General features: G+C 70.5%; 41 protein-coding genes (1 of these 41 running past the window's edge). 22 read left to right on the top strand and 19 right to left on the bottom strand.

Annotated features, from left to right (window positions below; genetic code table 11):
• The 6 genes from JOL79_RS35545 to JOL79_RS23380 form a co-directional block, all read right to left on the bottom strand.
• Positions 1-1489, bottom strand: partial view of a cellulose binding domain-containing protein gene (locus JOL79_RS35545; RefSeq protein WP_210158042.1) — the 5' portion only. 626 nt of this gene lie to the left of the window's left edge; 1489 of the gene's 2115 nt are visible here — the first part of the coding sequence; it begins with the start codon at positions 1487-1489; its stop codon lies off the left edge, out of view.
• Between the two features lie 135 nt (positions 1490-1624).
• Positions 1625-3808 (bottom strand): cellulase family glycosylhydrolase, encoded by a 2184-nt coding sequence (locus tag JOL79_RS23400; protein WP_210158041.1) that lies wholly within the window; start codon positions 3806-3808, stop codon positions 1625-1627.
• 532 nt (positions 3809-4340) lie between these two features.
• Positions 4341-4676, bottom strand: coding sequence for a hypothetical protein (locus tag JOL79_RS23395; RefSeq protein WP_210158040.1), 336 nt, complete (start codon positions 4674-4676; stop codon positions 4341-4343).
• A complete protein-coding gene (locus tag JOL79_RS23390; RefSeq protein WP_210158039.1) occupies positions 4673-6136 on the bottom strand; it encodes an FAD-dependent oxidoreductase in 1464 nt (487 codons plus the stop codon). Before JOL79_RS23390 ends, JOL79_RS23395 begins: the two co-directional genes overlap by 4 nt.
• Positions 6137-6302: 166 nt before the next feature.
• Positions 6303-9200 carry an AfsR/SARP family transcriptional regulator gene (locus JOL79_RS23385; RefSeq protein WP_210158038.1) on the bottom strand — a complete coding sequence of 966 codons (2898 nt, stop codon included), beginning with the start codon at positions 9198-9200 and terminating at the stop codon, positions 6303-6305.
• An 84-nt stretch (positions 9201-9284) separates the two neighbouring features.
• The gene (locus JOL79_RS23380; protein WP_230985336.1) at positions 9285-10412 is read right to left on the bottom strand and encodes a haloalkane dehalogenase; all 1128 of its coding nucleotides are present in this window, start codon (positions 10410-10412) and stop codon (positions 9285-9287) included.
• Between the two features lie 165 nt (positions 10413-10577).
• On the opposite strand from JOL79_RS23380, the gene JOL79_RS23375 reads away from it, so the two are divergent.
• The 6 genes from JOL79_RS23375 (at position 10578) to JOL79_RS23350 (ending at position 19830) form a co-directional block, all read left to right on the top strand.
• A complete protein-coding gene (locus JOL79_RS23375; protein ID WP_210158037.1) occupies positions 10578-11291 on the top strand; it encodes a hypothetical protein in 714 nt (237 codons plus the stop codon).
• 41 nt (positions 11292-11332) lie between these two features.
• Positions 11333-12172: a class I SAM-dependent methyltransferase gene (locus JOL79_RS23370; RefSeq protein WP_210158036.1), complete on the top strand. Its 840-nt coding sequence runs from the start codon at positions 11333-11335 to the stop codon at positions 12170-12172.
• A 432-nt stretch (positions 12173-12604) separates the two neighbouring features.
• Complete coding sequence (locus JOL79_RS23365) at positions 12605-13885, top strand: MFS transporter (protein ID WP_269143900.1); 1281 nt, start codon at positions 12605-12607, stop codon at positions 13883-13885.
• A 34-nt stretch (positions 13886-13919) separates the two neighbouring features.
• Entirely contained in the window at positions 13920-14687 is a 768-nt protein-coding gene (locus tag JOL79_RS23360) for a class I SAM-dependent methyltransferase (protein ID WP_210158034.1), read from the top strand.
• Between the two features lie 218 nt (positions 14688-14905).
• A complete protein-coding gene (locus JOL79_RS23355; protein WP_210158033.1) occupies positions 14906-15799 on the top strand; it encodes an ester cyclase in 894 nt (297 codons plus the stop codon).
• Between the two features lie 167 nt (positions 15800-15966).
• Entirely contained in the window at positions 15967-19830 is a 3864-nt protein-coding gene (locus JOL79_RS23350; RefSeq protein ID WP_230985335.1) for a Pls/PosA family non-ribosomal peptide synthetase, read from the top strand.
• A gap of 124 nt (positions 19831-19954) precedes the next feature.
• Here the strand turns inward: JOL79_RS23350 and JOL79_RS23345 are convergent, their stop codons facing one another.
• Both JOL79_RS23345 and JOL79_RS23340 read right to left on the bottom strand, forming a co-directional pair.
• Positions 19955-21004 (bottom strand): multicopper oxidase domain-containing protein, encoded by a 1050-nt coding sequence (locus JOL79_RS23345; protein WP_210158031.1) that lies wholly within the window; start codon positions 21002-21004, stop codon positions 19955-19957.
• Positions 21005-21097: 93 nt separating this feature from the next.
• On the bottom strand, positions 21098-22336 hold the full coding sequence (locus JOL79_RS23340; protein ID WP_210158030.1) for a multicopper oxidase domain-containing protein: 1239 nt from the start codon (positions 22334-22336) through the stop codon (positions 21098-21100).
• Positions 22337-23170: 834 nt separating this feature from the next.
• On the opposite strand from JOL79_RS23340, the gene JOL79_RS23335 reads away from it, so the two are divergent.
• The 3 genes from JOL79_RS23335 (at position 23171) to JOL79_RS23325 (ending at position 26690) form a co-directional block, all read left to right on the top strand.
• A complete protein-coding gene (locus JOL79_RS23335) occupies positions 23171-24457 on the top strand; it encodes a cupredoxin domain-containing protein (protein WP_210158029.1) in 1287 nt (428 codons plus the stop codon).
• Between the two features lie 261 nt (positions 24458-24718).
• A complete protein-coding gene (locus JOL79_RS23330) occupies positions 24719-26029 on the top strand; it encodes a M1 family metallopeptidase (protein WP_210158028.1) in 1311 nt (436 codons plus the stop codon).
• A 115-nt stretch (positions 26030-26144) separates the two neighbouring features.
• Positions 26145-26690, top strand: coding sequence for a hypothetical protein (locus JOL79_RS23325; protein ID WP_210158027.1), 546 nt, complete (start codon positions 26145-26147; stop codon positions 26688-26690).
• A 165-nt stretch (positions 26691-26855) separates the two neighbouring features.
• Here JOL79_RS23325 and JOL79_RS23320 read toward each other — a convergent pair whose 3' ends face one another.
• From JOL79_RS23320 to JOL79_RS23310, 3 genes are all read right to left on the bottom strand, one after another.
• Complete coding sequence (locus JOL79_RS23320; protein WP_210158026.1) at positions 26856-27386, bottom strand: YbhB/YbcL family Raf kinase inhibitor-like protein; 531 nt, start codon at positions 27384-27386, stop codon at positions 26856-26858.
• A gap of 323 nt (positions 27387-27709) precedes the next feature.
• Positions 27710-28177, bottom strand: a complete 468-nt coding sequence (locus JOL79_RS23315; protein ID WP_210158025.1) for a DIP1984 family protein — start codon at positions 28175-28177, stop codon at positions 27710-27712.
• Positions 28178-28239: 62 nt separating this feature from the next.
• Positions 28240-28677, bottom strand: coding sequence for a hypothetical protein (locus tag JOL79_RS23310; RefSeq protein ID WP_210158024.1), 438 nt, complete (start codon positions 28675-28677; stop codon positions 28240-28242).
• 73 nt (positions 28678-28750) lie between these two features.
• Between JOL79_RS23310 and JOL79_RS23305 the strand changes: the two genes are divergently transcribed.
• The gene (locus JOL79_RS23305; RefSeq protein WP_210158023.1) at positions 28751-29290 is read left to right on the top strand and encodes a TetR/AcrR family transcriptional regulator; all 540 of its coding nucleotides are present in this window, start codon (positions 28751-28753) and stop codon (positions 29288-29290) included.
• 94 nt (positions 29291-29384) lie between these two features.
• Here JOL79_RS23305 and JOL79_RS23300 read toward each other — a convergent pair whose 3' ends face one another.
• Entirely contained in the window at positions 29385-29885 is a 501-nt protein-coding gene (locus JOL79_RS23300) for a MarR family winged helix-turn-helix transcriptional regulator (protein ID WP_210158022.1), read from the bottom strand.
• Between the two features lie 67 nt (positions 29886-29952).
• On the opposite strand from JOL79_RS23300, the gene JOL79_RS23295 reads away from it, so the two are divergent.
• Complete coding sequence (locus JOL79_RS23295; protein ID WP_210158021.1) at positions 29953-31170, top strand: amidohydrolase family protein; 1218 nt, start codon at positions 29953-29955, stop codon at positions 31168-31170.
• Here JOL79_RS23295 and JOL79_RS23290 read toward each other — a convergent pair.
• A complete protein-coding gene (locus JOL79_RS23290) occupies positions 31140-31835 on the bottom strand; it encodes a response regulator transcription factor (RefSeq protein ID WP_210158020.1) in 696 nt (231 codons plus the stop codon). The two genes, JOL79_RS23295 and JOL79_RS23290, sit on opposite strands and share 31 nt — an antisense overlap.
• Positions 31832-33088, bottom strand: coding sequence for a sensor histidine kinase (locus JOL79_RS23285; protein WP_230985334.1), 1257 nt, complete (start codon positions 33086-33088; stop codon positions 31832-31834). The genes JOL79_RS23290 and JOL79_RS23285 overlap by 4 nt, the downstream gene beginning before the upstream one ends.
• A 257-nt stretch (positions 33089-33345) precedes the next feature.
• Between JOL79_RS23285 and JOL79_RS23280 the strand changes: the two genes are divergently transcribed.
• The 4 genes from JOL79_RS23280 to JOL79_RS23265 all read left to right on the top strand — a co-directional run bounded on the left by JOL79_RS23280 (position 33346) and on the right by JOL79_RS23265 (position 38776).
• On the top strand, positions 33346-33519 hold the full coding sequence (locus JOL79_RS23280) for a DUF6223 family protein (protein WP_210158019.1): 174 nt from the start codon (positions 33346-33348) through the stop codon (positions 33517-33519).
• Positions 33520-33693: 174 nt separating this feature from the next.
• The gene (locus JOL79_RS23275; RefSeq protein ID WP_210158018.1) at positions 33694-34665 is read left to right on the top strand and encodes an ABC transporter ATP-binding protein; all 972 of its coding nucleotides are present in this window, start codon (positions 33694-33696) and stop codon (positions 34663-34665) included.
• The gene (locus JOL79_RS23270; protein ID WP_210158017.1) at positions 34662-36020 is read left to right on the top strand and encodes an ABC transporter permease; all 1359 of its coding nucleotides are present in this window, start codon (positions 34662-34664) and stop codon (positions 36018-36020) included. The genes JOL79_RS23275 and JOL79_RS23270 overlap by 4 nt, the downstream gene beginning before the upstream one ends.
• Positions 36021-36022: 2 nt before the next feature.
• Entirely contained in the window at positions 36023-38776 is a 2754-nt protein-coding gene (locus tag JOL79_RS23265; protein WP_210158016.1) for a bifunctional YncE family protein/alkaline phosphatase family protein, read from the top strand.
• Positions 38777-38899: 123 nt separating this feature from the next.
• On the opposite strand, the gene JOL79_RS23260 is transcribed toward JOL79_RS23265, so the two are convergent.
• The gene (locus JOL79_RS23260; protein ID WP_210158015.1) at positions 38900-39913 is read right to left on the bottom strand and encodes a TrmB family transcriptional regulator; all 1014 of its coding nucleotides are present in this window, start codon (positions 39911-39913) and stop codon (positions 38900-38902) included.
• 124 nt (positions 39914-40037) lie between these two features.
• Here JOL79_RS23260 and JOL79_RS23255 point away from each other — a divergent pair, with 124 nt between their 5' ends.
• Positions 40038-43337: a S8 family serine peptidase gene (locus tag JOL79_RS23255; protein ID WP_210158014.1), complete on the top strand. Its 3300-nt coding sequence runs from the start codon at positions 40038-40040 to the stop codon at positions 43335-43337.
• A 158-nt stretch (positions 43338-43495) separates the two neighbouring features.
• Complete coding sequence (locus JOL79_RS23250) at positions 43496-44107, top strand: MerR family transcriptional regulator (protein WP_210158013.1); 612 nt, start codon at positions 43496-43498, stop codon at positions 44105-44107.
• Positions 44108-44142: 35 nt separating this feature from the next.
• Here the strand turns inward: JOL79_RS23250 and JOL79_RS23245 are convergent, their stop codons facing one another.
• Complete coding sequence (locus JOL79_RS23245) at positions 44143-44907, bottom strand: SDR family NAD(P)-dependent oxidoreductase (protein ID WP_210158012.1); 765 nt, start codon at positions 44905-44907, stop codon at positions 44143-44145.
• 255 nt (positions 44908-45162) lie between these two features.
• Positions 45163-45669, bottom strand: coding sequence for a flavodoxin domain-containing protein (locus JOL79_RS23240; protein WP_210158011.1), 507 nt, complete (start codon positions 45667-45669; stop codon positions 45163-45165).
• Positions 45670-45945: 276 nt separating this feature from the next.
• On the opposite strand from JOL79_RS23240, the gene JOL79_RS23235 reads away from it, so the two are divergent.
• The gene (locus JOL79_RS23235; RefSeq protein WP_230985332.1) at positions 45946-46545 is read left to right on the top strand and encodes a hypothetical protein; all 600 of its coding nucleotides are present in this window, start codon (positions 45946-45948) and stop codon (positions 46543-46545) included.
• A gap of 222 nt (positions 46546-46767) precedes the next feature.
• On the top strand, positions 46768-47967 hold the full coding sequence (locus JOL79_RS23230) for a cytochrome P450 (RefSeq protein WP_210158010.1): 1200 nt from the start codon (positions 46768-46770) through the stop codon (positions 47965-47967).
• Between the two features lie 25 nt (positions 47968-47992).
• Here JOL79_RS23230 and JOL79_RS23225 read toward each other — a convergent pair whose 3' ends face one another.
• A complete protein-coding gene (locus JOL79_RS23225) occupies positions 47993-49684 on the bottom strand; it encodes a TIGR02569 family protein (RefSeq protein WP_210158009.1) in 1692 nt (563 codons plus the stop codon).
• A 127-nt stretch (positions 49685-49811) separates the two neighbouring features.
• Between JOL79_RS23225 and JOL79_RS23220 the strand changes: the two genes are divergently transcribed.
• The 3 genes from JOL79_RS23220 to JOL79_RS23210 all read left to right on the top strand — a co-directional run bounded on the left by JOL79_RS23220 (position 49812) and on the right by JOL79_RS23210 (position 55470).
• Positions 49812-52718, top strand: coding sequence for a helix-turn-helix transcriptional regulator (locus JOL79_RS23220; RefSeq protein ID WP_210158008.1), 2907 nt, complete (start codon positions 49812-49814; stop codon positions 52716-52718).
• Between the two features lie 315 nt (positions 52719-53033).
• Positions 53034-54503: an SGNH/GDSL hydrolase family protein gene (locus tag JOL79_RS23215; protein WP_210158007.1), complete on the top strand. Its 1470-nt coding sequence runs from the start codon at positions 53034-53036 to the stop codon at positions 54501-54503.
• Between the two features lie 148 nt (positions 54504-54651).
• The gene (locus JOL79_RS23210; RefSeq protein WP_210158006.1) at positions 54652-55470 is read left to right on the top strand and encodes a helix-turn-helix transcriptional regulator; all 819 of its coding nucleotides are present in this window, start codon (positions 54652-54654) and stop codon (positions 55468-55470) included.
• Between the two features lie 442 nt (positions 55471-55912).
• Here JOL79_RS23210 and JOL79_RS23200 read toward each other — a convergent pair whose 3' ends face one another.
• Complete coding sequence (locus JOL79_RS23200; protein ID WP_210158005.1) at positions 55913-57460, bottom strand: tetratricopeptide repeat protein; 1548 nt, start codon at positions 57458-57460, stop codon at positions 55913-55915.
• Positions 57461-57671 lie beyond the last annotated feature (211 nt).

Raw genomic sequence — 57671 nt, 5'->3', positions numbered from 1 at the left:
TGCTGACCGGGTTGGTGGCCGACGGCGTGAGCTTGAGCGTCACGATCGAGTACGGCGGAATGACCTGCGTGCTCGCGGTTCCCTGCTTGGAGGTGGCGATCGAGGTGTACCCCGAGCCGAGGGTGTGGACGGTCGGCGTGGCGCCGCTGGGGGTCCAGCCGTCGTAGCCGAGGTGCACGGTGTAGGCGGTGCCGGGGTCCTTGTTGACCAGTTCGACGCTGAGGCCGCCGTCGGCGTTGCGGGCCGCGTGCACGGTGACGAGCCGGTTGTCGGAGGCGGCCTTGACCAGCGTGTCGCCGGGCAGTGCCACCTCGCTGAGCATCTGCAGCGCGTAGTAGGGCGCGAACGGCGTGTTCAGCGGCGGCTCACAGACGTTCTCGCCGTTGCAGTTGCCGCTCGACAGCAGGCCGCCGTCGCCGTACGACGTCGACCCGTCGGGTGCGGTGCTGACGTCGCCCATGCCGTTGCGGGTGTCCCAGTAGTCCACGGTGAACACGCCGTTCTCCAGCGCGGCGAAGTAGACGTCCGCGGTGAACAGGCCGCCCACCTGGGTGTCCGATTGGTAGTTGGACGAGGTCTCGGTCAGCGCGATGCCGATGTTGGGGCCGTTGTGACCGGCGTACTGGTCGATCTGCCGCCGCACCTGCTCCAGCTCACCGGGGAGCAGTCGCACCTGCTGGAGGACGTCCGCGGCGGTGGTGTGGTTCGGGTAGTAGTGCATGATCACGAAGTCGATGTACGGCCCCGCGATCGACAGCACCGTCTGGTTCCAGGCCGCGCTGTCACCGGTCGCGACGACCCCGTCCGGCCAGTTGCCCGGATCCGTGACCACCGCCCCGATCTTGATCGTGGGATCGACCGCCTTCATCGCCTGGGCGTACTGCACCAGGTTGTTCGCGTACGCGGCCGGGCCTTTGCTTTCGTGGTAGTCGAGCTCCCAGTCGGCGCCGTAGTAGCCGTTACCGAAGATCTCGTTGCCGATCTCCCAGTACTTCACGCCGTAGCCCTTGGTGACGTTGGCGTACTTCACCCAGTCGGCGGCCTCCTGCGGCGTGCCCGAGCCGTAGTTCGCGATGAGGATCGCCTGGGCTCCGATGGCCTTGACGGTGCCCATGAAGGAATCGAAGTCCGTCCCCGGCGCCACGTACCCGCCGCCGGAGACGGTGCTGGTCTTCCAGTGGAAGCCGTCGCCGTAGGAACCACCGGGATAGCGCATCATCTGCACGCCGGCCTTGCTGAGAAGATCCACCGACGCCGGAGTGTTCATGTTTCCGTCCCACACCGCCTGGTTGAGGCCGTACGCGGTGTCGGGCACGGTGCCCAGTCCTTCACGGACGTTGACGGTGACGTTGACGGCCTGGGTCTCCGCCTGAGCCGCCGTACCGGATGTCGTGAGGACGGCGCCGACCGCGGCCATGACCATGGCCATGACCACGGCCGCGGAGAGCCGGCGCCGTAAGCCGCGACCGCGGAGAGACGAGAGGTACACGGGTTCTCGCTTTCCGGAGTTCCGGGGAGTGTCCGGATCGCCGGAACGGCGATCGACGGATCTTCGTACGGCACTCCATCGCTCTGCGACGGGGGCCGCGGCCGATGTGGCCGCGACCCCCGTGCCTGTGTGTGGTCAGGTGGTGCTGCCGGTCACGTTGGTGCCGGACTTGGTGATGTAGTAAGTGATGTTCGTTCCACTCCAGAAGTGGAACGTGAGGGTGACGCGTCCGTCGTTGACCTCGGCGAAGAACTCGGGTTTCAGGATGATGGTGTTCGCGGTGTAGTCGGGCTGGAAGGTCGCCCAGAACTCCTTGTACGTGGTCCAGTTGGCCGGTCCGGCGGGGCTGCCGTCGGCGTACTTGGCCTCCATCGTGGCGAGCTGGTCACCGCGGAACTGGGTGGGGATGGAGAACGAGGAGGTCGTGCCGCTGGTGGCGGCCTGCGTCGGCGGGTCGGCGGTGATGATGCTGATCTGCCAGGGCGCGCCCTGGGAGAAGCGGGCCTCGATGGTGGCGTTCACGCCGTAGGCCCGGTTGCCGGCCAGCCGGGTGAGGGCGGCCGCGGTGAGGGTCAGCGTGTTGCCTGACACGGTGTAGTCGGCGCCGTTGGTCAGGTTCGTGCCGCCCTGTCGCAGGCCCTGGAACGAGGTGCCGTTGAGGTTGAGCGTGAGCGTCTTGGCGCTGATCGTGCCACTGCGCGGGAGATACACCTGATCGGAGGAGGCCGTGCCCGATCGCATGGTCCAGCTGGCCTTCATCATCTCGTAGATGCCCTGGTCCCGCCATCGCAGCGCGTTGCGCTCCAGGAACGAGCCCGCGTCCCAGAGCATGGTGGTCAGCTTGCGGATGCGGGCGTTGTAGCCGACGGCCTCGATGTACTTCAGGAACTCACCGCGTTCGATGATGCCGGGCCGGGTGTAGTCGTAGGCGAGCAGCGCCCACTCTCCGATGATCACGGGGATCCCGCGGGACACGAACGTGTTGTAGACCCGGTCGAAGCCGCCGACCAGGTCGCTCTCGACGTTGGTGTCATAGCGGGTGCCGCCGGCGATGTTGGCGCTGAACGGCCACCACCCGTAGAAGTGGACCGTCGCGGCGAGGTTGGGGTCGTGCAGCTGGTTGAAGGTGCCGGTCAACGCGTCCAGCCGGGCCTGCTCAGAGCTGGTGTACAGGGTGGGCAGCACGAGCAGCCGGGTGGCGTTGCCGCCGCCGGACGCGCGCACGAGGCGGACGAACGCGGTGTTGAGCTCGTTCAGCACCTGATCGCTCTCGCTGTCTCCCGAGGTGCCGGTGAACTGCGGCTCGTTGATGCTCTCGAACACCAGCTTCTGCGAGTAGTCACGGAACGTCCCGGCGAGCTGCCGCCACAGAGCGTTGTACCTGTTCATGACGTTTGTACGGTCGCCCGGGTACCCGTTGATCCACTCCCAGGAGTCGTGATGCAAGTTGATCATCACGTAGAAGCCCTCGGCGAGGGACCAGTCGATCACCTGGCGGACGCGGCTCAGCCACGCGGCGTCGAGGGTGTAGTCCGGCGCCGGGCCCTGGTGGTCGTTCCAGGTGATCGGGATCCGGATGCTGTTGTAACCCTGGGACCGCACGTAGTGCAGCATGGCCTGGGTCGTCGGCGGGTTGCCCCATGACGTCTCGTCAGGGATCGCGTCGAAGGTGTTGCCCAGGTTCCAGCCGGGCTGCATGGCGGCCACCCTGGCCATCGCGTCGCCCGGCGGCGGAGACACCGAAGGCGACGGCGACGGCGACGGCGACGGCGACGGCGAGGAGCTGGGCGACGCCGACGGCGAGGGAGACGGCGAGGGGGACCGCGACGGGCTGGCCGACGGCGACGGGCTGGGGGACCGCGACGGACTCGCCGACGGCGACGGCGAGCCGACGTTCCCCGTGCACGTGACGCCGTTGAGCGTGAAGGTACTCGGCGCGGTGTTGGCGCCCGACCACGACCCGTTGAAGCCGAAGGAGACCGTCGCGCTGGTCGCGATGGCCGCGTTCCAGCTCGCGTTGACGGCGGTGACCTGCGCGCCCGACGAGGTGATCGTGCTGTTCCACGGCTGGGTGACCTGCTGCCCCGAGGGGAACGTCCAGGTAAGCCTCCAGCCGTTGATCGGGTCACCGAGGTTCGTGATGCCCACATCGGCGGTGAAACCGCCCGGCCACTGGGAGGTGACCGTGTACGCCACACGACAGCCCGTGGCCGCCTGGGCGGTGACGGCCGTGATCATCCCTGCCGGCAGCAGCACGGCCAGGGTGCCTGCGACCATGCTCACCCACAGCCGCGCTCTGCGTAAGAGCTGCAGATTCACGTGTGATCTCCTCTGCCTTTCATGGTCTTGTCATGCCGGACGGCCGTCAGAGGGTTGGTGCGGAACAGGGATCCTCGACCGCCGAACCGATTCCAATACGTTGAGAGCCGAAAACAGAGCGATCCCAGTTACGCAACAACAACTAAATATTTCGCGAAACATAGCATCATCATTTATCGGAGTCACCGTCCGCCGAGCGGCCCGCAGACCGCTGAACGGAGCATCCTCATCAGGGTTGACAGGCCGGAAGCGTCTCACTCCCCGCCACTCCTGGTCAGCGGCGTGTTCAGCGCTCTCCACCGACAGGCGTTCACACCTACAGGGATAGGACGTTAGAAAGTTTCTCCATCACGATGCTGAAAATTTCAGTCTCGGAGTGCCGTACCAGTCGATGAGTTTGGTCGCGTCCACGGGAGTGGTGTGAGTGTTTCCGCTGGCAGAGGCATGGCGTCCGGAAATGAGGACGGCCATCGCCTGATCCTTCAGATCGAAGGAGAAGCGATGGCCGTTAACGACAGTGTGGGCCGGACGGTCAGCTGGTGCAGGAGGCCTTGGCCGAGACGTACACGCGGGCGGCGCCTCCGTTCGTGGCCGTCACCGTGAGCTTGTCGCGGCTGAAGGCGTCGGAGTCGGTGTCCAGGCTGGTGGTGAGCGACACCCCGGGACCGGCGGTGATGACGATCGTGCCGGTCAGCATCGTGGGCGCGTACGAAGGGCACATGGCCAGGAACGACCTGGTGGCGCCGGGCTCGACCCAGACCGCGTTGCCCGCGGTGGCCGTCTGCGCGGCGGCCGGGCCCGCGAGGGCGAGCCCGCCCAGTACGGCCGCGGTCGCCAGGGTGATGCCGGTGGTGATGCGCTTGGTCATGAGACTGCCTTTCTCTCGCGGTCCTTTCCGGACCGCTTTCTCGGGTTGCGACGCCCGGCCCGGGACGGGCCGGGGTGGTCAGTGACCGGCCGGGACTCTTCCCGGGCGGCGGGCAGCGGGGCGTCCGGGGCGCCGGCACGCGGCCGGAGCACGCGTGCCATGACTCCCGGCGAGAACAGGCGCCGCGGGTGGGTCTGCAGGTTGGCGATGCTCAGGAAGGCGCGCCCCACCACCGGGTCCGCCTCCGCGGCCACGTGAACGCGGGAGAGGTAGCCGTTCAGCAGCCGCACGCGCAGGGTGCGCCGGCCCTCGACGGACGGGAACCGGAGATCGCCCCCGGCTGACATGTCCCACGGCACGTCGATGATCCGCGCGGCACGCTCGTGGAAACGGCGGGCCAGGCCGTGCCGTCCGCCGTCCGCCAGGCAGTCGCGCAGAGCGACGGCCTCGCAGGCCGCCGCCGTCATGCCCTGCCCGTACGTGGGATTGAACTGGCACAGGGCGTCGCCGAACACCAGATAGCCCTCGGGGAAGCGGCGCAGCCGTTCGTAACGGCGGCGGATGGCCACGGGGATGCGCATCAGCCGCGGAGCCCCGAGCGGTTCGAGGCGCCGCAGAAGGTCATGCAGGTCGGGGACCGGAAGGCGGGCCGCGAACCGGTGGTACCCGTCCGGGTCGACCGGCGGCACGTCGTCGCCCATGCCGTACAGGGTGACGAGCCAGCGGTCCCCCTCCGCGCTGAGCGCGACCCCGCCCCTCGGGACCGACGCACTGTGTCCCACGATGAGGGCGACGGCGTCGGCGTCGCCCGGCCGGCGTCGATAGTCGCGCGAGACGTACGCCAGCCCGGAGTCGACGCGGTCCTCCGCCGGGGGCTCGTATCCCAGGCGGCGCAGCCACTCCGCGCCCCGGTTCCCGCGGCCCGTGGCGTTCACCACTAGGTCCGCCGCCATGTCCTCGGGGGTTTCGTGCCCCTGCCGCAGCAGGCGCACTCCGGTGACCGCGCCGCCCACGCCGGCGATCGGCTCGACCGCCTCGCAGCGCCCGTGGATCACGACGCCCGGAAGGGCCGCCACCCGGGCCCGTAACGCGCCTTCGAGGTGCGGGCGGCTCACCGTCAGGCCGCGCAGCGGCGAAGGCGCCCGCCGCAACAGCCGGCCGTCGTTGTACCAGCGGACGTCGTTCTGGATGTCGCAGGGGGTGGCGCCGGTGGCGATCAGATCCGCGGTCAGCCGGGGGAACAGGTCGTCGAGGATCTCGCAGCCCCGGGACAGCATCCCGTGGGCGTGATGGCCCTGCGGCACTCCGCGCCGCGGGACTCCCCGCTCGGGCAGCGCGTCACGGTCGACCACCGTGACCCGTTCGAACGTCTCGCTGAGCACCCGGGCCGCCAGCAGTCCGCCGACGCCCGCTCCGAGAACGACGGCGTGCCCGGTGGGGAGGTGGCCGGTGTCTGTCATGGTGTCCTCACCCGGATCATTCGCTCGATCATGGTTCACCTCGTTGTCCGGCCGCCCTGTGTGTGCGGCCGCGTTCACGACACGAGAATGTGCGTGGCCGCTTGGCGGTCACTGGGAATCGGCTTGGAACGGTCTATTCAGGCCGCGCCGGCGGCCGGGTGAGCCGCTATCGCGGGAGCCGATGACCGTCGATCAGGTTCGTGAGCAGGGCGCTCGCGTCCTCCCGGGACAGCGCGCGCCCGCGTGCCGCATGACGTTCGTACTCGTCCGGCGGCAGCGCCCCTCGTACGGCGGCCGCCTCACGCGGCCCGTCGATCGGGTCCATCAGCTCGGGAGAGACGCCGGCCCGCCGGCCAATGGCCTCGACCGCGCCCATCAGCAGGGCCGCCTGCTCGGCCTGCCCGGTCAGCGTGAGCGCGCGGGCCGCGCTGTGCACCGTCACCAGCCAGAAGGAGATGTCTCCGTATAGGTCCATCGCGGCCAGGATGTCCCCCGCGATGGCGAGCGCCCGGGGGCCGTCCCCGCGGTCCGAGGCGGTCTTCATGTCGCACCAGGCGGCTCCGTCGGCCACCCAGTCGTGGCCACTGGCGTGGGCGGCGGCGATCGCCTCCCGGAAGACGGCGTCGGCGCCCGGCAGGTCGCCCAGGATCCGGAGCACCATGCCCTGGACCATGAGGGTCTCCGCCTCCAGCCAGACCTGGGTGGTGCGCCGGGCGAGCTCGACGGCCGTGCCGGCGAGGGCCGCGGCGTCGACCGCCGCCCCGGCAAGCAGTCCCAGGTAGCCGGCGTAGGCGGTCGCGCTGGCCTCCGTCACCGGGTCTCCGGCCTCGCGGGCCTCCTCGATGGCCGTACGGGCCGCCTCGTGAGCCCGCGCGGTCTGACCTGCGACGTAGCGCAGGGCCCCGACGGCGAATCTGGCACGCGCCCGGACACCCGCGCCGGCGGTCGGGGCGGCCGCGAAGGCCTGGGACAGCCAGGCCAGCCCCTCGGCGACGTGACCTCGGCGGAACCAGAACCAGAAGAGCGCGCCGCCGAGCCGCAGCGCGTGTTCGCCGTCACCCTCCGCCAGCGCGGAGGCGAACGCGGCCCGGAACTCCGGCTGGTCACGGCTCAGGCCGTCCAGCAACGCCACCCCTTGAGGGCCGCGGATGTGGCGTTCGGCGCTTTCCGCCCGGGACAGGGCCCAGGCGCGATGGCGTTCCCGGGCTCCGGCCAGCTCCTCCGGGGAGAGGAAGCCCAAGGCGTACTGGCGCAGTGTCTCCAGCATCCGGTAGCGGCGTGGCGCCGTGCCCGGTTCGGCGGTGACCAGCGACTTGCGGACCAGCGCCGACAGAGGGGCCAGGACGGGCGTCACTCCCCCAACGGCGGCCGCGCCCTCGAGGTCGAAGCCGGCGCAGAGCACGCCGAGCCGGTGGAAGAGCCGGCGTTCCGCCGGTCGCAGCAGCTGGTCGCTCCAGGCCACCGTGTCCAGCAGGGTCCGATGGCGGTCCGGCCGTCCGGCGGGACCGCCCACCAGCAGAGTGAAGCGGTCCTCCAGCGCGTCGGCGATCTGGCCGACGGACAGCGTCCGGCACTGCGCGGCGGCGAGTTCGATGGCCAGCGGGATGCCGTCGAGACCCGCGCACAGGGCGGCGATCCTCTCCCTGTCGTCCGGCCCCGGCGTCCAGCCGGCCTGGGTGGCGGCCGCGCGACGGAGGAAGAGCTCCGCGGCCTCCGTCTCGGCGTGCAGCGGCGGCACTTCGTAGACCGTCTCACCGGTGATGCCCAGCGGTTCGCGGCTGGTGCAGAGGATCCGTACGGCGCCGCATCGGCTCAGCAGGGTGTGGACCACCGTGGCCGCCGGGACCAGCAGGTGCTCACAGTTGTCCACGACGATCAGCAGATCGCGGCCGACGAGCATCCCGGCCAGCTGATCGGGGGACGACGCGGCGGGCAGGCCCAGGGCGGTGGCGATGGTGGCGGTGAGCAGTTCGGGGGCGCGCAGCCCCGCGAGCTCGACGAGCCACGGCCCGTCGGCGTCGGTGCGGGCGCGCGCCACCTCCAGTGCCAGGCGGGTCTTGCCGACCCCACCTGGGCCGGTGAGCGTGACAAGCCGGTGCCCGTCCAGCAGATCCGCGACAGCCGCGAGGTCGCCGCCGCGGCCGACGAAGCTGGACAGCGCGAACGGCAGATTGCCCGCGGGCGGTGCCGGGGCCGAGCGGTGGGGGGACGGCACGCGGCCGGGGGCCGCAGGTGCCGTGGCGACCCCTGTCTCCGGCGCAAGCGGCTCTCCCCGGGCCGGCCGTGAGTCCGGGGAGAGCGCCGGTTCTTGGGCGAGCACGGCGGCCTCCAGTTCGCGCAGGCCCCGTCCCGGATCGATGCCGAGCTCGTCGGCGAGCCGTCTGCGCACCCTGCGCAGCGTGGCGAGGGCCTCGGCCTGCCGCCCCGACCGGTACAGGGCGAGAGCCAGCAGTTCCCAGCCGCGCTCCCGGAGCGGCTGCTCGGCGACCAGCGCCTCCAGCTCACCCACGGCGGCGGCGTGCCGCCCCGACGCGATGACGGCGGCGAGCCGGTCCTCGCGCACCGTGGCCCGCAGATCCTCCAGCCGGGTCGCGTCGGGCGCCGCGAAGGCGGCCCCGGCGAAGTCCGCGTAGGCCGGGCCCCGCCAGAGCGCCAGCGCCTGCCCGAGGAGCTCCGTCGCCTGTTCCGGTTCGCCGCCCTCCAGCGAGCGCCGGCCCCGAGCGGCCAGATCCGTGAAGAGCCCGGCGTCGACCGCCGCGGGGGTGATGCGCAGGGCGTAGCCCGACCCCTCGCGCACCAGCAGCCGGGCCGGAGCGCCGGGCTCCCGTTCCGGCTCCAGCGCCCTGCGCAGATCCCCGACATAACCGTGGAGCGTCGTCATGGAGGGCGGGCGGGAGCCGTCCCACACTTCCGAGAGGATCCGTTCCGCGGAGACGGTCCTGCCCTCCGCTATCAGCAGCAGGGCCAGCACGGCCTGCTGGCGGGGCCCACCCAGCCGGGCCGCACGGCCGCCCACCTCGGCGCGGAGCGGCCCCAGCACCCCGAACCACACGCCCACGGCCATGATCCAATGATGCGCCAACGCATGTCCGGCGCACCAGCCCGGAAGGATCTTTCGGCGCCTGACGATGACGGGTCGCGACCGGCCCTACCGCGTCGACTCGATGAAGTCGTTGACGATCGCGGCGAGTCTGGGGCCCTGGTCTTCCTGCACGAAATGGCCCGCGCCGGCGATGGTGGTGTGCGGCCGGCCGTGGGCGCCCGGGATGCGCTCGCGCAACCACTGGTCGGGATTGGGGACGGCGTAGCTCGGGTCGTCGGTGTTCGGCGCCTGCGGCAGCAGGATCACGTGGTCGCTGAACGCGCACAGGAAAGGTATGGACAGTGTCTGCAGCACAGCCCACGCGTTGCGGTTGGGAACGGTGGCCTCGTCCCAGGCCGTGATGGGCACCAGGAGGGGAAACTGGCGGGCGCCCTGCCGGTAGGTCTCGTCCGGGAACGGCGCGTCGTATCCGGCCTTCACCGCCGGGCTGAGCTCGCCGACCGTGCCCGCCTCGACCACGGATCCGGCGTCGAACGGCTCGGCCCGCTGACTCCACTGCGTCCACGCGTGAAAGGCCCGGCCGACGTCCTGGTCACCGGTCGGAAGATAGGTGTTCGTCGCCACCACGCGGCGGAACCGGCCGGGATGTTCGGCCAGCAGTCGCAGCCCCAGCAGGCCACCCCAGTCGTGGCACACCATGGTCACGTCGCGCAGGTCGAGCCGGTCGAACACCGCTTCGCGCAGCCAGTCGACATGACGCTGGTAGGTGTACGCGAAACGGGACGCGGGCTTGTCGGAGCGGCCGAAGCCGACCAGGTCGGGGGCGACGCAGCGATGCCCGGCGGCCACGAGCGGCGGGATCACGTGCCGGTACAGGTAGCTCCAGGACGGTTCCCCGTGCAGAAGCAGGATCGTCTGCCCTGACTCCTTCACCGGATCAGCCGGCCGCTCGTCGACGTAGTGCATCCGCAGCCGGCCACCGGTGCCGTCCCCGGCGCCGACATGGACGTAGTGCGGCTCGAACGGGTAGCCGGCCAGATCCCGGAACCGAGACTCCGGCGTACGTAACACCTTCATGTGGGGCGCCGATCGCGGCTGCCCGTCATGCGCCGGTGGCGGGAATCGGAGCAGACCACTCGCCGCGGCCGCGGTCCCGGCGCCGAGCATGTGGCGGCGGGTCAGGAAGGCGGGCACGGGAGCGTCGTCACTGTCGTCTGGGCGATTCGCGGTCATCGTATTCCTCGCTGTGCTGGCCGATCCGTCGGGCGAACCCGAACAGGTACGTACGGGTTACATGCTAGCCTAAAAGCCGAACACGTTTGTTCAGGTTATCTCCCGCACGTCCGCCGATCCGCGCACCAGACGCGCCGCAAGGCGATGAGATCCAGGAGAACGACGATGAGTAGCCACCGCCCGGCGCACGATGCCGCCGGCACGACGACACCACCCCCGCCCCTCCGCCACCACGGCGCCGAGGACGACACCCGGTACATACGGATGACGGTGAAGCTCACCGCGATGATCGGGGGCCCGTTCTTCCTGCTCACCGTCATCCTGCACCCGGCCCGCGACGGGCACGACATCGCGGCGGGCGCCCAGTGGTACGCCTTCACCCACTCCATGGAGGCCATCAGCCTGCTGATCCAGGCGGTCTGCCTGGCCGGTGTAGTGGCTCTGGTCATGAACAGGTTCGGTCCGCGCGGGCTCACCACGCTGTACACCGCTCTGACCGGGACCATGCTCTGGTTCGGTCTGATCGTCTTCGACGGCGGCCACAACCCGGTGACGGCCAGGTACGCGCCCGACCTCGTGCACACCTCCAAGGACATCGACATCGAGGGCGGCATCATCGTGCTGGCCGCGAACATCGTCTTCCCGCTGGGATACGTGCTGCTCGCCCTGCTGCTCAACCGCCACGGGCAGCGGTGGACCGGCCTGCTCCTGGGATTCGGCGGCGTCGTCTACGCGATCGGCGGCACCGCGTCCCTGTTCGGTTTCGGACCGCACTCGATGACCACATCCGTCATCGAGATCACCGGCGCCGCCCCGTACGCGTTGGGCTACGTGCTGCTCGGCCGCGCCTTCGGACAGGCCCGGCAACTCTCCGCCTGACACCGGCGCATCGACACCTCACCGCTAAAAGGAGACCTTTGATGCGACACATCGCCAACACCGAGCAGGCCGTGGCATGGAACGGCTATGACGGCGCGCACTGGGCCGATCACGCCGAACGCTGGAACACCGTGGTCGGCGAGATCAACAAGGAGCTCTTCGCCGCCGCCGCGATCGACACGCGCGCCCGCGTGCTCGATGTCGGGTGCGGCGCCGGGCAGACGACCCGCCTGGCCGCGCGCGAGGCCGGGCAGGGTCACGCGACGGGGGTCGACCTGTCGGAGCCGATGCTCGCGCGGGCGCGCGCCACCGCGATGGAGGAAGGCATCGCGAACGTACGGTTCGAACAGGGCGACGCGCAGGTCCACCCCTTCCCCGCAGGCGAGTTCGACGTCGCCATCAGCCGGGGCGGAGTCATGTTCTTCAACGATCCGGTCGCCGCGTTCGCCAACATCGGCCGCGCGCTCCGTCCAGGTGGCCGCCTTGCTTTCGTCTGCCCGCAGGAGATGGCCGCCAACGAATGGTTCGTCGTCCAGAACTCGGCGCTGCTCGGGCACGAACTCCGCCCTTCGCCGCCGGGGGCACCCGGCATGTTCTCGCTGGCCGATCCGGAACGCATCACCGATGTGCTCAGCGACGCCGGTTTCGCGGACGTGACAGCGTCGCCGGTCGTCACACGGATGGTCTACGGCAGTGACGCCGCCGACGCCGCCGAGTTCTTCCTCAGCACCGGGCCCGTCCGGTTCCACCTGCGGGAGGCCGGCCCGTCCGAGGTCGATGAGGCACGCGAGCGCGTGACCGCCGCGCTGCGGCCCTACGAGAAGGAGGGCGTCGTCGGGTTGCGTGCCAGTTGGTGGGTGGTGAACGCCACCAGGCGCTGACCGGCCCCGACGCCGAGGAGGGACTCATCTCTTCTCTTCGGCGGCGGTGCGCTACGGCCCTCGTCACACATCAATCCGAACATAGCTGTATTAGTTAGTGCTAGAGTGAAAATCGAACATAGCTGTTCAGGTTAGTCGGGGGTCATGTCGCGCCCGCGATCGCCGTTGACGCACTCCCCCGCGACCGTTCTCGCCACAGAGGACGTCCTATCCATAGGGAGGTGAATCGCCATGACCTCGATCCCCAAGGGCTGGTTCCCTTACTAGACAGGCGTGACCCTGAAAGTTGATCTCAGTCCGATTCGGTCACGAGATCGTCGCGCCGGGTCCGAGGGGCGGAAGGCCCTGGCAGTCGTGCCGCCCTCGGACCCGGCTTCGGCGCACGCGGGGTTCCTGCTGTGACCGCTATGACAGGGAAAAGCGAATCTCCACATGGCAGAACCCTCCTCCACGACCGGATCGCAGGACGCCTCAGCGGCCTCACGTAGCCGGGCAGGCGTCAGAGCCGGATACGGCGCCGTGTTCGTGGTCAAGGAATTCCGGGCGATTTTCACGGCCCATGTCCTTTCCATGCTGGGAAGCGTCTTCGCCGACGCCTCGCTGGCCGTGCTGGTGTTCCGGCGGACCGGCTCGGCGCCGCTGACGGCGCTCGTCTTCGCCCTCGGCTTCCTGCCCTACGCTCTCAGCGGGATCCTGCTCTCCGGCGTCGCCGACCGGTACCCCGCCCGCCGGGTGCTGGTGGCCTGCGACCTGCTCTCGGCCGGCTGCGTGGCGTTGATGGCCGTCCCGGTGACTCCGCTCGCGGTGTTGTTCGTCCTCCGCTTCGCCGTCTCGATGATGTCGCCGTTGTTCACCGGCACCCGGGCGGCGAGCCTGGCCGACATCCTGCCGGACGACCTGTACGTCCTGGGCCGTTCGCTGGTGCGGACGGTCTCGCAGGGATCCCAGATCATCGGCTACGGACTCGGCGGATTGGCCCTGATATGGCTGTCACCCCGCACCGCGCTGCACGTGACCGCCGGCACCTTTCTCGGTTCCGCGCTGCTCCTGCGTCTCGGCACCCGCGGCCGCCCGGCCCGGGCATCGGGAGGCGAGGCGATGATGCGCGCGTCGATCGCCTCCACCCGGCGGTTGCTCGGCGCCCCCCGGATCCGCGCGCTGCTGCTGATGTGGTGGATCCCGCCGATGTTCTTCATCGTCGCCGAAGGAACCGCCGCGCCTTTCGCGGACGCCGGGGGTGCGGGCTCGGCGGGGTTCGGGCTCTTCCTGGCCGCGATGCCGGCGGGGACCGCGGCGGGCGAGGTGCTGGCCGGCACCCTGCTCGGGGCGGCCGCCCGCGAGCGGATCGCACTACCGCTGGCGGCGGTGTCGATGCTGCCGATGGCCGCGTTCGCCGTCCATCCACCGCTGCCGCTCGCGGTCGCGCTCATGTTCCTCACAGGGCTGTGCGCCGCGTACACGCTCGGCATGGACCAGTGGTTCGTGCGAGCGGTGCCTGTGACGATGCGGGGCAGCGCCATGTCCCTGCTGGGCGCCGGGCTCATGACCCTCCAGGGGCTCGGAGTGACCGCCGGCGGCGCCATCGCCGCGTTGGTTCCCCCATACGCGGTGATATGCGGAGCCGGTACGGCCGGGACGATCTGTATGTTCGTCATCCTGCGATCGGTGCGCGCGACGCGGACGACGGCGCCGGCCATGGACGCGGCATCGTAGGCGTTGACGGAGCCGACCGTGTCAGGATGCTCGCATGTCTGGTCGCGCGCTGAGCTTCGGAGCGGTGGCGCAAGCATACGAACGTTTCCGGCCGGGGTATCCCGTTGAGCTGTTCGACCTGGTGATGACGTACGCGGGCCGGCCGGTCCGGACCGCCCTCGAGATCGGCGCCGGGACGGGAAAAGCGACCCGTCTGTTCGCTCGACCGGGGATCACGGTCACCGCGACCGAGCCTGACGGGGCCATGCTCGCCGAGCTGCGTAAGCACGTGCCGGCGAACGTCACGACCGTGCAGGCCGCGTTTGAGGACGTGCGCCCGGGCGAGAGCTACGAGCTGATCTATGCGGCAGCGGCGCTGCACTGGACGAACCCGGAGGGTCGATGGCCGCGCATGGCATCCCTGCTGGAGCCGGGTGGCGTGTTCGCCTCGTTCGGTGGACCGGTCCGGCCGGCTGACCCGGCTGTGGGGGAGGCTCTTCGCGCGGCCCGGGCACCGTTCTTGGAGAGCGACGAGGTGCCGTCTCCGGATGGGACGCCTCCGGGACATGACATGCAGTGGCCGGGGACGGAGCTCCAACGGTCTGAGTGGTTCGCCGATGTTCAGCAGTTCGTGATCGAGCGGCGCCTGACGATGAGTGCTCGCGACTACGTCGGCCATCTCTCCACCATCTCGGCTTATCTCGAATTGCCGGCCTCGGAGCGACAGCAGGTATTCAGCCGGATCATGGGGGTCCTGCCCAAGACAGTCGAGATCGCCGCCGACATCGACGTCCATCTCGCGCGCCGGCGCTGCGAGCAGTAGCGCCTCGATTTTCGGACGTCCGTCACCGCCGGCGGCGTCGCCATGGACGGACGGCGACTCCGGCCGATTTTTTTCGCGGTGCGGTGTCCGTCCGGCGCCCGGCCGTTCGTCACTTCCGCAGATCCGCCCGAAAGGGGGTGGCCGGGGAACCCCCGGAGCGACCGCCCCATACCGAGCCGGCCGACGTCCTCGTCGCCGCCCAACCGAATGGACCCACAATGCCGGACATCCTGCACCGCATCAGCATCGACGCCCCGCCGCAGCGGGTACACGACCTTATCGCCGGCACCGACGGCATAGCCCGCTGGTGGACCGGACGGCCGCTCACCGGCGAACACACCGCCGGCTCCAGCTTCGGTGTCTACTTCGGTGACGCCGAGCAGCCCGCCGCCGTCATGCAGGTCGTGACCGACACTCCTGACCACGTGGTGTGGCGGGTCACCGACGGACCCGGCACCTGGATCGGCACCCGGATCACCTTCGCCCTCCGAGCCGGCGGCCACGGCGGCACCACGCTTCTGTTCACCCACGCCGGCTGGCAACAGGCCGGCGAATTCATGAGCGGCTGCAGCACCAACTGGGGCGCCTACCTCACCAGCCTCAAGAACGGCGCCGAGACCGGTGCGTTCGGTGCCTACCCGGCCGGCGAGATCAGCCGCTGGGACGCGAACCCATCGGCGCCGACGGAAGAAGAGGATCTGCCCTTGTCCGGCAACGTCGAGATCATCACGCGCTTCGAGCACGCGTTCCGTGCGGCAGACCAGGCGACGATCGACGAGCTCTGCGACCCGGGCCTGGTCGACCACAATCCGGCGCCCGGCCACGAGCCGACGCTGGCCGGCTTCAAGCAGAAGGTCGCGGGCTTCAAGGCGATCTTCCCCGACATCAAGGAGGACCTGCAGGACATCGTCGCCGGCGGCGACACCGTCGCCACCCGGTGGGTCGTGACCGGTTCTCAGCAGCAGGAATTCATGGGGATCCCCGCAGCCGGCCAGACGATCAGGGTCGAGGGCATGAACTTCTACCGCCTCAAGGATGGTCGCGTGACTGACATCTGGACGCAGTTCGACGGCGCCGCCATGATGCGGCAACTCGGCGCCGGCCCGGCCTGACGATCGCGACATCTACCGGGGTTTGGCTATTGTTCATGGAATAGATGCATATTGTCAGTCGTTCCGACCCTCGTAACGATCAGGGCGAAGGGCTTGATGCCCGCGCGGTACGCGCGATCCCCCTCGGGGGAGCCACTGCCAGGCACGCGGACATCGAGGAGAGCCCGTTGCGTCCTTCCATCGCGGACTCCGGCCACGCCGCCGGCTTCGTCTGGGACACCCGCGCCGTGTTCCTGTCGAGTGGAGCGGCTCCCCGGCCGAGGACCCTCGTGGACGTCCTGGACCGTACGGCGCGGCGTCACCCGCACGCGCTCGCGCTCGACGACGGCCGCACCCGGCTCGACTACCTCGGGCTGCGGGCCGAGGTGGACCGGATGGCGGGCGAGCTGGTCGCGGCGGGGATCGGCCCCGGCGACCGTGTCGGGGTGCGCCGTCCGTCCGGCACCGCCGGTCTCTATGTCGCGATCCTCGCCGTCCTGACGGCCGGGGCCGCCTACGTCCCCGTCGACGCGGACGACCCGGACGAGCGGGCCGAACTGGTCTTCTCCGAGGCGGCCGTGTGCGCCGTCATCGGGGAGACCGTCAAGGTGACCGGCACGCCCGGGGGCCGGCCGGGACCTCCCGGCCTGGACGACGACGCCTGGATCATCTTCACCTCGGGGTCCACCGGCAAGCCGAAGGGCGTCGCGGTGACGCACCGCAGCGCGGCGGCGTTCGTGGACGCCGAGGCCCGGCTGTTCCTTCCGGACCGGGCGATCGGCCCCGGCGACCGGGTGCTCGCCGGTCTTTCCGTCGCCTTCGACGCCTCGTGTGAGGAGATGTGGCTGGCCTGGCGGCACGGCGCGTGCCTGGTGGCCGCTCCGCGCGCGCTGGTGCGGACCGGCATGGATCTCGGCCCGTGGCTGGTGGACAAGGGCATCACGATCGTCTCCACGGTGCCGACGCTGGCGGCCCTGTGGCCGGCGGACTCGCTCGACCGGGTCCGCCTGCTGATCTTCGGCGGCGAGGCGTGCCCGTCCGAGCTGGCCGAACGCCTCGCCGTACCGGGCCGGGAGGTCTGGAACACCTACGGGCCCACCGAGGCGACCGTCGTGGCCTGCGCCGCACGGATGTCGGGTGAAGGGCCGGTGCGCATCGGCCTTCCGCTCGACGGGTGGGACCTCGCCATCGTCGACGCCGCCGGCGAGCCCGTCGCCATGGGCGAGACGGGCGAGCTCGTCATCGGCGGCGTGGGTCTGGCGCGTTACCTCGACCAGGAGAAGGACGCGGAGAAGTACGCCCCCCTGCCGTCACTCGGCTGGGAACGGGCCTACCGCAGCGGCGACCTGGTCCGCGCCGAAGCGGACGGGCTGATCTTCAACGGCCGGGCGGACGAGCAGATCAAGCTCGGCGGCCGGCGCATCGAGCTGGGCGAGGTCGACGCGGCGCTGCAGGCGCTTCCCGGCGTCTCCGGTGCCGCCGCGGCGGTCCGTACGGCGGGCGCGGGCAATCAGCTTCTCATCGGCTACGTCGTCCCGACCGGCGACTTCGACCACGAGACCGCGACCGGCCTGCTGCGCCAGGCGCTTCCCGCCGCGCTCGTGCCGCGCCTGGCGCTCGTGGAGGGCCTGCCGACCCGTACCTCCGGCAAGATCGACCGCGATGCGCTGCCCTGGCCGCTGCCCACCGCGGAGGCGTCCGGCGCGCCGGACGGAGAGCTGACCGAGACCGAGCGACGGCTGGCCGATCACTGGGAACAGGTCCTCGGCGTCACCCCGGCCGGCCCCGGCGCCGACTTCTTCTCCGAGGGCGGCACCAGCCTCGCCGCGGCACGGCTGGCGTCCGCGCTGCGCGCCGAATATCCGGCCGCCGCCGTCGCCGACATCTACGATCATCCGACGCTCGGCGCACTCGCGGCCCACCTGTCCGCTTCGCCGGGCACTAAGGCCGCCACCACCGGCCGGGTCGTCACTCCGATGCCCCGGCGGGCGGCCGTCGCGCAGGCGGCGCTGATGCTGCCGCTCCTCACGGTCAGCGGGCTGCGCTGGCTGACCGCGCTGGCCACGCTGAACAACGTGGTCTCCCTGCCCTGGGCGCCGGCGGTCCCCTGGGGCTGGGTGCTGGCCGGGTGGCTGCTGTTCTTCTCCCCCGCGGGACGCATGGCCGTCGCGGCCTGCGGCGCCCGGATTCTGCTGCGCGGGGTGAAGCCGGGAAGCCACCCCCGTGGCGGCCACGTACACCTGCGGCTGTGGTTCGCCGAGCAGCTCGCCGCCCGTCTGGGCGTCCCCGGCCTGTCGGGCGCCCCATGGGTCACCTACTACGCGCGGGCGCTCGGGGCGCGCATCGGCCAGAACGCCGACCTGCACTCCCCGCCTCCGATCACCGGCATGTTGCGCCTGGGCGCCGACGCCGCGGTCGAACCCGAGGTGGACCTGAGCGGATATTGGTATGACGGCGACCGTGTCCACATCGGCGGCATCCGCATCGGTTCCGGCGCGACGGTGGGGTCACGCTCGACCCTGCTTCCCGGCGCGAAGATCGGCAAGAACGCCCAGATCGCTCCCGGATCCGCGGTCGCGGGGACCGTGCCGTCCGGCGAGCGGTGGGCGGGGGCGCCGGCCGTACGGCAGGGCAAGGCCCGCAAGACCGAGGACCGCCCGGCGCGCACCGGCCGCTGGCTGGCCGTCTACGGCGTGTCCGCGCTGGTGCTGAGCCTCCTGCCGGTGGCCGCCGCCGTCCCCGGCGTCGCGGTGCTGGCCGCCTTCCTGCGTGGGAGCTCCACACCGCTGATCTCGGCGCTGTACGGCGTTCCACTCGCGACGCTCGCCTCGATGGCCGCGTTCGCCCTGGCGACCATCGCGAGCGTCCGGCTGCTCGCGCTCGGGCTGCGCGAGGGCAGCCACCCCGTCCACAGCCGCCAGGCGTGGCAGGCGTGGGCGAGCGGCCATCTCATGGCGATGGCCCGTGTGTGGCTGTTTCCGCTGTACGCGAGCGTGCTCACCCCGTCGTGGCTCCGTGCCCTCGGCATGAGGGTCGGCCGCGACGTCGAGTTGTCCACCGTACTGGCGCTGCCGTCGATGACCTCGGTCGGCGACGGCGCGTTCCTCGCCGACGACACCATGGTCGCGCCGTACGAGCTCGAGGGTGGCCGCCTGCGGATCGCGAGCGCGCGCATCGGCAAGCGGGCCTTCCTCGGCAACTCGGGGATGACCGCCCCGGGCCGCAAGGTGCCCAAGGACGGGCTGGTCGGCGTCCTGTCGGCGGCACCGAAGAAGGCCAAGGCCGGCTCGTCCTATCTCGGCATGCCGCCGGTCAGGCTCCGCCGTACGGTCGAGGACGGCGACCGGACCCGCACCTACGATCCGCCCTTGCGGTTGAAGGTCGCGCGCGCGGCGGTCGAGCTCTGCCGCCTCGTCCCCGCCACGGCCACGGTGGCCCTGGCCGTGCTCGTCCTTGCGGTCCTCGAACGACTCTCCGCGACGTACGGCTTCGCTGCCGCGGGACTCCTCGGCGGAGTGGTCCTGCTCGGCGCGGGCGTGGTGGCCGCGGCGGTCGCCAGCCTGGCCAAGTGGGCGATCGTCGGCCGCATCCGCGCCGGCAACCGCCCCCTGTGGAGCTCGTTCGTGTGGCGCAACGAGCTGGCGGACAACTTCGTCGAGGTGCTCGCCGCCCCGTGGTTCGCCGAGCCATGGCTGGGCACCGCACCGCTCAACCTCTGGCTGCGCTCTCTGGGCGCGCGGATCGGGCGGGGGGTGACGTGCGCCACCTACTGGCTGCCCGAGGCCGATCTGATCACGCTCGGCGACGGCGTGAGCGTGAACCGCGGCTGCGTGTTGCAGACCCATCTGTTCCATGACCGGGTCATGAGCATCGACACGGTGGACCTCCAGAGGGGGGCCACGCTCGGTCCGCACGGGGTCGTCCTCCCCGCGGCCCAGGTCGGGGCGGACACCACGATCGGTCCGGCGGCGCTGGTGATGCGCGGCGAGTCCGTCCCGCCCCAGACCCGCTGGTTCGGCAACCCGATCACGGCGTGGGCTCCGGCCGAGTGACGCCGGGCGAGCCGGTGTCGCGCGGCGCCGTCCTCGCCGCGCTCGACCGGGCCCGCGAAGAGATCTTCATGGCACAGGGAGTGCTTCCAGCCGAAGCCTCTCCGGACGTATGACGGCGTCGCCGTTACATGCCGTCCATGGAATGGCCCGCCATGTCGTCCATGGAGTGGCTCGGCATCACACTCATCGAGGGCTCCGGCATGTCGTCCATGGAGTGGCCCGGAACGTTCCCGTCCGCGTCGGTCACCATGAGCGTCCCGGCCATCCCCGCGTCGGAGTGGCCCTGTACGTGGCAGTGGTACATCCACATTCCGGGGCCGACGCGTTCGCCGGCGATCACTTGGAAGCCGAAGGACTCGGCGGGACCTGTGGTCTTGGTGTCGATGATCCGGCTCTGCTCCTCCGGGTCTTTCAGCATGCCGGTGCGGTTGTCGGCCCAGCGGTGCCCGTGGATGTGGAAGGTGTGGAAGAGGTTGCCGTGGGCGACGACGACGAACTCCACTCGTTCGCCGAGCTTGGCGGTGAAGTCGGGCGCCGGGGTGAGGTTGTTGGTCTTCATGTCGTTGAAGACGACGGTGAAGGTCTTGTCCGGGAGCACGTCACCCGTGCGGCGCACCACCAGCGGCCCGTAGAGCCCGCGCAGGATGCCGCCCGTGCCGTGGTCGGTCCCCACCACATGATCGTGATAGTGCCAGTAACCCGCACTGCCGGCCGCGATGGTGCCGTCCGAGCGGGTGGCCGGGGCGTGGGTGCGCCAGGTGTAGACGTACCGGCCTCCCGGCTCCACCACACTGTCGTTCATCCGCGTGCCGTCGCTGGTCGCCTCGTAGTCGACTCCGTGCGCGTGCAGGCTGGCGGTCACGTCGGCGTTGTTGACCAGCTCGATCTCGAGAGTCTCCCCCTCGATCATCTCGATGAGGGGGCCGGGGATCGTGGGCTTGCCGGGCTCCAGGCCGTAGCCCATCTGACCGTCCGGCATGTTCTCCACATAAAGGGTGATGCGCCGGACCTCACCCGGCTCGCCCGCGGTCTTGCCCGCAGTCTTACCGGCGGGCTCCGCGGTGGCCTGACTCACCACGGCGAACGGCGCGATCACGGCGGCCGTCGCCGCCGTGGCGGTGAAGGCCCGCCGGGAGAACAGGCGTCGCGTCACATCAGTGCTTTTCTCGGTCATGGTTCCCAATCGGTGACGGCACTCGCCCGGGTACGACGAGCAGGGGGGTGGTCCGTGAGATTTGCGCAGGAGAGAAGGAAATTCGAAGCCGCGTCAGCCGCAGCTGATCGCGTTGTAGGCGGTCTCGTAAGACGTGGTGACCTGCTTGCCATTGATCAACGAGGTGCCCGTGACAGTGACCTTGCCCGCGCCGATCTGCTTGGCCCGCGCGTTGAAGGACTGGTACGCCTGCTTGCCCGGGGCCACGTCGGCCACGGTCTTGGTGCCGTACGGGGTGGTCAGCGTCACGGTCGCCGGCACGTCGCCGTCGTTGACGGCCGTGACCGCGACGTACACCGACGGGCCCACGCAGCGGGACGAGGCGGTAACGGTCAGCGGCACTTTCTCGCTCGCGGCGCCGGTCACCATGAACGTCCCGGCCATCCCCGCGTCGGAGTGGCCCTGTACGTGGCAGTGGTACATCCACATTCCGGGGCCGACGTATTCGCCGGCGATCACTTGGAAGCCGAAGGACTCGGCGGGACCTGTGGTCTTGGTGTCGATGATCCGGCTCTGCTCCTCCAGGTCCTTGAGCATGCCGGTGCGGTTGTCGGCCCAGCGGTGCCCGTGGATGTGGAAGGTGTGGAAGAGGTTGCCGTGGGCGACGACGACGAACTCCACTCGTTCGCCGAGCTTGGCGGTGAAGTCGGGCGCCGGGGTGAGGTTGTTGGTCTTCATGTCGTTGAAGACGACGGTGAAGGTCTTGTCCGGGAGCACGTCACCCGTGCGGCGCACCACCAGCGGCCCGTAGAGCCCGCGCAGGATGCCGCCCGTGCCGTGGTCGGTCCCCACCACATGATCGTGATAGTGCCAGTAACCCGCACTGCCGGCCGCGATGGTGCCGTCCGAGCGGGTGGCCGGGGCGTGGGTGCGCCAGGTGTAGACGTACCGGCCTCCCGGCTCCACCACACTGTCGTTCATCCGCGTGCCGTCGCTGGTCGCCTCGTAGTCGACTCCGTGCGCGTGCAGGCTGGCGGTCACGTCGGCGTTGTTGACCAGCTCGATCTCGAGAGTCTCCCCCTCGATCATCTCGATGAGGGGGCCGGGGATCGTGGGCTTGCCGGGCTCCAGGCCGTAGCCCATCTGACCGTCCGGCATGTTCTCCACATAAAGGGTGATGCGCCGGACCTCACCCGGCTCGCCCGCAGTCTTGCCCGCAGTCTTACCGGCGGGCTCCGCGGTGGCTTTACTCACCACGGCGAACGGCGCGATCACGGCGGCCGTCGCCGCGGTGGCGGTGAAGGCCCGCCGGGAGAACAGGCGCCGCCTAACATCAGTGCTTTTCTCGGTCATGGTTCCCAATCGGTGACGGCACTCGCCCGGGTACGACGAGCAGGGGGGTGGTCCCGTGATGCCGGCAGCGAGCCGGCGGATACAACATGAGGCCGAGATCTCAAGGCCGGGCCCGCAGGGCGTCGGCCAAGCCGATCCGGGGGAATTCGCGCAGGTGGTAAGGGCACTTCCATCAGAGGCGTAACGGGTCTTTAGTGATCTCTTCCGTAGATATGGTAACGAAGCAGTTAACTTTGTCATCAATGTGGACTAAATGCGGCCAGACTGTTACGTTTCCAGCCGAAGCGCCTGAGAAGCGGACACCAGCCTCTGAAGGGATGTAGGACGTCACGGCACCGCTGCCGTCACCGGGAATGATCGATCGGCGCAGGGACGAGGAAATCGACGAGGTCGGCGCCACGTCCGACGTCGGCGAGCCCGGTCATCACTGCGGCTGATCAGGCAGTTCTTCCGAAGGTTGCTGTTACCCCCCCACAACCGAAGGAGCGGACGATGGGCCGAAGAGACCTCTTCGCACACCCCGGCCACCCGCCTGGCGCCGCGCCGTGACCGTAAGGGAAACGTCGCCCTGACTCCGGGCGTGGCGACGCCGCCCGTCATGGCCGCCCGACCTACCACCACTCCGAGGCCGACACCGCCTGGCCGAGTTCCGCGACGCCCGTGTGCGCGAACTCTCCCCCCCGGCACGCCTCCGAGTGACCCCGGCCAAGGCGCGATGTCCGCCGGCCGGCGCATCAGATCATGAGAGGTACACGGTATATGCGCATCAGATCCTTTTCGGACTTCCTCAGTGAATTGCGGAGAGCGCTCAGAACCCCTGCCACGTTCGGACGCGTGGCCCTGGTGATGGTGGCAGTGGCGCTGCCGACGGTATGGCTGTCGGGAGCCGGGGCCGCGGCACAGAGCCAGAGTCCGCAGGCCGGCCAGGCGGCGGAGCAGACGCTCGTCTGGACCGCCGGCAACAGTTACACCGAGTACATGTCCATGCCGACCACGGCGACGGCCGGCCCTGCGACGATCGTCTTCGAGACCAACGCGTCGACCGGCAACACCTTCGGGATGACGCACACGCTGACGTTCGACACCTCCAGCCCCGGCTACAACCACGACGTCAGCGTCGACATCATCGCCAGCCCCTTCGACGCGACCGGGGGCAGGCACGAGGTTCAGGTGAACCTCACCCCTGGAACGTACCGCTACTACTGCATGATCCCGGGTCACGCGGGAATGGTCGGCGAGCTCGTGGTCACCAGCGCCGGTCCCACCGACACGACGCCGCCGACGGTGTCGGCGGCTGTGTCCGGCGACAAGAACGCCAATGGCGACTACGTGGACTCCGCCACGGTCACCATCTCGGCCACCGACACCGAGTCCGGTGTCGACACGGTCGAGTACGCCCTGGACGGTGGCGCGTTCCAGGCCTACACCGCCCCGGTATCGGTGAACCAGGTCGGCGAGCACACCGTGCGCTACCGGGCCACCGACAAGGCCGGCAACACCGCTGACGTCCAGTCCGCGACGTTCACGGTGGTGGCCCCGCAGCCCAAGGACACCACCCCGCCGACGGTGTCGGCGGCTGTGTCCGGCGACAAGAACGCCAATGGCGACTACGTGGACTCCGCCACCGTGACCATCTCGGCCACCGACACCGAGTCCGGTGTCGACACGGTCGAGTACGCCCTGGACGGCGGCGCGTTCCAGGCCTACACCACTCCGGTATCGGTGAACCAGGTCGGCGAGCACACCGTGCGCTACCGGGCCACCGACAAGGCCGGCAACACCGCTGACGTCCAGTCCGCGACGTTCACGGTGGTGGCCCCGCAGCCCGCCGAGACGCCGCTGACCGTTACCGCCTCGTCCCGCTGCATGGGAACGTCGGCGTACGTCGCGGTCACGGCCGTCAACGACGGCGACGTCCCGGCGACCGTGACGCTGACCTCCCCGTACGGCACCAAGACCGTGGCCGACGTGGCCCCGGGCAAGCAGGCGTACCAGTCCTTCAACGCGCGGGCCAAGCAGATCGGCGCGGGCAAGGTAACCGTGACCGGGACATCGATCATCAATGGCAAGAACGTCACCACGTCCTACGAGACCGCCTACAACGCGATCAGCTGCGGCTGACCGGGCCGGCGTGGCGATCACGGTGTACGTACCGGGGACGCCACCGTAGTGAACAGGGGCCGACCGGCCGATGGGCCGGTCGGCTCCGCCCTCTACAGTCGTTACCGGCGATTGGGGAACATCCGCCTGTTCTGCCTGGCGCCGGAAGGGGGCTACTCTCGGTCCGCACGGGGTCGTCCTGCCCGCGGCCCTGGCCAGGGCGGACACCACGATCGGGTGGGCTCCGTCCGAGTGAGATGCCGTCTGATTGATGCTCGACTGATGCTGGAAACCAAACGGAACGTGAGCGTGCACCGCCCCTACTTCGCCGGGCACGGCGACGAGAGCTACCGGATCGATCATTACGACCTGACACTGGGCTACCGGATCGGCCCCAACCGCCTGGACGGGGTCGCCCGGCTCACTGTGGTGGCCGAAGAGCCACTCGACCGGCTCGCGCTGGATCTCGGTGTCTTCCGGGTCTCCCGGGTGCTCGTCGACGGCGAGCAGGTGCCGTTCACGCACCGGGACGGCAAGCTCACGATCTCGCCCGGGCGCTCACTGCCACCTGGCGAGCCGGTCATCGCCGAGGTCAGATATTCGGGCAGCCCCCGCCCGGTGCGCAGCCACTGGGGCGGCCTCGGATGGGAGGAGCTGACCGACGGCGCCATCGTCGCCAGCCAGCCCATCGGAGCGCCGTCGTGGTTTCCGTGCAACGACCGCCCGGGGAACAAGGCCTCCTACAGGATCTCGGTCACCACGGCCTCGGCCTATCAGGTGATCGCCAACGGGCGTCTGGCGTCCACGCACAGGGCGGCGTCGGGGACGACGTGGGTGTACGAGCAGAACGAGCCCATGGCGACCTATCTGGCGAGCGTCCAGATCGGGCTCTACCAGAGGGCCGAGCTGCCGGGGACGGTCCCCCAGGCGCTGGCCTTCCCCAGGCGGCTCGCGGCCCAGGTGAAACACGACTTCGGCCGCCAGGACCAGATGCTGGCCGTCTTCGCGGAGCGGTTCGGGCCCTACCCGTTCGGTGCGTACACCGTCGTCGTGGCCGACGACGAGCTGGAGATCCCGATCGAGGCGCAGGGCATGTCCGTCTTCGGCAGAAACCACGTGGACGGCCGCAGGCGCGACGAACGGCTCGTCGCCCACGAACTCGCCCACCAGTGGTTCGGCAACAGCCTGACGCTGGCCGACTGGAGCGACATCTGGCTGCACGAAGGCTTCGCGACCTACGCGGAGTGGGTGTGGTCGGAGGCTTCCGGCGGCGAGCACGCGGGCGAGCACGCGCGGCGATGGCGCGACAGGCTCGCGTCGCTCCCCCAGGATCTCGTGCTCGCCGATCCCGGCCCGGAGAACATCTTCGACGACCGGGTTTACAAGCGCGGGGCCCTGACCTTGCACGCCCTGAGAGTCACGCTCGGCGACACGGCGTTCTTCGCGATGGTCCGCGATTGGACGGCCGCGAACCGGCACGGTGTGGTGACGACGCGCGAGTTCATCGCGCATGCCCAGCGTTACGCCCACCGGCCGCTCGAGACGTTCTTCTGGACCTGGCTGTATGACACCCGGCCGCCCTACCTGCCCTAGCCCGCGGCGGGAGCGGATCGGCGAGATGCCGCGCACGAGCGGCTCCAGGGCTTGGCTGTCGTGGGTGATGGCCATCCCCTCCCCTCAACCCGCCGCATGCCGGTATCTTTCGGCCATGAGCTACGGGGAATCGAACCGGCACGCCGTTATCGTCCCCGGTGGCATGTACGGGCCGATGGCAGGGCCGCTCGCCTACGCGAGCGAAGCGGCGCACCGCCGTGGCGCCGGCCTCGAACGGATCTGGTGGACACCGCCAGAGGGCTGCGCCTTGGAGGAGAAGTCGTTCTGGGTCTGCGAGCAGGTAACGCCAGTCGTAGAAAAGCATCCGGCACCGCTGCTGATCGGCAAGTCGCTCGGCTCATTCGGTGCGGCGGTGGCCGCAGACCGCGGCCTGCCGGCGGTCTGGTTGACGCCGCTGCTCACGGTGGCCGCGTGCGCGGACGCGTTGCGCCGGGCCACGGAACCCTTCCTGCTCGTCGGCGGCACCGCGGACGCCTTCTGGGATGGCGCGCTGGCACGGGAGCTGACGCCGCACCTGCTCGAAGTCGACGGCGCCGATCACGGCATGCAGCTGCCCGGACCGCTATACAAGACCGCCGAGGTCCTTGGCCAGGTGACGACGGCCATCGAAGCCTTCCTCGACAACGTCGTCTGGCATTGAATGAGCGGGTGGCCGTCCCCGTAAGACAGCTGGTTCGCCCGACCCGTACTCGAAGTGGACGCCGCAAGATCGAGTCAAACCCGCCAGCGGATGAGCCGCCATTCCCATTCGGCGAACGTTCGTGGTCACTGCCCTCGACGGTCCTGGCGGCCCGCCTCCTTCGGATCAGCTTCCCCAGGTGCCGACGGTCTCGCCTGAGGAGATCGACGCGTCCTTGATCTGCTGGTGCACCGCTTTCGCGTCACCACTCGGGGTGATCGGGCCGGGCAGGGCGTAGACGATGAAATGGTAGTGATGCACGCCACCGGGCGGGCAGGGGCCCGCGTAGCCGGCCCTGCCGCTGCTGCCCGGCAGGGCCTTCCCCTCGGCCCGGCCCTCGCTCACGCTCGTCGCGGACACGGGGACGCCGGTCACGATCCAGTGGATGTACGTCCCGCCGGGGGCATCCGGATCGTCGGCCACGATCGCGAGCTCGCGGGCGGACTCGGGAACGCCGCTCCAGGCCAGCGGAGGCGAGACATCCTGACCTCCCTGCTCGGCGCACACGAACTTCTTGGGAATCGCGGCACCCTCGGCGAACGCCGGGCTACTCACCTTCAGATCGTCCGTGCGGGAGGCGCCCTCGGCCGAGCATCCCGGCAGGACGACCGCCAGGAGGACGGCGCCGCCGGCCACGCCAAGCTTGCCGATCTTCATTCGCCCAGGATAAGCGGCTGAAACCGGTAGAGCCATGCATGCGACCGGCTGCGGGCGCCGGATCTTCGCTGCTCGTAGCCGGCCGGTGGCCGTGTGATCGGGGTGCGGAATGCCCCTTGCCCGCCCTCGCCGTCGTGGATCTGCACCTGGTGGTGTGCCGTGCCCTGTGCGCCGTCACCTGTGCGGTGTGCTGGGCATGCGGTGTGTGTCAGGGAATCGAACCCCTGCGCCTGCCCTCGGCGCACCAGGAGAGAGCCGGATCGCCCGCCGGCTCGCGGGTTCGTGCACGCCTCCACGTCGGCTACCCGCTCCGCACCCGATTGTCAGTCCAGCAGGTCGACCTCCCAGTTGGTGCGCTGGATGAGCGTGTCGACCTCGCGTAGCTGCCGGGCGAAGTCGTCGGCCTGGGCACGCAGCGCGGCCACCGGAAGCGCCGGGATCATCTTCAGTTCCGAGCGCAGCTGCCGGAACCCACGCTGCCCGTCACCGGCGGCGGCGCCCGCGGCGGAGGTGACTGTGGCGTGCCGCAGCCGCAGCACGTCTCGGCGTGCCAGCGCGTCGGTCAGCGTGCCGCCTGTCTCGAGCCGGGTGGAGGCGTTGGTGCGGTTGATCCGCCGAATCAGCGACTCCAGTTCGCCGAGGACCTCGTCGGCTTCGGCCAGCAGGGCGGCGGCGTCCTCGGCGGGCGCCTCGCCCTCCTGGTAGCGGGCGCTGGCGGCGATGCGGGCACGCAGTTGTTCGGCGCGGCGCGCCGCATCCGCGCGAAGCGCAAGTGCCTCAGCAAGCTTCATGCCGACCAGTATGGGCAGTGAAGATCGGGCGGCGCCTTCCATTTTTCTTCGGCCCGGCCGCGTCAACAGGCAGGGCACCGGAATCGCGCACCCCAGGCCGTCCAGCCCCGGCTGAGCACATACGCGGCCAGCAGGATGATCGTGACCGCTCCGTCGGCGATCAGCACGGTGCCGGCGCCGTCGGTCCCGCTGCCGAACGACAGGGCGGCCAGGGTCAGGCCGAGCTTGTTGAGGATGGCCAGCTCCCAGATCCCGGCGTAGAGCCGGGGGCGGTAGGCCAGCAGCAGGAACACACCCGCGAAGACGCCGAAGCCGAGCATGCGCCAGGTCTCGACCATCCGCGTGGCCGGTCCGGCGTCCGCGACTGCGCCCACCGCACCGGCCACCGCGGCGATGGCGCCGGCGGCGGCGAGGACGAGCAGGGCCCGTGCCACGAGGTCACGGATCCGGCCGGAGCCGGTGCCGGTCTCGACATGCGGGGAGGGGGCACTGGCGGGCATGGACGCCACCTTCTTCCTAACGGCGTTAGGCCGCTAACCTAACACCGTTAGGCAACGCGAGAAAGTGGGACGGATGCCTGTCCACGCACTGAGCCGGCTCACTCCACGGGCCCAGGAGATCGTGCGGGCCGCGCGGCAACTCCTCGAGCGGGAAGGCCCCGAGGCACTGTCGATGCGTCGCCTCGCCGCCCAACTCGGAATCCGCGCCTCCTCGATCTACGAGCACCTCCACGACAAGCAGGCACTGGAGGCGGCACTGATCTCGGTCGGCCTCGAGGAGCAGGCCGACCTGTTCGCGCAGGCCGTCCATCGGTCCGACGCCCCGATCGCCGCCCTCATCGCCGCGTACCGCGACTTCGCGCGCCGCCAGCCGAACCTCTACCGGCTGATGACCGAGCGGCCCCTGCGCCGCGACCTGCTTGCCCCCGGCGTCGAGGAGGCGGCCGGAAAGCCGCTCCTCGACGCCACCGGCGGTGACCGCGAACACGCACGGGCCGTCTGGGCCTTCGCGCATGGCATGGTCATCCTCGAACTGAACCAGCGCTTCCCACCCGGCGCCGATCTCGACACCACCTGGCGCAAGGGCGTCGACGCGCTCCACGGCACGAGCTGAGCGCCGCCCGCTCGGTGGAGTGCCGGCGTTCCGGGCGTACCTGTGCGTGTGCCCGTTCGCGCCGACGGCGATCGGCGCGGCGGCCAACCGCGGCCTACACGGCCGTGTCGCCCAGAGCGACCAGTACGTCGCGAAGGGCGTCGATGGCGGCACCGGCTGTGCGCGGTGCCACGTCGCGGAGCGCGGCGGCCTGCGCGGCGCTGGCGGCCCGTACCGCCTCCTCCGCCACCTTCACCCCGCGCGCCGAGAGCCGCACCCACGAACTGCGCGCGTCGGACGGGTCGGGGTCGCGTTCGACCAGGTCCGCGGCGGCGAGGCGGCGCAGCACATTGCTGGTGCCGCCGGAGGTCAGCACGAGCCGCTGGGTCAGCGCCGACGGACGCAGCCGGTAGGGCCTCCCGGACGCCCTGAGCACGGCGAGGATGTCGTACTCCGCCTTGGTCAGACCCAGCCGCGCCAGCACCGCCTCGACGGGCGCGTTGAGCAGCGCGGCCAGCCGTGCGGCCCGTTTGCTCAGCTCCAGCTCGATGCCGACCACGCCCGGCAGTTCGCTGCGCCAGGCGTCGGCGATCTCGTCCACTGTGTCCCTGGCCATCAGCACATCGTACTTGCGCCCATAAAGCTTTATGGATAGCTTTCCCAAAAGCTATTTGGGAGAAGAAATGGATCTGTTGATCAAGGGTGGCCATCTGGCGTCGGGACAACGCGCCGACATCCTCGTCGACGACGGCGAGATCATCTCGGTCGGCTCCGCCCCGGGCGCGGAAGCGGCCGAAGTGATCGACGCCGACGGGCTGGTGGTCGTGCCCGGCTTCGTCGACGGGCACCGCCATGTCTGGCAGGCGCCGCTGCGCGGGATCGGCCCGGACATGACGTTGCCCGAGTACATGACCGCGGTGCTCGGCCGAGCTCTGAACGGCTACGGGCCGCGCGAAGCCCACCACGCGACACTGCTCGGTGCCGCCGAGGCCCTCAACGCGGGCATCACCACCGTCTTCGACTGGAGCAACGCGACCCGCACACCGGAGCACACCGACGCCGTGCTGGACGCCTACGCAACCGCCGGCATCCGCGCCGTCGTAGCGCACGCGAACCCGGACGACGAGCGGGACGTGCGACGGATGGCGGACCTTCGCGGCCGGATCACCGGCGCACTCGCGATCCTCGGCACCGACTACGGTCCCTGGGACGAGGCCGTGCGGCAGATCGAGCTCGGCCGGCGACTCGGCCTCGTCGTCTCGATGCACGCCGGCGGTGGCCCCGGCTCACCGTTGCGCCGCATGGGCGAGGCCGGCCTGCTCGGCCCGCACCTGCAGCTCGTACACGTCAACAACATGACCGGCGACGACGCCGAACTGCTGGCCGACAACGGCGTCGGCGTCACCGTGACCCCGATCGTCGAGGCCACGATGGGCCACGGCGCCTCCGCCTTCAGCCGGTTCGCCGACGCGGGCGGACGCGCGGGCCTCGGCACCGACGTCGTCGTCAACGCCCCGGCCGACCTGTTCGAGCCGATGCGCGACACCCTCCGGTCGCATCGCGCCCACACCGGCACCATGCATCCGGCCGGCGGCATCCTCGCCGCCGCGACCGTCGACAGCGCACGCGCGATCGGCATCGACGATGCCGTCGGCACGATCTCCGCCGGCAAACGCGCCGATCTCGTCCTGCTCGACGGCCTGAGCCACCTGCTCGGCACCGGTGACGTCGCGGGGGCGGTGGTCACCTCACTCGGCCCGGCCGACGTCCACACGGTCGTGGTGGACGGACGCGTCGTCAAGCGCGACGGGCTCCTCGTCGGGCTGGACCTGGCGCGGCTACGCCGTTCGACCGCCGAAGCGGCCGTGCCCTACATCGCGGGGCTGACCAGTCCTGTTTGATAGGCGATGACGACCAGTTGCGCACGGTCGCGCGCACCCAGTTTCGTCATCGCGCGGCTGACGTGGGTGCGCGCGGTGGCCGGGCTGACGAACAACTCGCCACCGATCTCGTGGTTGCTCAGTCCCCGCCCCACCAGGGCCAGCACTTCGCGCTCGCGCTCGGTCAGCACCGCGAGCCGGTCCTCCGCGGCCCGGGCGACTGTTCGCAGCGCGGCGAACCGGCCGATAAGGCGTCGGGTGATCCGGGGTGCGAGCAGCGCGTCTCCGGCGGCGACCACCCGGACGGCGTGCAGGAGCTCAGCCGGCCCGGCGTCTTTGAGCAGGAAGCCGCTGGCGCCGGCCTGCAACGCGTCGAAGACGTACTCGTCGGTGTCGTAGGTGGTGAGGATGAGGACTCGGACCTGCTCCAAGCCGTGCGTCCTGGCGATCTGGGCGGTGGCTTGGATCCCGTCCAGCCGCGGCATGCGGACGTCCATGAGGACGACGTCGGGGCGGGTGGCGCGGGCCCGTTCGACGGCTTCGGCGCCGTTGGCGGCCTCCCCCACCACCGTGATGTCGTTCTCGAGGTCGAGCAGGACCCTGAACCCGGAACGCACGAGGCCCTCGTCATCGGCGAGCAGGACCTTGATCTGAGCGTTGGTCGACGGTGAGGCGGCCGTGTTCATACGCGCGGCCCGGCCGGCGCGAGCGGCAGTCGTGCCTTGACCTCGAATCCGCCGCCCGGAAGCGGCCCGGCGTCGAATTCTCCGCCCAGCAGCCGGCAGCGCTCGCGCATGCCGGCGATGCCGTGGCGGGGCTTGGCCGAGCCTCCGGTGCCGCTCGGATGCCGGGCAGGCAGGCGCGGGTCCGCTGAGTCATGACCTGCGGCGGCGCGGCGGCCCTCATCGGTCACGCGGATCTCCAAGGCCTCGGCCCCGGGGTTCAGCGTCACCGTCACCCGAGTCGGGCCGACGTGGCGGACCACGTTGGTAATTGATTCCTGAACGATCCGGTAGGCGGCGCCGCCCACCGCGCTGGGCAACGGCGCCGCGGGCGAGGCCTCCTCGACCTCGATGTCGAGTCCCGCCTCGCGTGCCTTGGCGGCCAGTTCGCCGATCTGCCCCAGCCCCGGATACGGCCCCCTCCCCTCGTTGTCGTCACTGTCGTCGTCACGGAGTACCCCTAGGATGGCTCGCATCTCGCGCAGCGCCCGCGAACTGGTCTGCTCGATGGCGCGCAGCGCCTCGCGCGCCACTTCCGGCCGCTTGTCGAGCACGTGCGCGGTGACGCCGGACTGCACGTTGATGATCGCTATGGCGTGCGCGACGGTGTCGTGGACCTCACGCGCGATCCGGAGCCGTTCGGCGTCTACACGCGCCCGCGCCTCCTCCTCGCGAGTCCGTTCGGCCAGTTCAGCGCGCTCCTGGGCCTCGGCCGCGATGACCTGCCGGGACCGGGCGGACTCGCCGAGGGCCGCGCTCATGACCGACGCGCCGATCCGGAAGAACACCCAGCCGATGGCGGCGCGTGGCTCGATGTCGGCCGCGGCGACCAGCCAGCCGATGGCGAGCACCGAGGTGCCCACGCCGGCGATCACCAGCGACCGGCGCCCGTCCCCATGGGCGGCGAGGGTGTACAGGGCGACGAACAGCCCCAGCCAGCCGGGCCCGTCCGGGAAGTCGAGGCCGTAGTACACCAGGCTGGCGAGCGCGGCGGTGACGAACACCGGCACCGGCCACCGGCGGCGGACGGAGACGACCACGCCACTCAGGATCAGCAGCACGTATCCCAGGTTCGCGAGATCGGCAAGGGGACGCTGTACCACCTCGCCGGCATTGCGGATCATCGTGCCCTGGACCTGCATCACGGTGATGAACAGCGCGAGTAACACGTCCTGCGCCGCCACCGGAAGGCGCGACGACACCACGCGGTGTTCCATGCCGCGATCCTACGGTTCCCGTGTGCGGGGCCACTCCGTCCAGACGCGCGACCGCCCTACCGCCTGGAGCGTACCTGCGTACGGGTCGCCTACGGAGAGATGCGTAGGCGCTGCCGGACGCCCCGGCCGCCTCAACGGCATGATGATCGATTCCGTCGAACCCCTCCCAGGCGCTCCGCACCGGCGCCTCGGCCGGCACAGGCCGGGTCACCGTCCTGCGCACATGCGGGCGCCGTCATCCGACCGAAAGGATTCCCATGTCCCTCCGTCACTTGCCGGCCACCGCCGCGGCCGCGCACGTTCTGGCCCAGCCCGTCGGTGCTTACACCTTGACCACCGGGCGCCTCTGGTCCGTGGTGGCCGCGCTGCTGGGGCTGGCCGGCGTCGTCATCGGCGGGCTGGCTCTGGCCCGCTCCCGCCGCACCGCCTGACCTGGCGCCGGGCCAGCGGATCGCCCGTTCGCCGGATTGATTGCCATATCGGCATATTCATCGGCATATCGGCGGGTTGTATCGACTTCGCCCAATGTTTGACTGCGTGTCCCCCGCAGGTTAACCGCGATCTCTAGGTTCCTCTTGCTGCTGATCAAGTCAAGGGAGACCGATATGGAGGAGGCCCCTGCGGTTCGGGCTCGCGGAATCACGAAGTCCTTCGGGGATGTGGTCGCCCTTGACGGCGTCGACCTCGACGTGACGAGCGGGCAGGTCCACGGACTGGTCGGCCCCAACGGCGCGGGCAAGACGACGCTCCTCGGGCTGCTGCTGGGCCTGGCCGTCGCGGACAGCGGACGCCTGGAGATCCTGGGTACGCCGGTCGGACGGACCCTCGCCGTACCCGACGGTGTCGCGGGCTTCGTGGACGGCCCGGGGCTCTATCCCTCGCTCACCGCCCGGCAGAACCTCTCGGCCCTGGCCGCACTGCGCCGTTACGACGCCGGGCGCACCTCGGGCGTCGACGAGGCGCTGGAGCAGGTCGGGCTGACCGACGTCGCCGACGACCGCGTCCGGGGCTTCTCCCTGGGGATGCGCCAGCGGCTCGGGCTGGCCGCCGCGCTGCTCACCACACCGCGGCTGCTCGTCCTCGACGAGCCGGCGAACGGCCTGGACCCGGCCGGCAAGCACCACGTGCACCGCGTCATCACCGAACTGGCCGCGAACGGGACCGCGGTGGTCCTGTCCAGCCACCGGATGGACGACCTCGCCGCGCTGTGCTCCGACGTCACCATCCTCGCCACCGGACGGGTCGTCTTCTCCGGGCCGCTGAGCAAGCTCGCCGCCGAGAGCGGCGAGCTCGACTACCGGCTGCTGACCTCCGACCCGGCCGCCGCCCACCGGCTGGCGGCGGAGACGCCCGGGCTCCGCGTCGTGCCCGGCCGCGACCCCGGTCAACGGACGGACGCCGCCGTCGTCGTGCGCGGACCGGTGGAGGCCCTCGACGACCTGGTCGTGCGGCTCGTGGGAGCCGGCGTGGCGCTCCGGGAGCTGGGGCCCGTGGTGACGCCGCTCGAGGCCGCGTTCCTGGCGCTGACGGGGACCGGCACCGTGTCCGCGCGTAACGACCAGGAGGACCCGCGATGACCGCGACTGTCACCGAGCCCCGGGCCGACGCCCGGCCGGCGCCCGTGCTGCACGGCTACCGCTTCGAGCTCGTCAAGCTGCTCTCCCAGTGGCGGATCCGCCTGCTGCTGCTCGCCTGCTGGATCGCCCCCGCGGCGTTCGTGGCCGCGGTGAGCCTGCAGAGCTCGCTGCCCGCCGACACGGTCTTCGGCCGCTGGATGAACGCGACCGGCTGGGCGGGGTCGCTGGTCGTGCTGGACTTCTCGTGCAGCTGGGCGCTCCCGCTGCTGACGGCGCTGGTCGCCGGTGACGTCTTCGCCGTCGAGGACCGGCTCGGCACCTGGCGTCACCTCCTCGTGGCGGTGCGCTCCCCACGGCGGATCTTCGTGGCGAAGACCCTCGCCAGCCTCACCGTGATCCTGCTGCTCGTCGCCGGGCTGGCCGCGTCGGGCATCGCCGGCGGCCTGGCCGCGGTCGGCGACCGGCCACTCGCCGGCCTGGACGGCCATCTCCTCGGCCCGGCGGACGCGGCCGGCACGGTCCTGCTCGCATGGGCCTGCGTGCTGGCGCCGACGCTGGCGTTCGCCGCGGTCGGCCTGCTCGGCTCGGTGGCCCTGGGCCGTTCCCCGATGGGGCTGCTGATGCCCGCGCTCCTCGCGTTCGCGCTGCAGCTCGCGCAGCTGCTCCCGTTGCCGGTGGCCGTGCAGCTGGCCATGCCGAGCCACGCCTTCCTGGCCTGGCGCGGGCTGTTCACCAGCCCGGCCCAGTCGGGCCCCCTGCTGCTCGGCCTCGCCGTGAGCCTCGTGTGGGCGGTCGTCGCCACCGCGCTGGCGTACCGCCTGTTCCTGCGCCGCGACTTCACCGACCTGACGTACGACGGGTCGGGCCGGCAGGTCCTCGTGACGGCGGTCCTGCCGCTGGCCGCACTGGTCGCCGTCACCATCGGCGTGATCGGCACGGCGACCCCGGCCACCGGTTCAGGGATCGACAAGGGCAAGCTGCAGGACTCGCTCGCCACGGCGTACGCCCACCTCTACCGGTTGCAGACGCAGGAGCTCCATCGCCCCGAGGTCACCGAGGCCCAGCTCCAGGCGACCGCGTCCTGCGACAAGGGCGGTTCCCTGGTCGAGGACGAGGGAGCGGGCAACGACTGGCGGTGCGTCGTGTCCTGGCGCCTTCCCGGCGCGACCGCCGTGGGCAACGCCATCTACCAGCTCGACGTCACCGCGGACGGGCGGTACGTCGCCGACGGGGACGGCCCGAAGGAGGTCAACGGCTACTTCCAGGTGCGCACTCCCAACGGAGACGCGCCCAACCCCCTCTGGCAGTTCGACGGCAACGTCGACCTGCTCGCAGCAAGCACCCAGAAGGATTGAACATGCACGTCACGCGCCAGCGCTCCCCGAAGGCCGGTCTCGGGTTCCTCGACCGGACCACCGGCCGCCGGGTCCGCCTCCTCGCGGCCGCCACCGCCGCTCTCGTCGTCGCCGGAGGGGGCATCGCCTACGCCTCCACCGAGGCATTCGGCACCGACCAGGTCGGCCAGACCACCGGCAAGGGCCTGGTCGTCTCCGCCGACCAGTACATCAAGCCGATCGGCGAGCGCCTCGTCATCAACAACGGCAAGATCATGTCGTCGTCGGTCAGCCCGGACGGCACCCACCTCGCGGCCTCGATCACCGACGGCGGGATGGCGCTCGCCATCGTCGACCTGAAGAACTGGAAGGTCCAGCAGCTCGTCGGCAAGAACGCGGCGGCGAACCTGAGCATCAGCGGCAACGACGTGGGCCAGGAAGGCCCCACGTACTCGCCCGACGGCTCGCAGCTGTGGCTGGGCCGGGCCGACATGTTCACCAAGTTCACCGTGAACCCCGACGGCTCTCTCGCCAACCCGGTCAACATCTCCATCGCCGCGCAGGGCTCGAAGCACGCGCTGGTCGGTGAGCCGGTGTTCTCCGCCGACGGCAAGACCGTGTATGTCGCCGTCAACGGCCAGAACCGGGTGATCGCCATGGACGCGGCGACCGGGGCCATCCAGCAGAGCTGGGACGTGGGCAACGCCCCTCGTGACATGGTCATGGTCGGCACCAAGCTCTACGTCAGCAACGAGGGCGGCCGGCCGGCCAGGCCCGGCGAGACGACGATCAACTCCTACGGCACCCAGGTGCCGGCCGACCCGAAGACCGGCGCCACCACCACCGGCACGGTCAGCGTCATCGACCTGGCGAACCCGTCCGGCGCCCCGTCGAGCATCGACGTCGGCCTGCACCCGACCGCCCTGTACGTCAAGAACGGCGCGCTGTTCGTCACCAACACCGCCACCAACGACGTGTCGGTCATCGACACCGCCAGCGACAAGGTCGTCCAGACCATCGCCACCCAGCCGTGGCCGCAGGCGTCGGTGGGCTACGAGCCCGACGCCGTGACGCTGACCGACGACGGTCACCTGCTGGTGACGCTCGGCCGCGCCAACGCGGTCGCCGTCTACCGGTACACGAGCCCGCAGGAGCCGGTCAGCTACGTCGGCCTGCTCCCGACGGACTACTTCCCGGCGGAGATCACCACCGTCGGCGGCCAGGTGCTGGTCTCCAACACCCGCGGCATCGACGCCCGCCGTCCCACCACGGCCGCCGGGCACGGCACCCACGACACGACGTCCAGCCTGCAGCGGTTCACGCTGCCGGCCGACAAGGAGATCGCCAAGTACACGGCCACGGTCTTCGAGCAGAACGGCTGGGGCAAGAACGACGTCAAGGTGGCCCACGGCAACAAGCAGAAGGCCGAGGCGGTCCCGAAGCGTCTCGGCGACCCCTCGACGATCAAGCACGTCTTCCTGATCGTCAAGGAGAACCGGACCTACGACCAGGTCTTCGGTGACATCGCCAAGGGCAACGGCGACCCGTCTCTCGCCCAGTACGGCGAGAACGTGACGCCGAACCAGCACGCGCTGGTCAACCAGTTCGGCCTGTACGACAACACGTACGACATCGGCACGAACTCCGCCGAGGGTCACAACTGGCTGATGCAGGCCGACAACCCGGAGTACACCGAGTCCACGGCCGGTCAGTACCTTCGCAGCTACGACACCGAGGACGACGCTCTCGGTCACCAGCGGACCGGTTTCATCTGGAGCGGTGCGCAGGCGGCGGGCAAGTCCGTGCGGAACTTCGGGGAGTTCCACCAGTTCCTCACCAAGCCCGCAGGCGCGACGTGGCAGAACCTGTACTGCGACACCAAGAACATGGAAGCCACGGGGGCGAACACCGCCTACACCCTGGACTCGTCCTCGCCGATCCCGTCGCTCAACGACGTGTCGGTGCACGGCTTCCCGAAGTTCGACACCAGCGTCCCGGACATCTACCGGTACGAGATCTGGAAGCGTGACTTCGACGCCAACGGGCCGGCGAACCTGAACATGTTCTGGCTGTCCAGCGACCACACCGGCGGTCCGGTGAACGGAGCCGCCCAGGTCGCCGACAACGATCTGGCCGTCGGCAAGATCGTCGACAGGATCTCGCACAGCAAGTACTGGAAGGACTCGGCGATCTTCGTCGTCGAGGACGACTCCCAGGCGGGCACCGACCACGTCGACGGCCACCGCGCCCCGATCTCGATCATCAGCCCCTGGGCCAAGCACGGCGTCGTCGACAGCCACTACTACTCGCAGATCAACATGATCCGCACCATCGAGCAGATCCTCGGGATCCAGCCGATGAACCAGAAGGACAGCGCCGCCACCCCGATGGCCGCCGCCTTCACCGGCAAGCCCGACTACACGCCGTTCACCGCCCTGCCGAACCGCACCTCCCTGACCCTGGGTCTGTCCGGCTCGAACGTGCCGTCCTGCGGTGCGGACACCCCGGCCCCGCAGGACCCGAACGCCGCGGCCGCGCCGACGGCGAAGGTCCCCGCGGACAAGCAGGAGGTCGCGAAGAAGTGGGGGGCCTGGAAGTCCAAGCAGTCGTTCAACGGGCCCGCCGCCAGGGCGGACTCCGCCAACCCCGAGCAGATGAACCGCTTCTCGTGGTACGAGGCGCACGACTACACGAAGCCCTACCCGGGTGACGACACGATTTACGCGCCTGACCAGGTGCCGGGCGCCTACATCCCGTCGTCCGAGAACGACGGCTGATCTCAGCGCACCTCGAAGGACGGCCCGCCGGGTTCCCCCCGGGCGGGCCGTCCGCCTGTTACGACTCGCCGGCGCGCCGTGCCGCGCTGTCAGCCGGGCGGCGATGCCAATGCCGTACGGAGATCACACCAGGCCACGGCGGCTGGCCTGCGCGCCCGCCTGGAAGCGGGTCTCGGCGTTCAGCTCGTCGAAGAGGTGGCGCAGCCGGCGGCGCAGGCTGCGGGCGCTGGTGCCGAGCTGGCGGGCGATCGCGTCGTCCTTGAGCCCGGCCGACAGCAGCGCCAGGATCCGGCGGTCCTCCAAACTGAGCTCCGCCCCCTCGTGCTCCTCGCCCCCGCCGGGCCCGGCGGCCGCCTCCGGCCCGCCCGCGGGCTGCGGGTACATGGGAACCGCCTCCTGCCACAAGCGCTCGAACAGCGCGACCAGGGCCACCACCATGGTGGATCCCCTGATCAGCACGCTGCGGGTCAGCGGCGGGTCCAGGTGCAGCGGCATGATCGCCTGCCGCCGGTCGACGAGCACCATCTTGAACGGCAGCCCGGGCAGGACCCGTGCCTCCTCCCCCGCCTTGAGCAGCCTGTCCAGCTCGTCGAGCGCCTCGGCGTGCTGGAACGCCTCCGGCGCGTAGACGGTCCGGTAGCGGACACCCTCGCTGAGGCGCTCACCCTGCAGCGGGTTGCGGTAGTCCAGCACGTACGGCGGCCGGTCGAAGGTCAGCACCTCGTCCCTGGCCTCCCTCTGCAGCCGGGCGAACCATCGGGCGAGCTCCTCGGGCCCGGCCAGGACCTCGAACTGGCCGCCCTCCTCCGGGTCCCTGCCGACGCTGCGGAACGCGGCCTCCAAGACGTCGGCCGTGTCGGTGAGCCGGTCCAGGTCGCTCTGCAGGCCGCGCACCAGCGAACGGATCGCGGTCCCCGGGTTCGTGGCCGTCCAGCGGGGCGACCGGCCCCACAGGCGCCTGACCAGGCCCTTGGCACGCAGCCTGGCCAGCGATGTCTGGATGCGGCCCGAGCTCTCCCCGCTTCTCATCACGAGCTCGCGCACCGTGATGCCGGGGCAGGCCAGCACCTCGCGGTAGATCCGCTCGTCGAACGCGCCGATGCCCACTACTTCCAGGACGGGGCCGTCATCAAGCACATCGCCGATCTTGGCCGTTTCCGGCGGCTGCCGCAATAGGCCACACAGAGCACCTTGTTACCAAACTTCTCAGACCGTTAGAAATCCGGATGTGCTACAGCGAACCCCCCTTATCGGCGTTGTGATGGCCGCCCTGGTAGCGGCCGCCACGCCGGCACAGGCAGCACCCCTCCCCACCCCGGCGTCCCCGGCCGGCACCCAGCCGGGGCAGGCCGCCGCCAAGGCCGGACCCCCCAAGACGGTCACCCTGATCACCGGGGACAAGGTCACCCTTCGCCCGCTCCCCTCCGGGCAGACCCAGCTCGACATCGCTCCCGCTTCCGGCAGGGAAAAGATCGACTTCATCCGCCGGCGGAGCCGGGACGGGCTCAGCGTCGTTCCTGTGGACGCCATGCCCCTCCTGGCCAAAGGCACGCTCGACCCGCGGCTGTTCGACGTCACCCGGCTGGCGGAGCTCGGCTACGACGACGCCGCCAGCCCGGCGCTCCCGCTGATCGTGACGTACCCCGCCGGCACCGCCTCCCTTCGCGTCGCGGGCGGCCGTCCGCTGCCCGCGATCAACGGGATCGCGCGGAGCGAGCCGCACGCCGACGCGGGCACGCTCTGGAAGTCCCTGACCGCGCAGGCCAGAGCGGCGTCCGTACCCGAGAAGATCTGGCTGGACGGCAAGGCCAAAGTGTCCCTCGACGTCAGCGTCCCGCACATCGGCGCGCCGCAGGCATGGGCGGCCGGCTACACCGGTAAGGACGTCCCCGTCGCGGTGCTCGACACCGGCTACGACCCCGGCCACCCCGACCTGCGGGGCCTCGTGGCGAAGTCGGAGAACTTCACCTCCGAGCCCGACGTCCGCGACCTGAACGGCCACGGCACCCATGTGGCCACCACCGTCGCCGGGTCCGGAGAGGCCTCCGGCGGCAGGTACAAGGGCGTCGCTCCCGGTGCGAAGCTCCTGATCGGCAAGATCTGCGACCAGAGCGGAAACTGCCCGGACTCCGCCATCATCGAGGGCATGACCTGGGCGGCGGAGAACGGCGCCCGCGTCGCCAACCTCAGCCTCGGCGAGCCCGACGCTCCCGGCGAAGACCCGACGGAGCTGGCCGTCGACACGCTGTCGGAGAAGTACGGCACGCTGTTCGTCATCGCGTCCGGCAACGACGGCCCCCAGGCGCTCGGCTCGCCCAGCAGCGCGGACCGCGCGCTTTCGGTCGGCGCCTCCTTCCGTGACGAGGACACGGTCGCCCCGTTCAGCAGCACCGGCCCGCGCCCCGGCGACGGCGCGGTCAAGCCCGACCTGATCGCGCCGGGAGTGGGCATCGTGGCCGGCCGGGCCGCGGGCACCTACGCCGGCGCGCCCGTGGACGACTTCTACACCGAGATGAGCGGGACGTCCATGGCCACCCCCCACGTGACCGGAGCGGCGGCGATCGTCGCCGGCCTGCATCCCGAGTGGAAGGCCGACCAGATCAAGGCGGCGCTGATGGCCTCCACCGCGCCCGGAGAGGAACTGGGCGCCTACGTCCAGGGCTCCGGCCGCGTCGACGTCGCCCGCGCCGTCACCCAGCAGGTCACGGCCGAGCCGGCCTCGCTGAGCATGGGATACGTCGAGCTGCCCCATCCCGCGCCCATCACCCGCACGCTCACCTACCGCAACGACGGCGACGGCGCCGTCGGCCTGAACCTGAGCGTGACGGCCAAGGACGGCCACGGCGAGACGGCGACGCCGTTCACGCTCGGCGCCACCACGGTGCAGGTGCCCGCGCACGGGACCGCGCAGGTCCAGGTGACCGCCGAGGCGGGCGCGACCGGCATGTTCAGCGGCACGGTCATCGCGACCGGTTCCGGGGTCTCCGTGCGCACCGGCATCGGCATGCAGGTCGAGCCGGAGAAGCGCGGCCTCAAGCTGACCTTCACCGGCACTGACGGGCAGCCCGCCCAGGCCGCCTTCGCCGGGGTGATCGACCTCGGCACCGAGGACCAGCGCAACTACGACGTCTCCGGCGGCGCACTGGACCTCCGCCTGGAGAAGGGGCACCGCTACACGGTCGTCACCCTCATGGCCGACCAGGACGGCAGCGTGGTGATGGCCGCGGACCCCGAGTTCACCCTCGACGCCGACCGCGTATTCGCCGCCGACGCCCGTAAGGCCAAGCCGGTGGACGTACGCACCGAGGAGCCGACCGCACGGCTCGCCATCGGCATGCTCGGCATGCTCCAGCTCGTCGACGGCAAGCAGCCCCTCGGCGTGGACGTCGACCTGAACGGCATGTGGGGCGCCGACCACGTAGACGGCGTCAAGGCCATCCCCACGACCCGTACGGCGAGCAAGAAGTTCGCCTTCTACCGATGGACGCAGTGGGCCAGGCCGAAGGGCGACGGCACCTACGACGACAGCCCGTACTTCTACCACCTGATGAAGGCCGAGCCGCGCATCCCCGCCGACCCCGGCTACCGCCCGAGCCGCCGGGACCTCGCCGAGGTCACCTCCACGTACGCCACCCAGCAGGACGGCAAGTTCGGCGAACACTTCGCCCTGCCGGTGCTGTACGGAACGGAGATGGCCTGGATGCCGTACGGCGGCGTGTCCCGGTTCTCGCTGCCGTTCCACCGGACCGAGTACTACACGCCCGGCGACACCGGCTGGTACCCGTCCTTCGTCCAGTACAAGCCGGACGGCTGGGACAACGTCGACCAGTTCTTCTTCGGCCGGACCACGGTCTACCGCGCCGGCGAGAAGACCTCCGCCCGCTGGAACACCGGCGTCTTCGCGCCCGCGCTCACTCCGGGCGGCGACTATTCCTGGCGGGAGGACGACACGCTGCAGTTCGCCGTCGGGTTGTTCGAGGACGGCCGGCCTGAGCGCTACTCCTACGGCTCGTACGTCAACCCCCGGGCCAGGCTCTACCGTGACGGCAAGGAGGTCTACGCCACCGACGACTACCTGCCCGGCGTGATCGAGGCGCCCGCGGACGCGAAGGAGGCCGACTACCGGCTCACCATGACCGCCGACCGCGAACCGGCCATGACGAAGGTGTCCACCCGGGTGACCGCCGAATGGCGGTTCCGGTCGAAGACGCCCGAGCCGGGCAGGCGGCAGGTGCTGCCGCTGCTCGCCGTCAAGATCGCACCGGAGCTCGACGACCGCAACCGCGCCGACGTGGGCCACATGCGCATCCCGCTGCGCGTCCAGCGGCAGGACGGCTCCCCTGACCTGAGGGTGAGCTCGCTCACCGTGGACATCTCCTACGACGACGGCCGCACCTGGCGGCCCACGCTGGTGCACCCGTCCGGTGACGGCACCTGGACCGCCGAGACCTCACATCCGGTGAGCGCGCACGGCGGTTTCGCCTCGCTGCGGGTCAGAGCCGCCGGCACCGGCGGCAACATCTTCACCGAGACCGTCACCAGGGCGTACGGGATCAAGTGAGTCCGCAGGCCCCGCCGCCTCCCGTCATGGCGGCGGGGTCTCCGTCCCCCTTCGAGGTTCAGCACGCTTGAGGTCACGGTGCGGCCTCTCCCCGGGAGAGGGTCAAATCCTTCGGCCGGGCTTGACCTTCCCCCACCGGGAGAGTGCACAGTGCTGCCATGCGTCCCGGCCTCACCATCGGCGAATTCGCCCAGCTCACCCACCTGAGCGTGCGGACACTGCGCCGATATCACGAGGCCGGTCTGCTCGAGCCGGCCACCGTCGATCCGGGCAGCGGATACCGCTACTACACCAGCGAGCAGATCCCGGCCGCGCAGGTCATCCATCGCCTGCGCGAGCTCGACATGCCGTTGCGCGAGGTCCGCGAGGTCCTGACCACCTCCGACCCGGACGCCCGCGCCTCCCTGGTCGCCGGGCATCTGCACCGGCTCGAGTCCGAGCTGGAACGGACCGGCCCCCCAGGCGGCAGCTACGACAACGAACTGTTCACCATGGGACGCGGAGACGTCCTCGTCTACCGTCCCGCCACCGACCCGCCCACCGTCGGCCGGGTCCGTCCGGTCACCCTGCCGGCCGCCGAACTGGCCGTCACCATGCATCACGGGCCGCACGACGACATCGACGTGTCCTACGGCCGGCTCGGTGCGCACGCCCTGGCAGTCGACGGCCCAGTGCACGAGCGATACCTGGTGGGGCCACGCGACAGCGCCGACCCGAGCTCATGGCGCACCGAGATCGGCTGGCCGATCTTCCGCCTCTCCCCCGTCTGAGGCGGACCGGCAGCGTGCCCGAACGGCGGGTGACGTCACCAGGCGGTGGAGCCGCCGTCCACGGGGTAGTTGGCGCCCGTGATGAAAGCGGCCCGGTCGGAGGCGAGGAACGCCGCCAGTTCGACGATCTCCTCCGGGCGACCGAAGCGCTTGAGGAGCGTCTTGCCGGTTATCGCGTCCCGGGCCGCCTGGTTGTCGCCGAGGTCGCGATCGCTGCGCGGCGTCAGGGTGGGTCCGGGACTGATCGCCACGGCGCGGATCCCGTGAGGTGCGCCTTCGAGCGCGAGCTGCCGCGTCATGCCGATGATGCCGGCGTTCGCCGCGCTGTGGGCCACCATCGGGGGAACCGAGCCGGCGACCATGCCGGCCATGGACGCGACGTTGATGATGACCCCGCCACCGCGCCGGACCAGATGCGGCCAGGCGAACTTCGACACGAAGAAGGGGATGTCGAGCTCGCCGGTTATGGTCGCCCGCCAGTCGTCGATCGAGAAATCGGGCATCGGTCCGAAGCGGACCAGGGCCGCGTTGTTGTAGATCACGTCGAGCCCGCCGAACGCGGCCGCCGCGTCCTCGACCGCCTGCCGCACCTGTTCCGGGTCGGTGAGATCGACCGGCGCGATGCCCGCCATCTCGCCGCCCTCCGCTCGAACGAGTTCGACCGTCTCGTCGTTGGTACGGGGATCGATGTCGAGTCCCACGATCCTCGCGCCTTCTCGCGCGAAGATCAGCCCCGCCGCGCGCCCCAGGCCCCCTCCGCTGCCGGTGATCAGTACTACCTTCTCGTCAAGCGTTCCCATGGAACCTCTCCTGGTCCGGTTCGTGGACTTTCCGGGACTCCTCGCTCGCGGTCCGAAACCCGAGGTGGAGCCCGGTAATTGACGAGTCAATCAAAGCGGTAGTTGACGTGTCAATCTCTCCGTCCGTGCGCGGCGGGGTGACGCTCGTCACGACATTTCGGCAGCTCACGATGCGATCTCCGCCGAAACCTCGGCTCCGGGGCCGCTCCGGCTGTCACTCGGCCATGCGCTGCCGGCGGGGCCGAGCGGGCGCCGTCAGGACTTCGCCTGTTCGGTGGCCGCCACCTGCGCGGCGACGCGCAGCGCCCAGTCGCGCACCCGATCCTGATCGCGGTAGTCGCCTCCGGACCTCTCGGCGATCGCGGAGGCGAGGAAGCCCCTGGCGTCGTGGGTGAGCCGCCCGCCGAACGTCCGGTGCTCACACGCGTCGAGAGCGGCAGACGCACGGGCCGCCTGGGGAACCGGCGGGATCTCGCCCTCCTGCGCGGACCGGTCGAGCGGCCCGCTACTGAACAGCCACACCGGCCGTCCGGACAGCGCCGCGGCGTGCCGGCGGGCGAAGCGCCGGGCGTCCTTGTGCCAGCGCCCCGCGTACAGCGCGCCGCCCAGCACCACGGCGTCGTAGGCCGACACGTCGCGGACCGTCCCCGCGTCCGCGACCTCGGTCTCAAGCCCCTGGCCGCGCAGGGTCTCGCCGATCCAGCCCGCGATCTCCGCGGTCGAGCCTCGTTTGGATCCGTAGGCCACCAGCACCCGTGTCATGGCCGGGCCTCCCTTCTCGAGGGACTGTCGATCACAGCCTCCGGCCACGACGACCGGGCGGACAGAGTCTCTGGACCCGTCCCCAGCGGTCGTAGGACCCGCGAGACACGTGCATCCGGCGGCGGTGTCCACCCTGGAGACCACATGGGCCGAAAGTCCCACGATCACGGGCCTTCGGGACGATCGCGGAGTGCCGTACGGCTCCTGTGGCACGGCCGGTGATCGCGGTTTCCTTGAGGTGTCACAAGAGAGCAAAGACGTTGAAAGGGGCCGGTCATGGCCATCACCCAAGGGCGCAACCAGAGGAACAACCGCCTCTACGACGCCGCTCCCCCCGCGGTCACCGTCCCCGCCCCCCGCACGCACACCGAGGCGATTCCCGCCGCGGGCGCCGGACCGGTCCGGTACGTGTGGGCCGCCGCCCGCATCGCCATCGGCTGGGTGTTCCTGTGGGCCTTCCTGGACAAGCTGTTCGGCTGGGGTTTCGCCACCCCCGCAGCCAAGGCGTGGATCAACGGCGGCAGCCCGACCACCGGCTTCCTGAAGGGCACCACCGACCACACCTTCGGCGGCCTGTTCAACGCCCTCGCGGGACAGGCCTGGGTCGACTGGCTGTTCATGACCGGCCTCGCCGGCATCGGCGCCGCCCTCGTCCTCGGCGTCGGAATGCGCCTCGCCGCCACCACCGGCGGGCTGCTCCTGCTCATGATGTGGGCCGCCGAACTGCCGCTGACCACCAACCCCTTCATGGACGAGCACATCGTCTACGCCATCGTCCTGGCAGGCCTGACCCTGGTCGGCGCGGGCAACACCCTCGGGCTCGCCAGATGGTGGGCCTCCACCCCGCTGGTCCGCCGCCTCCCGATCCTCAAGTAGACCTCATCTGATCTCACCGCTCGCCGGCTCCTGTGCCCGTCCCCGCTCCCGGGGGCGGGCACGGGCGCGTGTCCGGGAACCGGGCGGCGGCGCCGGTCTTGACGCGGTGTCGTGTCAGCACCGCGTCAGCACGCCGACGGCCCGGTATCAGAGCCGTCGGCGAGGGTGGACGCGATCGACGGTTCCGCTCACCGAGAACCCAGGCCGACGAGAGGTACGACCATGGAACACACCGTCACCACGATGCCGGCGGCACGTCGGCCCGGCTGCCCCTTCGACCCGCCGGCGGAGCTCGTCGAGGCCCGCGGGCACGGCCCCATCAGCCGCTACTCCTTCCCCGACGGACACCAGGGCTGGCTGATCACGGGATACGACCTCGTCCGGTCGGTCCTCGCGGACCCGCGGTTCAGCTCGCGTAAGGAGCTCATGCTCCACCACCCGCTCGTCGACTACACCGGCGTGGAGGTCCCACCGGCGCCGCCCGGCGAGTTCCTCCTCATGGACGACCCACAGCACAGCAGGTACAGGAAGCCGCTGGTGGGCAGGTTCACCGTACGGCGGATGCGACTGCTCACCGAGCGCGTCGAGCAGATCACCGCCGGCCGCCTGGACGCCATGGAGAAGGCCGGGCCGCCGGCGGACCTGGTGACCGCGTTCGCCAAGCCCATCCCCGCCATGGTGATCTGTGAGCTGCTGGGCGTGCCGTACGAGGACCGGGGTCACTTCCAGGAGCAGATCGACGTGTTCCTCAGCGGGGAGACAGGAGACGAGGAGCTGATCGCCGCCTACACCTCGACCCAGAACTACCTCGCGGAGCTGGTGGCCGCCGAGCGCGCGAACCCCACCGACGACGTGCTCAGCGACCTCACCGACGGTGATTTCACCGATGAGGAGCTGAGGGGGATGAGCCTGATCCTGCTGGCGGCCGGGCTCGACACCACCGCGAACATGCTGGCCTTGGGCACCTTCGCCCTGCTTCGCCATCCCGAGCAGCTGGCCGCGCTGCGCGCCGACCCCGGGCTCACCGACCAGGCGGTCGAGGAGTTGCTGCGGTATCTGAGCGTCGCCAAGACGTTCATGAGGACGGCGCTGGAGGACGTCGAGCTGGGCGGCCGGACCATCGAGGCCGGTACGGCGGTCATCCTGTCGTACAACACCGCCAACCGCGACCCCGGCCGCTTCGCCGACCCCCACGTGCTCGACATCCGGCGCCAGCCGGCCGGGCACCTGGCCTTCGGTCACGGCATCCACCAGTGCCTCGGCCAGCAGCTGGCCCGCGTCGAGATGCGGGTCGCGTTCCCCGCTCTGCTCACCCGCTTCCCCACCCTGCGCCTGGCCGTACCCGCCGACGAGGTCGCGCTGCGGCCGGAGACCGCCGACATCCACGGGGTCAAGAGCCTCCCGGTCACCTGGGACGCGTGACATGCCCCCGCATGGGCGTCGCCTGTCAGGTCACCGGCTGCGGGGGCGGAATGTCCAGGAGGCGGCTGGCCCATGACAGGGCGACGCCGAGGCGACGCCGGCGTTGGTCGAACAGCGCCGGGTCCGCGTCGCGCGCCGGGGTGAGCAGGGGCTGCTGTCCGGCGATCAGGGCGGCATGGCCGGTGGCGTGCGGTCCCTGGCCGAGTTCCGGCGCGGGGCCGCCTTCGGCGTGCAGGGCGACGAGCCAGAGGTGGTGGTCGAGCCAGGGATGGCCGATCGCCGCCGACGCCCAGTCGGCCAGCACCAGGCGGCCGTCGTGCCACCACAGGTTCGCGGCGCGTACGTCCCGGTGGATCAGGCTGTCCCCCTCGGTGGGCGCCTCGGCTGCCGCGCCGTGCAGCATGTCCAGGTGGTCCGTCAGCCACCGCTGGGAGCACACGTGCATACGCAGCAGGCGTGCCGGGTCGGCGGCGACGGCCTCCCAGGGGTTGGGCTTCGCCCGCAACACCGGCACGCCGGGCGGCGCGGGCAGCATGTGCACCTCGTGGAGGAGCTCGCGCGTGGCCGCGACGAGGCCGGGGGTCCACTCGCGGAGCCAGTGCTCCGGCTCCAGCATCTCCAGCACGAGCATCGGCAGCGGTTCGCGTGTGCTCGCCAGCAGCCGCGGCAGGAACGGCCGCTCACCCAGCGCCTCGTACACCGCCAGTTCCGTGCCGAATTCCACGCGATCGACGTTCGCGCCGACCTTGACGAACACCGAACCGCCCCCGGCGCGGTCGGCGATCCGCGTCACCGACCTGCTGTGCCCGCCGGCGACCGGCCGCAGCCCGACGATCGCGCGGCCGAGTGCGCGACCGGCCGACTCGGCGATCTCAGGATCGGCCGGCGGCATGGTGGTGGCGGGCCGGCCGGACACCCGCGACAGCAGCAGTTCGGCCACCGATTCGTTGGCGCGGCGGACCGCCAGCCTGCTGTCCGGGTCGGGCCGCCCGAGCGACTCGGTGACCAGGCGCCATATCAAGGCTCGCAGCAGCAGTTGATCGATCTCTTCCTCGCAGGCGAGTTCGTCGAGGATGCCGGGCGGTGCGCCTGACCAGGCCAGCAGGTCCACAGCCGCGACCGCCAGCGCGTACCCCGCGGGCCGCCGGCTCGGTGCGAAGTCGATGACCGCCGGTGGCCGCCCGGCCGCGAACAACACATTGCCGGCGATGTCACCGTGCACGAGCTGGTTGGGCAACCGAATCGGCCGGATGGCGGCCCGCAACCCGTCCACCAGATCCGACAGCTCCGGCGCCACCTCGACCTCGGCCCGATCCCACGCCACCCGCTCGGCGACGTCCCAGCGGGTGTGGCCGCGTCCCAGCCAATCGGGTGCCGGGACACCGGCCAGGGCCGCGTGGAACGCCCGGCTGGCCGCCACGACTTCGGGCCACCGCGCCACCGGGGCCGGCACGCCCTTGATTGCGGTCCACGCCGCCCACCCGCCGACGACCCATGAGCCGTCGGCCGCGCGCACCGGCCGCGGTACGCGGAACCCCGGTCCGCGCAGGTCGGCGAACACCTCCGCCAGCCACGACGCCTCCACCGGATGCCGGACGGGCTTGAAAATCAGGTCATCCGCCTGCCAGCAGGTGCCCCCTCCTCCGGGTAGCCGAAGCGCCGGCCCGGACGGAACCCCGAAGGCCGCGCGCACGTTCAGCGGCAGATCGTCGAACACGGCTCCACAATCCGGACCACCCTCTTCGGTGTCAATCGAATATCCGCCACCCGATCCGGCTGGCGAATTGTCTGATGTGCCGGAAACGGCGGCGTATTCCCAACTGACGATCATCCCATTAGGCTGGGTGCCGCTGCTGGCTTCACTCACCGGACTCGGGCAGGGCGAGATGGCCAACGGAGCGACATACGGCACTCTGATCGGTCGTGACCCTGAGCTCAGCCTCCTCGCGAGGGCCGTGTCGGGCGCGGCGGACGGTGCGCTCCGGGCCGTGGCGGTGCGTGGCGATCCGGGGATGGGGAAGACCCGTCTACTCGCCGAACTGGCCGATCTGGCCCGGGCCCGTGGCTTCACCGTCCATCACGGTCAAGCGACCGAGTTCGAACGTGACGTACCGTTCGGCGTCTACCTCGCGGCGTTCGAACCCCAGCCGGGTGACCCCGGCCAGGACGCGCAGGGTGCGCTGACCGAGTTGCTGCTGGACGCCACCGGGCCGTCCGAGGCCCGGCGCGCGGGGCTCGGCCGCTACCGGCTCTTCCAACGCGCGCGCCGGCTCATCGAAGATCAGGGGGCCGTCGGCCCGGTCGCCATCGTGCTCGACGACCTGCACTGGGCGGATCAGTCCTCTGTGGAGCTGACCGAATACCTGCTGCGCCGGCCGCCTCGGGCGCCCTTGCTGCTCGCCACCGCGTACCGCGCGGCCCAGGTGCCCGCGGGCATCGCCCGGGCCATCGCCGAACTCGGCGAGGCGGCCGTCCACATCGGTCTCGCCCCGCTGAGTGAGGCCGACGTGGCGGCGCTGGTGCCGGAGGCGGATCGAGGCCGCCGACGACTGCTGTACCGCACCACCCACGGCAACCCGCTCTACCTCCAGGTGCTCGCCGACGCCGGCGTGGAGACGCTCACCGCCCTCGCGGAGGCCGGTGGCACGGCGACCGGCGCACCCGAGCGGGCGCTGCTCGACGTGCTCAGCACCGAACTGACCGCCCTGACGCCGGATGTCCGGCACGTGGCCTGTGCGGCGGCGGTGGCCGGTGAACCGATTTCGCTGGACCTCGTCGCGTCCATCACCGAACTGCCGGAGGCCGCCCTCGATCGCGCCGTCGACCACCTGGTCGGCGTGGGCCTGGTGGTCGAGGCCGACGCCACGTTCCGGTTCCGTCACCCGCTGGTCCGGGCGGCGGCGTACTGGATGGCCGGAGCGGCCTGGCGGTCGCGGGCGCACGAGCGGGCGGCGGAGTGTCTGCGCGGCAACGGCGGCCCGCTGCAACTGCTGGCCCACCACACCGCACGATCGGCGCAGCACGGCGACGTGCAGGCGGTGCGAACGCTGGAGGCGGCGGCCTCGGCGGCACTGGACGCCGCTCCGTCCACCGCCGTCCGGTTGTTGCGGACGGCGATCCGGTTGCTGCCGGACGAGGCCGACCTGGCCTTGTGGCGAGTCCAACTCCAATGGGCGCTGGGCCGCGCGCTGGGCGTGACCGGCGATCTGGCGGCCAGCCGGCAGATCCTGCAGGAGGTGATGCGGGCGCCGGGGCCGCTGCGGATCGCGGCGGTGAGCTTCTCCTCGATGATCTATCGCCTGCTCGGCGACTACGACGAGGCGAAAGCGCTTGTCACCACCGAGCTGACCCGGCCGCACGCGCGTGACCGGCCGACCGGCCTGGCCCAGGTAGGGCTGGCCGCGGTCGAGTTGATGGGGCGGGAGCCGGGAAAGGCGCGGCTCGCGGCCGCCGACGCGATCCGGTCCCTGAGCGACGCGGACGACGAGGCGCTGGAATCGGCCGCCCGCACGATCCACGCGCTGGCCAGCCTGCGCGACGGCCACGTGGCACAGAGCCGGCGCGAGACCGACCGGGCGGCGTGGCTGACGGACGCCATGACCGACGACGTGCTCGCACCGCACCTCGAGTTGATCGCACCGCTGGCCTGGGTCGAGATCCACCTGCGACGCTACGACGACGCCTCGCGGCATCTGCGCCGCGGGCTGGACATCGCCTACCGCGCCGGGCGCAGCCACAGCGTGCCGTACCTGCTCATCGCCCTGTCCGCGCTGAACGAGCGGCAGGGCCGGCTGTCCGAGGCGATGACCGCGGCCGAGGAGGCCCGCGAGTCGTCCCGGCTGATCCACAGCCGGGAGACCCTGGCCATGTCCAGCGTCCTGCTGCTGCGTCCGCTGTTGTGGCGGGACGGGCCGCGGGCCGCCGTGGAACTGGCCGAACGGATCTCCGGGACCCGGCCCCGGTCCGGCTGGTGGTCCGGGCTGGCGCAGCTCGACCTCGCGCTGGTCTACGCCGAGGCCGGGCAGCCCGACCGCGCTATCGCCGCGCTGACCCGGGATGACGGCGGCGACGAGCCGACCACGACGTACTGCCTGGCCCTCCAGGCGATGGTCACAGCCGTCGCCGGTGCCCGGTCCGAAGCCTGCTCACTCGCCGAACACGCCCTTTCCAGGGCGATGAAGTCGGGTCTGGCCCATCAGCTGGGCTCCGCGCACCGGGCGCAGGCGAAGGTACTGATGCTCTCCGGGAGTTCGAAGGAAGCGGCCGTTCACGCGGCACGGGGCGCCGACCATTTCGCCGCCGCCGGCGCGCCGGTCGAGGAGGGGCTCACGCGCCAACTCGCCGCCGAACTGTATGCCGGTCTGGGTTCGGTCGCGAAGGTCCGCGACGAGATAGGCCGGGCCAAATCCCTGTACGCCGCCACCGGCGCGGCCTGGCTCTCCGCCGCGTTGACCCGCGACGAGCGCCGGCTCGCCGCCCGGGCGCCCCGGAGACAGCGGCAACCGGCCGGCCCGCTCTCCGCGCTCACCACCCGGGAACGGCAGATCGCCGACCTCGCGGTGAGCGGGCTGACGAACCAGCAGATCGCGGAGCGGCTGTACCTGAGCCCCAAGACGGTCGAGGCTCACCTCTCCCGCACCTTCGCGAAGCTCGGCGTCCAGTCTCGCGTCACGCTCATCCAGCACGTGGCCGCGGACGCACAGGCCCGGGACGACCGGCCGGCCGCAGGCCCGGACGCCGGGCCGATGTAGGGGGAGGAGTAGGGAACCGCCCGATGCTAGCGACGGCCGTCGTGGCGCATTCTGCTGCGGCAAGCCACGCGATCATCGAGTGAGGTTCGCATGTCACCCTCCCGTGTCCCAAGACGTACCCGGGTACGCGTCGCACTGACGGCGTTGTTCGCCGCCCTGGGGCTGCTCCTGCCGGCCGCTGTGGCCGCCGCCGATCCGATACCGTTGCCGACTCGGCCTCCGTTCCCGACGTTTTCGCCGCTGCCATCCGGCGTTCCGCTCCCGACACGCCCGCCGCTACCGGTCCCGCTGCCGTGCCCGCCGACCTGTGTCGACGTGCCGGGACCGGAGCCGTACGACGCGGTCGTCTACGGCGACAGCTACACCAGCGGTGAGGGCGCGAGCCACAACCACACGTACGTGACGAAGTCCGACGGCAGCGAGGACTGGACTCACAGGTCGGGTCTGGCCCCCTTCGCCGTGGCCTGGACGGGCCTGGAAATGGGCCGCTACCCGTTGTACAGGCCGACCCTCACCTCGGGCACGATGCTGACGTTCTTCGGGCGCGACCGGCTCTTCTTCAATGCTTCATCCGGCGCGTGGATCAAACACCTGAACGAGCCGCAGATGGAGACGAAGGGCGGAACGGTCGTCCGTAATCCGCCACAGGCCCAGGACGTCCCGACCATGGCCAAGATCGTCTACTTCGGGCTCGGCGGCAACGACGCCGGTTTCGCCGACCTGGTCAGCACCGCGGCCGAGGCGTACCTGAACCCGCCCAACGGCCGCTTCGGAGTGTTCACCTGGCAGACCGACCAGGAGCAGTCGGTCGCCCTGGAGGTGAGCCGGCTGCAGCCGCGAATAGACTCCCTGCCGAGCAAGATCGCTCAGGGACTGTGGAGCGTCCGGGAGACCCACCCGGTGGCGGAGATCGTCGTGGCGCTCTACCCGCTCGGGGTCAAGGCGTCGGGCAACACCGGCATCGAGGAGATCACCGGCCACACCATGGACCTGATGTATCCTTTCGCGGCCAAGGTGAACCAGGCCATCCGGGACGGGGTGGCGCAGTTCCAGGCCAGCTATCCGAACACCAAGGTCCACGTCTTCGACCCGAACACGGCCGGGCCGAACGGCACCAGCGTGGTCGCAGGACATGAGCTCGGCCAGCCCGACTCCTACTTCCAGGGCCTCGTGCGCCGCCCGGACGTGCTGTGGAGCGGCAAGATCTTCCAGTCGTTCCAGGAGAGCTTCCACCCGAACGAGCTCGGCGCGGTGGCCATCGGCAAGGCGCTCGCGACCTTCCTGGCGGCCAAGATGCCGGCGCTCTTCCCGCAGGGGCCGAACTTCGACCGCGTGACCATCAATCCGCAGCCGTTGGCCGCCGCGACGCCGGATGAGATCCAGTCGGTCGGGCAGTGGGCGTACACCAACTCCTCGCAGCTCTGCGAGGAGACCGACATCGACAGCGTGTGCCGCGCCATCACCCCGACCGGCATCGTCCTGTCGACCGACCTCTGGTTCGACCCCGGCAAAGTCCGCCCGTTCCCCATCCCCGGCGAGCCGGTGCCGGGCGGCTCTGACACGGGTTCACCCGGCGGCGGTGGTGGCGGCGGCGGGTCGACCTGGATCCCGGCCGACTACATCCCGAAGGACCCGTGTGACATCTTCCGGCCGGTCCGCTATGAGTTCTACACGGGGGTGCAGGTCAGGGGCGGACCGTTGCAGACCGCGACGACGATCGACGCCATCGTCCTCGCTCCCAAGAAGCCCAAGTGCGTCCCGGGCGTGGGTCTGATCTTCCAGTGACCGCCGCCTCAACACGCCACGACCGCCGCCCCGACCGGTTCCACCGGGGCGGCGGTCGCCGTTGGGCGTGGCGGCGGCCGGCCGTGCCGCTTGAGCTGGGCAAAGGGCGCCGAGACGGATCCGACAACCTCCCCTTACACTCTTCGACATGGATAGTGACAGGCTTCTCGGAGACTTTCTCCGCGCCCGCCGTCACGTCACGACTCCCGAACGGGTCGGGTTGCCGCCGATCGGCCGCCGCCGCACGCCAGGGCTGCGCCGGGAGGAAGTGGCCATGCTGGCAGGCGTGAGCGCCGAGTACTACGGCCGGCTGGAACAGGGCCGTGAGCGCCGTCCGTCGGAGCAGGTGATCGACGCCCTGGCGCGGGCACTGCGACTCGACTCCGAGGCCACCCAGCACCTCCGGGAGTTGGCGCGCCCCCGGACGGTCGGGCCGAGGCCGGTCGACACGGCCGACCAGCTCAGCCCGACCATCCTGCGGCTCCTTGACTCCTGGAACCACATCCCGGCCTTCGTGGTGAACCGCCGGCTGGACATCCTTGCCATGAACCAGGTGACCACCGCTCTCTTCGAGTGGCTCCCGCACCACGACAACCTGGTCCGCCTCACCTTCCTCAACCCCGAGGCGCGCGAGTTCTACCCGAGATGGGAACAGGAGGCCATGTCCGATGTGGCCCATCTGCACGCCGAGGCGGGAGCGCTCGGCGGCGACCCTTTCCTGGTGGAACTGGTCGAAGAGCTGTCCACGGAAAGCGAGGACTTCGGCCGGCTGTGGGCTCGTCACGACATACGCGCCAGAAACCAGGAGTTCGTCCACCTGCGTCACCCCCAGGCCGGCGAGATGACCCTCCGACATGAGACGGTGCGCTTCGACAGCGCTCCTGACCTCTGCGTCTTCCTGGGTGAACCGGAGCCCGGCAGCCCGTCCGAAGCCGCCCTCTCCAGGCTCCGCGGTCACATGCCCTGAATGGGTCTGTCCAGTGAACGGGTCTGTCCCGTAATCGGTGGCGCTCAGTGATCTTCAGTGCAGCGGAATGCGATGGCGCAGGAGGTCGAACCCGGCCCGGCCGTGCATCTGCCGCATGATTCTCTTCGTTCGCGTGTTGACGCCTTAGGTCCGGCCGTTGTGATGCGGCAGGGTGATGCCGGCGTTCGCAGCTTCCCGATCGAGTTCGAGGACACCGGACTGCGCGGCCTTCCCCCGCGCGACTTCACTGATCCGCACCGACTCCGGCGGCGGCACCCACGCACGATCGCCAAGGGTTCCCCGCACCTGCGGGGCCGTGGTCGGCGAAGACCGTCATGGCGGCGCAGCTCCGGCCCGGGGTTCAGGCCGAGTTCCTCCACGAAAACGCGCCTGGCTTCGCCGTAGGTGGTAAGCGTTTCCCCGAGCAGCCCCGACGCGCGCGTCAGGATCGCTCGCTGATCCTCCCGCGCGCCTCGGTCACCCACAGCGGCTGGAACCCTTCCCCAGCCAGGTCAGCGAATTCGTCGATTTTCTCGGACAGCCCCTCTTCCGGCCTGCCAGTGATCCTCGCCCGCGCCACAAGGATCCTGCAGCGCCACACAGCGTCATCCTCCACGGTGAACAAGCGCTCGGCCTGCCCCACGAAGTCCATTGCGGCGTCTCTACGGCCACGGGCGAGTTCCAGCAGCGCCTGGCTGTAGTGCAGTCTGGCATGGGAGCGCCGATCGTTCACCGCCTTCAGGCCGGCGTGTGCGGCCTCGAACATCACCTCCGCCTCCTGGTAACGCCCGGTGCGGCGGAGCAGGACGGCCCGGCTACGTTGAACCTGGGCGACACCCGGCTTGTCGGAGAGGGCGGTGAACATGGCCTCGCACTCGTCGAGCAGCAGAGAGGCGCGCGGCCAGTCCCGCAACCGGTCCGCCAGCCGGGCCTGGCCGAGCAACGCGATCACTGTCCAACGGCGGTCGCCCACGCCACGGCACAATTCATAGGACCGCTGGAACATCTGCTGCGCGTCGGCAAAGCGGCCGACGTAGCAGTGGAGCACCCCTCGAGTGTGCAGGGCGCGCCCGGCGGCGATCCTGTCGTCCAGCACGTCAAAGGTCTCCAGAGCCGCCGACAGCAGCGCATCGGCCTCGCTGAGCCGTCCCTGCTCGCGCAAGACGATGGCGAGATTGTGCTGTGCCGAGGCGATTAGCACAGAGATGGCGGAGTCGCCGGAGACCTGGAGCACCCCGAACTCGTCGAGGCTGCGGCGCAGACTTCGCTCCGCCGCGAAGAGGCTGCCGCCGTCGCGCTCAATCACGCCAGCCATCAGGTCAAGATGGGCGACTTTGCGCGCCTCTCCCCTGCGCAGCCGCCGTTCCCGCAGTTCGCTCAGCACCACGACTCCCTCGTCGTGCCGGTTCTCTGAGAGGAGGTTGCTGACATAGGTGTAACGGACCTCCAACTCCGCCTCCTCGTCGCCCGCCGCCAGCGCGGCGGCCAGGGCGAGGTCCTTCACACGCCTCGACTCCGGGCCATGATGGGAGAGGATGAACACCGCATGCAGAATGTCCGCCAGCCCCCACACATAGCGCCAGTGTTTCTGCGCATGAGCCTGTTCGACGGATGACACCAGATCGGCGCGCTCCTCCAGCAGCCACTCCATTGGATCGGCGGGCGTTGGTACGTCATCCGGCAGAGGAGCCCAGAGCAGCGGCAAGGACTTCGCGAACTCGAAGTTCGACGTGACGGGATGGTCCCGCGTGTACTGGAGTGCCAGCGCCAGATGACCGCTCAGCAGGCGTTCCTCGGCCGCGGTCACGGCCTGCGGTTCGAGGTCGCCGCGCATCTTCTCACGGGCGTAGAGTCGCACCAGGTCGTGGAACCGATACCGCAGGCTCCCAGAGGAGTCCGTCTCGGACGCACGCAGCAGTTGCGCCTCCACTAGTTGCTCCAGGTACTCCTCCGCTTCGTCGACCTCGGTCCCCAAGAGAGCCGCAGCCATCCAGGGAGCGATACGAATGGCGCGCACTGAGCCCAGGAGCGCGAAGAGGCGTCTGGTCGTACTGTCCAACGCCGCGTAACCGCTCGAGCAATTGTCAAATCCTGTGGATTGCGTGTGATTCACAGAGCTCGAAGCCATTGGTCGAGGGCTGCGAAGTCGTCGTCGGCGAGTCCCCGGTATGACTCCACGTGGTGGAGGAGAGCCTGGCCGC

Source organism: Microbispora oryzae (assembly GCF_017896165.1).
Taxonomy (GTDB): Bacteria; Actinomycetota; Actinomycetes; order Streptosporangiales; family Streptosporangiaceae; genus Microbispora; species Microbispora oryzae.
The sequence above is the reverse complement of the archived record's forward strand: the minus strand, read 5'-3'. Positions and strand labels throughout refer to the sequence as shown.

Bases quoted from the DNA above. Each gene is read 5' to 3' on its own strand.
- JOL79_RS23395 (WP_210158040.1), bottom strand. From the start codon at position 4,676: ATGACCAAGCGCATCACCACCGGCATCACCCTGGCGACCGCGGCCGTA.
- JOL79_RS23390 (WP_210158039.1), bottom strand. From the start codon at position 6,136: ATGACAGACACCGGCCACCTCCCCACCGGGCACGCCGTCGTTCTCGGA.
- JOL79_RS23385 (WP_210158038.1), bottom strand. From the start codon at position 9,200: ATGGCCGTGGGCGTGTGGTTCGGGGTGCTGGGGCCGCTCCGCGCCGAG.
- JOL79_RS23380 (WP_230985336.1), bottom strand. From the start codon at position 10,412: ATGACCGCGAATCGCCCAGACGACAGTGACGACGCTCCCGTGCCCGCC.
- JOL79_RS23375 (WP_210158037.1), top strand. From the start codon at position 10,578: ATGAGTAGCCACCGCCCGGCGCACGATGCCGCCGGCACGACGACACCA.
- JOL79_RS23370 (WP_210158036.1), top strand. From the start codon at position 11,333: ATGCGACACATCGCCAACACCGAGCAGGCCGTGGCATGGAACGGCTAT.
- JOL79_RS23365 (WP_269143900.1), top strand. From the start codon at position 12,605: ATGGCAGAACCCTCCTCCACGACCGGATCGCAGGACGCCTCAGCGGCC.
- JOL79_RS23360 (WP_210158034.1), top strand. From the start codon at position 13,920: ATGTCTGGTCGCGCGCTGAGCTTCGGAGCGGTGGCGCAAGCATACGAA.
- JOL79_RS23355 (WP_210158033.1), top strand. From the start codon at position 14,906: ATGCCGGACATCCTGCACCGCATCAGCATCGACGCCCCGCCGCAGCGG.
- JOL79_RS23345 (WP_210158031.1), bottom strand. From the start codon at position 21,004: ATGACCGAGAAAAGCACTGATGTGACGCGACGCCTGTTCTCCCGGCGG.
- JOL79_RS23340 (WP_210158030.1), bottom strand. From the start codon at position 22,336: ATGACCGAGAAAAGCACTGATGTTAGGCGGCGCCTGTTCTCCCGGCGG.
- JOL79_RS23330 (WP_210158028.1), top strand. From the start codon at position 24,719: ATGCTGGAAACCAAACGGAACGTGAGCGTGCACCGCCCCTACTTCGCC.
- JOL79_RS23325 (WP_210158027.1), top strand. From the start codon at position 26,145: ATGAGCTACGGGGAATCGAACCGGCACGCCGTTATCGTCCCCGGTGGC.
- JOL79_RS23320 (WP_210158026.1), bottom strand. From the start codon at position 27,386: ATGAAGATCGGCAAGCTTGGCGTGGCCGGCGGCGCCGTCCTCCTGGCG.
- JOL79_RS23315 (WP_210158025.1), bottom strand. From the start codon at position 28,177: ATGAAGCTTGCTGAGGCACTTGCGCTTCGCGCGGATGCGGCGCGCCGC.
- JOL79_RS23310 (WP_210158024.1), bottom strand. From the start codon at position 28,677: ATGCCCGCCAGTGCCCCCTCCCCGCATGTCGAGACCGGCACCGGCTCC.
- JOL79_RS23305 (WP_210158023.1), top strand. From the start codon at position 28,751: ATGCCTGTCCACGCACTGAGCCGGCTCACTCCACGGGCCCAGGAGATC.
- JOL79_RS23300 (WP_210158022.1), bottom strand. From the start codon at position 29,885: ATGGCCAGGGACACAGTGGACGAGATCGCCGACGCCTGGCGCAGCGAA.
- JOL79_RS23295 (WP_210158021.1), top strand. From the start codon at position 29,953: ATGGATCTGTTGATCAAGGGTGGCCATCTGGCGTCGGGACAACGCGCC.
- JOL79_RS23290 (WP_210158020.1), bottom strand. From the start codon at position 31,835: ATGAACACGGCCGCCTCACCGTCGACCAACGCTCAGATCAAGGTCCTG.
- JOL79_RS23285 (WP_230985334.1), bottom strand. From the start codon at position 33,088: ATGGAACACCGCGTGGTGTCGTCGCGCCTTCCGGTGGCGGCGCAGGAC.
- JOL79_RS23280 (WP_210158019.1), top strand. From the start codon at position 33,346: ATGTCCCTCCGTCACTTGCCGGCCACCGCCGCGGCCGCGCACGTTCTG.
- JOL79_RS23275 (WP_210158018.1), top strand. From the start codon at position 33,694: ATGGAGGAGGCCCCTGCGGTTCGGGCTCGCGGAATCACGAAGTCCTTC.
- JOL79_RS23270 (WP_210158017.1), top strand. From the start codon at position 34,662: ATGACCGCGACTGTCACCGAGCCCCGGGCCGACGCCCGGCCGGCGCCC.
- JOL79_RS23265 (WP_210158016.1), top strand. From the start codon at position 36,023: ATGCACGTCACGCGCCAGCGCTCCCCGAAGGCCGGTCTCGGGTTCCTC.
- JOL79_RS23255 (WP_210158014.1), top strand. From the start codon at position 40,038: ATGGCCGCCCTGGTAGCGGCCGCCACGCCGGCACAGGCAGCACCCCTC.
- JOL79_RS23250 (WP_210158013.1), top strand. From the start codon at position 43,496: ATGCGTCCCGGCCTCACCATCGGCGAATTCGCCCAGCTCACCCACCTG.
- JOL79_RS23245 (WP_210158012.1), bottom strand. From the start codon at position 44,907: ATGGGAACGCTTGACGAGAAGGTAGTACTGATCACCGGCAGCGGAGGG.
- JOL79_RS23240 (WP_210158011.1), bottom strand. From the start codon at position 45,669: ATGACACGGGTGCTGGTGGCCTACGGATCCAAACGAGGCTCGACCGCG.
- JOL79_RS23235 (WP_230985332.1), top strand. From the start codon at position 45,946: ATGGCCATCACCCAAGGGCGCAACCAGAGGAACAACCGCCTCTACGAC.
- JOL79_RS23230 (WP_210158010.1), top strand. From the start codon at position 46,768: ATGGAACACACCGTCACCACGATGCCGGCGGCACGTCGGCCCGGCTGC.
- JOL79_RS23210 (WP_210158006.1), top strand. From the start codon at position 54,652: ATGGATAGTGACAGGCTTCTCGGAGACTTTCTCCGCGCCCGCCGTCAC.
- JOL79_RS23200 (WP_210158005.1), bottom strand. From the start codon at position 57,460: ATGGCTGCGGCTCTCTTGGGGACCGAGGTCGACGAAGCGGAGGAGTAC.